The organism is Bartonella clarridgeiae ATCC 51734 (genome assembly GCF_000518185.1).
Lineage (GTDB): Bacteria > Pseudomonadota > Alphaproteobacteria > Rhizobiales > Rhizobiaceae > Bartonella > Bartonella clarridgeiae.
Window position 1 is genome coordinate 1 of sequence record NZ_JADC01000016.1, and the last position, 57,671, is coordinate 57,671.

41 protein-coding genes, 2 tRNA genes and 1 pseudogene (1 of these 44 running past the window's edge) are annotated in these 57,671 nt (G+C 35.2%); 14 read left to right on the forward strand and 30 right to left on the reverse strand.

Annotated elements, in window-relative coordinates:
• The first annotated feature begins 414 nt into the window (after window positions 1–414).
• Window positions 415–1,179: a hypothetical protein gene (locus T420_RS07005; RefSeq protein ID WP_013544961.1), complete on the forward strand. Its 765-nt coding sequence runs from the start codon at window positions 415–417 to the stop codon at window positions 1,177–1,179.
• Between the two features lie 291 nt (window positions 1,180–1,470).
• On the opposite strand, the pseudogene T420_RS07010 reads toward T420_RS07005, so the two are convergent.
• The 6 genes and pseudogenes from T420_RS07010 to T420_RS0104770 form a co-directional block, all read right to left on the reverse strand.
• Window positions 1,471–2,244, reverse strand: a pseudogene (locus T420_RS07010) (glutamine synthetase family protein); the annotation flags it as partial.
• Window positions 2,245–2,697: 453 nt separating this feature from the next.
• On the reverse strand, window positions 2,698–3,141 hold the full coding sequence (locus T420_RS0104750) for a DUF2155 domain-containing protein (protein ID WP_013544958.1): 444 nt from the start codon (window positions 3,139–3,141) through the stop codon (window positions 2,698–2,700).
• Window positions 3,119–3,517, reverse strand: coding sequence for an NADH:ubiquinone oxidoreductase subunit NDUFA12 (locus tag T420_RS0104755; protein ID WP_013544957.1), 399 nt, complete (start codon window positions 3,515–3,517; stop codon window positions 3,119–3,121). Before T420_RS0104755 ends, T420_RS0104750 begins: the two co-directional genes overlap by 23 nt.
• 183 nt (window positions 3,518–3,700) lie before the next feature.
• Window positions 3,701–5,200 (reverse strand): Asp-tRNA(Asn)/Glu-tRNA(Gln) amidotransferase subunit GatB, encoded by a 1,500-nt coding sequence (gatB, locus tag T420_RS0104760; protein ID WP_013544956.1) that lies wholly within the window; start codon window positions 5,198–5,200, stop codon window positions 3,701–3,703.
• 117 nt (window positions 5,201–5,317) lie between these two features.
• A complete protein-coding gene (gene tig, locus T420_RS0104765) occupies window positions 5,318–6,745 on the reverse strand; it encodes a trigger factor (RefSeq protein WP_013544955.1) in 1,428 nt (475 codons plus the stop codon).
• 141 nt (window positions 6,746–6,886) lie between these two features.
• Window positions 6,887–6,966, reverse strand: a tRNA-Leu gene (locus T420_RS0104770).
• A gap of 175 nt (window positions 6,967–7,141) precedes the next feature.
• On the opposite strand from T420_RS0104770, the gene trmFO reads away from it, so the two are divergent.
• Complete coding sequence (gene trmFO / locus T420_RS0104775) at window positions 7,142–8,533, forward strand: methylenetetrahydrofolate--tRNA-(uracil(54)-C(5))-methyltransferase (FADH(2)-oxidizing) TrmFO (protein ID WP_035450963.1); 1,392 nt, start codon at window positions 7,142–7,144, stop codon at window positions 8,531–8,533.
• A 537-nt stretch (window positions 8,534–9,070) separates the two neighbouring features.
• Here trmFO and T420_RS0104780 read toward each other — a convergent pair.
• The 8 genes from T420_RS0104780 to T420_RS0104815 all read right to left on the reverse strand — a co-directional run bounded on the left by T420_RS0104780 (window position 9,071) and on the right by T420_RS0104815 (window position 20,263).
• On the reverse strand, window positions 9,071–9,349 hold the full coding sequence (locus tag T420_RS0104780) for an HU family DNA-binding protein (protein WP_013544952.1): 279 nt from the start codon (window positions 9,347–9,349) through the stop codon (window positions 9,071–9,073).
• A 233-nt stretch (window positions 9,350–9,582) separates the two neighbouring features.
• Window positions 9,583–12,006 carry an endopeptidase La gene (gene lon / locus T420_RS0104785; RefSeq protein WP_013544951.1) on the reverse strand — a complete coding sequence of 808 codons (2,424 nt, stop codon included), beginning with the start codon at window positions 12,004–12,006 and terminating at the stop codon, window positions 9,583–9,585.
• 175 nt (window positions 12,007–12,181) lie between these two features.
• Window positions 12,182–13,456: an ATP-dependent Clp protease ATP-binding subunit ClpX gene (gene clpX, locus T420_RS0104790; RefSeq protein WP_026501190.1), complete on the reverse strand. Its 1,275-nt coding sequence runs from the start codon at window positions 13,454–13,456 to the stop codon at window positions 12,182–12,184.
• 195 nt (window positions 13,457–13,651) lie between these two features.
• A complete protein-coding gene (gene clpP, locus T420_RS0104795; RefSeq protein WP_013544949.1) occupies window positions 13,652–14,284 on the reverse strand; it encodes an ATP-dependent Clp endopeptidase proteolytic subunit ClpP in 633 nt (210 codons plus the stop codon).
• Window positions 14,285–14,432: 148 nt separating this feature from the next.
• A complete protein-coding gene (locus tag T420_RS0104800; protein WP_013544948.1) occupies window positions 14,433–15,239 on the reverse strand; it encodes a glycosyltransferase family 32 protein in 807 nt (268 codons plus the stop codon).
• Between the two features lie 12 nt (window positions 15,240–15,251).
• Entirely contained in the window at window positions 15,252–16,628 is a 1,377-nt protein-coding gene (gene trkA / locus T420_RS0104805) for a Trk system potassium transporter TrkA (RefSeq protein ID WP_013544947.1), read from the reverse strand.
• 3 nt (window positions 16,629–16,631) lie between these two features.
• Window positions 16,632–17,990, reverse strand: coding sequence for a nitrogen assimilation response regulator NtrX (gene ntrX, locus T420_RS0104810; RefSeq protein WP_013544946.1), 1,359 nt, complete (start codon window positions 17,988–17,990; stop codon window positions 16,632–16,634).
• 2 nt (window positions 17,991–17,992) lie between these two features.
• Window positions 17,993–20,263, reverse strand: coding sequence for a sensor histidine kinase NtrY-like (locus T420_RS0104815; RefSeq protein WP_013544945.1), 2,271 nt, complete (start codon window positions 20,261–20,263; stop codon window positions 17,993–17,995).
• A 168-nt stretch (window positions 20,264–20,431) separates the two neighbouring features.
• Here T420_RS0104815 and rirA point away from each other — a divergent pair, with 168 nt between their 5' ends.
• The 3 genes from rirA to T420_RS0104830 are packed head-to-tail and all read left to right on the forward strand — an operon-like array spanning window position 20,432 to window position 22,592.
• Window positions 20,432–20,887: an iron-responsive transcriptional regulator RirA gene (gene rirA, locus T420_RS0104820; RefSeq protein WP_026501191.1), complete on the forward strand. Its 456-nt coding sequence runs from the start codon at window positions 20,432–20,434 to the stop codon at window positions 20,885–20,887.
• Between the two features lie 26 nt (window positions 20,888–20,913).
• Window positions 20,914–22,107, forward strand: coding sequence for a bifunctional 2-C-methyl-D-erythritol 4-phosphate cytidylyltransferase/2-C-methyl-D-erythritol 2,4-cyclodiphosphate synthase (locus tag T420_RS0104825; protein ID WP_173361651.1), 1,194 nt, complete (start codon window positions 20,914–20,916; stop codon window positions 22,105–22,107).
• Window positions 22,104–22,592: a CinA family protein gene (locus tag T420_RS0104830; RefSeq protein WP_013544942.1), complete on the forward strand. Its 489-nt coding sequence runs from the start codon at window positions 22,104–22,106 to the stop codon at window positions 22,590–22,592. The genes T420_RS0104825 and T420_RS0104830 overlap by 4 nt, the downstream gene beginning before the upstream one ends.
• A 22-nt stretch (window positions 22,593–22,614) precedes the next feature.
• On the opposite strand, the gene T420_RS0104835 is transcribed toward T420_RS0104830, so the two are convergent.
• The 13 genes from T420_RS0104835 to tpiA form a co-directional block, all read right to left on the reverse strand.
• Entirely contained in the window at window positions 22,615–23,076 is a 462-nt protein-coding gene (locus T420_RS0104835) for a type II toxin-antitoxin system RatA family toxin (RefSeq protein WP_013544941.1), read from the reverse strand.
• Window positions 23,077–23,087: 11 nt separating this feature from the next.
• Window positions 23,088–24,041, reverse strand: a complete 954-nt coding sequence (gene lipA, locus T420_RS0104840; protein ID WP_013544940.1) for a lipoyl synthase — start codon at window positions 24,039–24,041, stop codon at window positions 23,088–23,090.
• Window positions 24,042–24,112: 71 nt separating this feature from the next.
• On the reverse strand, window positions 24,113–25,573 hold the full coding sequence (gene lpdA / locus T420_RS0104845) for a dihydrolipoyl dehydrogenase (protein WP_013544939.1): 1,461 nt from the start codon (window positions 25,571–25,573) through the stop codon (window positions 24,113–24,115).
• A gap of 218 nt (window positions 25,574–25,791) precedes the next feature.
• Window positions 25,792–27,117 (reverse strand): pyruvate dehydrogenase complex dihydrolipoamide acetyltransferase, encoded by a 1,326-nt coding sequence (locus tag T420_RS0104850; protein WP_013544938.1) that lies wholly within the window; start codon window positions 27,115–27,117, stop codon window positions 25,792–25,794.
• A gap of 14 nt (window positions 27,118–27,131) precedes the next feature.
• On the reverse strand, window positions 27,132–28,487 hold the full coding sequence (locus tag T420_RS0104855; protein WP_013544937.1) for a pyruvate dehydrogenase complex E1 component subunit beta: 1,356 nt from the start codon (window positions 28,485–28,487) through the stop codon (window positions 27,132–27,134).
• Between the two features lie 18 nt (window positions 28,488–28,505).
• Window positions 28,506–29,546, reverse strand: coding sequence for a pyruvate dehydrogenase (acetyl-transferring) E1 component subunit alpha (gene pdhA / locus T420_RS0104860; RefSeq protein ID WP_013544936.1), 1,041 nt, complete (start codon window positions 29,544–29,546; stop codon window positions 28,506–28,508).
• A gap of 114 nt (window positions 29,547–29,660) precedes the next feature.
• Window positions 29,661–30,002 (reverse strand): FtsB family cell division protein, encoded by a 342-nt coding sequence (locus T420_RS0104865; protein WP_013544935.1) that lies wholly within the window; start codon window positions 30,000–30,002, stop codon window positions 29,661–29,663.
• A 126-nt stretch (window positions 30,003–30,128) separates the two neighbouring features.
• Entirely contained in the window at window positions 30,129–30,533 is a 405-nt protein-coding gene (locus T420_RS0104870; protein ID WP_013544934.1) for a TM2 domain-containing protein, read from the reverse strand.
• A 133-nt stretch (window positions 30,534–30,666) separates the two neighbouring features.
• On the reverse strand, window positions 30,667–31,935 hold the full coding sequence (gene eno, locus T420_RS0104875; protein ID WP_013544933.1) for a phosphopyruvate hydratase: 1,269 nt from the start codon (window positions 31,933–31,935) through the stop codon (window positions 30,667–30,669).
• 84 nt (window positions 31,936–32,019) lie between these two features.
• Window positions 32,020–32,856 carry a 3-deoxy-8-phosphooctulonate synthase gene (gene kdsA / locus T420_RS0104880; RefSeq protein ID WP_013544932.1) on the reverse strand — a complete coding sequence of 279 codons (837 nt, stop codon included), beginning with the start codon at window positions 32,854–32,856 and terminating at the stop codon, window positions 32,020–32,022.
• Window positions 32,857–32,892: 36 nt separating this feature from the next.
• The gene (locus tag T420_RS0104885) at window positions 32,893–34,521 is read right to left on the reverse strand and encodes a CTP synthase (RefSeq protein WP_013544931.1); all 1,629 of its coding nucleotides are present in this window, start codon (window positions 34,519–34,521) and stop codon (window positions 32,893–32,895) included.
• A gap of 126 nt (window positions 34,522–34,647) precedes the next feature.
• The gene (gene secG / locus T420_RS0104890; protein WP_013544930.1) at window positions 34,648–35,097 is read right to left on the reverse strand and encodes a preprotein translocase subunit SecG; all 450 of its coding nucleotides are present in this window, start codon (window positions 35,095–35,097) and stop codon (window positions 34,648–34,650) included.
• Window positions 35,098–35,176: 79 nt separating this feature from the next.
• Window positions 35,177–35,941 carry a triose-phosphate isomerase gene (gene tpiA / locus T420_RS0104895; protein ID WP_013544929.1) on the reverse strand — a complete coding sequence of 255 codons (765 nt, stop codon included), beginning with the start codon at window positions 35,939–35,941 and terminating at the stop codon, window positions 35,177–35,179.
• Between the two features lie 166 nt (window positions 35,942–36,107).
• On the opposite strand from tpiA, the gene T420_RS0104900 reads away from it, so the two are divergent.
• Complete coding sequence (locus T420_RS0104900) at window positions 36,108–37,997, forward strand: peptidyl-prolyl cis-trans isomerase (protein ID WP_026501193.1); 1,890 nt, start codon at window positions 36,108–36,110, stop codon at window positions 37,995–37,997.
• Between the two features lie 2,207 nt (window positions 37,998–40,204).
• A complete protein-coding gene (locus T420_RS0104905; RefSeq protein ID WP_013544925.1) occupies window positions 40,205–41,605 on the forward strand; it encodes an amino acid permease in 1,401 nt (466 codons plus the stop codon).
• 90 nt (window positions 41,606–41,695) lie between these two features.
• On the opposite strand, the gene ilvC is transcribed toward T420_RS0104905, so the two are convergent.
• Together ilvC and T420_RS0104915 are read right to left on the reverse strand one after the other, a co-directional pair.
• On the reverse strand, window positions 41,696–42,691 hold the full coding sequence (gene ilvC, locus T420_RS0104910) for a ketol-acid reductoisomerase (protein ID WP_013544924.1): 996 nt from the start codon (window positions 42,689–42,691) through the stop codon (window positions 41,696–41,698).
• 649 nt (window positions 42,692–43,340) lie between these two features.
• The gene (locus T420_RS0104915; protein WP_026501194.1) at window positions 43,341–45,698 is read right to left on the reverse strand and encodes a mechanosensitive ion channel family protein; all 2,358 of its coding nucleotides are present in this window, start codon (window positions 45,696–45,698) and stop codon (window positions 43,341–43,343) included.
• 620 nt (window positions 45,699–46,318) lie between these two features.
• On the opposite strand from T420_RS0104915, the gene secD reads away from it, so the two are divergent.
• The 3 genes from secD to T420_RS0104930 all read left to right on the forward strand — a co-directional run bounded on the left by secD (window position 46,319) and on the right by T420_RS0104930 (window position 51,664).
• A complete protein-coding gene (gene secD, locus T420_RS0104920; protein WP_026501195.1) occupies window positions 46,319–48,823 on the forward strand; it encodes a protein translocase subunit SecD in 2,505 nt (834 codons plus the stop codon).
• Between the two features lie 124 nt (window positions 48,824–48,947).
• A complete protein-coding gene (locus tag T420_RS0104925) occupies window positions 48,948–50,702 on the forward strand; it encodes a cation:proton antiporter domain-containing protein (protein WP_013544920.1) in 1,755 nt (584 codons plus the stop codon).
• 26 nt (window positions 50,703–50,728) lie between these two features.
• Window positions 50,729–51,664: a lysylphosphatidylglycerol synthase transmembrane domain-containing protein gene (locus T420_RS0104930; RefSeq protein ID WP_026501196.1), complete on the forward strand. Its 936-nt coding sequence runs from the start codon at window positions 50,729–50,731 to the stop codon at window positions 51,662–51,664.
• Window positions 51,665–51,898: 234 nt separating this feature from the next.
• On the opposite strand, the gene T420_RS0104935 is transcribed toward T420_RS0104930, so the two are convergent.
• Entirely contained in the window at window positions 51,899–53,464 is a 1,566-nt protein-coding gene (locus T420_RS0104935; protein ID WP_013544918.1) for a TerC family protein, read from the reverse strand.
• A gap of 485 nt (window positions 53,465–53,949) precedes the next feature.
• Between T420_RS0104935 and T420_RS0104940 the strand changes: the two genes are divergently transcribed.
• The 4 genes from T420_RS0104940 to pgsA all read left to right on the forward strand — a co-directional run.
• Window positions 53,950–54,025 (forward strand) — tRNA-Lys (locus tag T420_RS0104940).
• Between the two features lie 430 nt (window positions 54,026–54,455).
• The gene (locus T420_RS0104945; RefSeq protein ID WP_013544917.1) at window positions 54,456–55,301 is read left to right on the forward strand and encodes a 23S rRNA (adenine(2030)-N(6))-methyltransferase RlmJ; all 846 of its coding nucleotides are present in this window, start codon (window positions 54,456–54,458) and stop codon (window positions 55,299–55,301) included.
• 134 nt (window positions 55,302–55,435) lie between these two features.
• Window positions 55,436–57,415, forward strand: coding sequence for an excinuclease ABC subunit UvrC (gene uvrC / locus T420_RS0104950; protein WP_026501198.1), 1,980 nt, complete (start codon window positions 55,436–55,438; stop codon window positions 57,413–57,415).
• A 71-nt stretch (window positions 57,416–57,486) separates the two neighbouring features.
• Window positions 57,487–57,671, forward strand: the 5' end (the start) of a protein-coding gene (pgsA, locus tag T420_RS0104955) for a CDP-diacylglycerol--glycerol-3-phosphate 3-phosphatidyltransferase (RefSeq protein WP_013544915.1). Its footprint extends 397 nt past the window's final position; only the first 185 of its 582 coding nucleotides appear in the window; its start codon is at window positions 57,487–57,489; the stop codon falls past the right edge of the window.

The following is a 57,671-nucleotide window of genomic DNA, read 5'->3' on the forward strand; positions in this document are numbered from 1 at the left end:
AAAATAGATATTCTTAGATATATAGATATTCTTAGATATATTGTTAGATATGTTGTTTGTCATTTAACCTCTCTTCAAAAAGAATATTGTTACATATTGACATCCTCTTATCTCTAAAAGTTAAAGACCTCTAATACCATAAGACTTAACAGTTTTAAGTCTCTTTGATCACGAACATTTTATCAAAAGCCTTTATTTAAAATCCTCTACCTAAGAGACAGAAAATTTAAACCATAAAATCTGATATGGATATTGTTATTTTATCAAAATGACAATATTAAGAGCGAAAAAATAATGTTTTTCTTTACAAAATGTGCTTAATTTGCAACAAATACTGTTGAAAACCTCTCTTCAAAAGCGAAGAAACGATGCAGAAAAATTTTATATGCTATAAAAACAATAAGGATTGGGCAAATGCGATTTAAACCAATTATTATTGTCTATATTGTCTGTTCTGTAGGATTATGGATAATAAGCCAAAATCAAGACACAACAAATTTAAATATTCTTGAAACATTAAAAATGAAAGAAAACCAAGATATAATTAATATGTATCTCAAAGAAAATAAACTATATGAAGCTAGTGTTCAAAAAAAAATAAAAGAAAATAAACAAAATTTCAATTGGATAAATAGTGATTCAAATAATCATAATATCGTGTTTAATGGTACTGCATCTGTTACCAGTGGTGTTACATTCAAATTAATAACTCCTACCGAAAAGCTTAAGCGTCAACCTATCGTCCGAAATATTCATTTATATGGCGTAGATACATGTGCACCCCGTCAAAAAGCTGAATTAAATAAACAAGAATGGCCATGTGGGGCCGTCACAACAGCTTGGCTAGTCACTAAAACTCTCGGACAGAACATATCCTGTAAGCAAGCTATCATTAAAAAAGAAATTCACTATGCGCAGTGTTTCGTGCAAGGAATCGATCTAGCTGAAATAGGACTGGAAGAAGGTATGCTAATAATATCAAAAGACAATCAATATCCAATTCCAACAACATATCTAAGCGCTGAAAAAAACGCACAGGACAATAAAATTGGCCTCTGGTCAAGCAATTTTACTGATCCCATACAGTGGAAAAAAAATCATGGAACCTACAATCCTTTCGACAATTATCATCAATTCATGCCTGAAAAAGAAAAACAAAATGCGGAAATCATCCCTTAAACTTCAAAATACAAAATTATGATAATAAAAATAACTATAAACAAAAATTACAATACATAGTCTAAAAAACATAACATAATCTAAAAAACATAGTCTAAAAAAATTGACTAAACTTATAATTAAAAATATCTCGTCATTAACCTTAAAATGCTCATAATGTGATCATTCTTGTAATAAACAAAATAATACAAAAATCTTCAAAAAAAAACGATAGTTATCTAATTACAGTTAAGGTTATTATGAGTGCAACATTCCATGGAAAATGGAGGCAAAAAAGCCTCCATTATTGCATTAAACGGAATAATACATATCAAATTCGATAGGGTGAGGTGCTGTTTCATAACGTAGAACTTCTTTCATTTTTAATTCAATAAAGGAATTAATTTGATCGTCATCAAAAACATCTCCGGTTTTAAGAAAATTGCGATCTTTATCAAGAGCTTCAAGTGCTTCACGTAAGCTTCTTGAAACTGTAGGAATGTTTTTTAGCTCTTTTGGGGGCAGATCATAAAGATCTTTATCCATGGCCTGTCCAGGATGAATTTTATTTTTTATACCGTCAAGACCAGCCATAACAAGTGCTGAAAATGCTAGATATGGATTTGCTGCTGGATCTGGAAAACGAATTTCTATACGTTTTGAATGTGGCGAAGAATCAAATGGAATACGGCACGCTGCAGAACGATTGCGTGCAGAATAGGCAAGAAGGACAGGAGCTTCATACCCAGGAACCAAGCGTTTGTAGGAATTAGTAGATGGATTTGTGAAGGCGTTGAGTGCTTTTGCATGTTTGATAATACCACCAATAAAAAATAAACAGGTTTCTGATAGTCCAGCATATTCATTCCCTGCAAATATTGGTTTTTTATCTTTCCAAATTGATATGTGAACATGCATACCTGAGCCATTATCACCTAGAATTGGCTTGGGCATAAAGGTCGCTGTTTTCCCGTAACTATGAGCAATTTGATGCACAGCATATTTAAAAATTTGCATTTTATCAGCTTCACGAACAAGTGTATCAAATCGAATACCCAATTCATGTTGAGCTGCGGCTACTTCATGTTAAGATATTGTCTATCTGAATCAGACATTATAGTTGCAATTTTGAGACCAGGTCAGACCTAAATGATGAGATTCCCTGAATTGAAAATTGCCTCCATATTATAAAAAATAACCTTGATTGGTAATCCAATTTAGCCTAAACTTCAAGGGGAAATAAAGGATTATTGGTATAATACCTCTTCCCTTCCCCGAACTCACTTCTGGTACTCGCGTATAACTATTATGCTTAATAGTTGATTGATTTGATAATTGATATCCTAAAATACAAGTTATAAGTACCAAGAAAAACCCCTTACCTATTTATCCGAAAAGATAAAACATTAATAAGCTCTTATTTAAAATTGAATTATTATAATTTGAAAAACTATTTTTATATCAATCCTATATAAATGATATGAAGTTCAATGAAAATAATAACACATTTCTCAGATTACACAAAAAAATGATAAAAAATTATTGAAATGTATGAGAGCTTTTTTTGCAATCTTTTAACCACACATCATAGATAGAATGCTCAACAGCGTTTAAACCAGGACTATCTGCAAACATCCATCCTGTAAAAATACGCCGTGTTTTTTTCTCCAATGTCATTTCATTAACTTCAACAAAACTAGTAGTACGGGCTGGTTCATTCTCAGAACTCGTATAGCACACTCGTGGTATTATCTGCAAAGCACCATATTGATAAACCTGACCAATATGAACTTCAAAACTAGTAACCCGACCAGTAATTTTATCGAGACCTGAAAAAATACCAATCTCATTGCTAACACGCTCAGCAAGTACACGACTAACTGCAGATAAAATCGCTATACCTCCTACTAAATAAATATAAAAAAAATACTTTGATATAGCAAATAAAAAAATACACCTATTATTCCTTAGGTAGCCAAGCATCATAATCCTCACAAGCATAATAATGTCGACCGTTATAAGCAATAGATCCTTTTGGTCGGTATGCCTCACTTGTACCCGTCATATTTGAAATATGCGATTTCTCCCATCCATATGATTGATAATTTTCTTCCGTAGGCAGTATATCATAACGATGGTGAATCCAACCATGCCAACCTGGAGGAATGCTAGAGGCCTCAGAATAATCCTTATAAATCACCCACCGACGTAAATAACCATCTTTATGGCGACTACCTTCATAATAAATATTACCAAACTGGTCTTCTCCTACACGTTTACCATGGAGCCATGTAAAAAAGCGCGTATTAATGGTATTACCATTCCACCATGTAAAGATTTGCTTGAAAAAACCAGACATTTCCTCTCCTACTTCTTTAGCATTCCCATAAAGACCGTTCTTTAATAATAAACTTATTATGATACTTGAAATCATTAAAAGCAAGAAATTATCAGAGCCCCTAATACAACTAACCCTGAATAACTAACTACCAACCTCTATACGATCTGCATCACAAGTTTATAGAATTTTTATCTTAATACATTAATCTATTCCAAGCTTAATCTTAACCAATTTATTAACAGTTTGAGGGTTTGCCTTACCCTCTGTTGCTTTCATCACCTGTCCAATAAACCAACCAACCAAAACAGGCTTCTCTCGTGCTTGAGCAACTTTATCAGGATTATTGATAATAATTTTATCAACAGCTCTTTCAATAACTCCTGCGTCCGTTACCTGCTTCATACCACGCTTTTCTACAATTTGATGTGGATCTCCACCTTCATTCCAAATAATTTCAAATAGATCTTTTGCAATTTTTCCAGAAATAGTTCCTTCTTTAATAAGATCAATAATTGCTCCCAATTGTTTTGCTGTAATTGGAGTATTTTCAATATCACGATTATCTTTATTTAAAGCGCCTAAAAGGTCATTGATCACCCAATTAGCAGCCATTTTTCCATCGCGCCCATGTGCTACTTCTTCGAAATAATCTGCAATTGCTTTTTCTGTTACAAGAATAGAAGCATCATACGCTGTCAAACCCATCTCATTGATAAAACGCGCTTTTATATCATCAGGCAATTCTGGCAATTCTGCAGCCAAAGTATCTACAAACGCCTGATCAAACTCCAATGGTAAAAGATCGGGATCAGGAAAATAACGATAGTCATACGCTTCCTCTTTTGAACGCATAGATCGTGTTTCACCTTTGATTGCATCAAAAAGGCGAGTTTCCTGATCTATTACTCCCCCATCTTCTAAAATGGCAATTTGGCGACGTGCCTCATATTCAATTGCTTGGCCAATAAAACGAATCGAGTTAACGTTTTTAATTTCACAGCGTGTTCCAAAAGGCCCACCAGGACGGCGAACAGATATATTTACATCTGCACGCATAGAGCCTTCATCCATATTACCATCACAGGTACCTAAATAACGAACAATCGTACGCAATTTTGTCATATAGGCTTTGGCTTCTTCTGAAGACCGCATATCTGGTTTGGAAACAATTTCCATCAGAGCTACACCTGAGCGATTAAGATCTAAAAAAGACATTGTTGGATGCTGATCATGCATAGACTTTCCAGCATCTTGCTCAAGGTGCAACCTTTCAATCCCAATTTCAATGTCCTCAAACTGACCATTCGAATCTGGTCCAATAGATACAAGAACTTTCCCCTCACCTACAATGGGATACTGAAATTGTGAAATCTGATATCCCTGCGGTAAATCCGGATAAAAATAGTTTTTACGATCAAAAACAGATCTTAAATTAATTTTAGCTTTTAATCCCAAACCAGTTCGAATAGCTTGACAAATACATGCTTGATTAATAACAGGCAACATACCAGGCATCGCTGCATCAACAAGTGATACATGGTTATTTGGTTCAGCACCAAACTTAGTTGATGCACCTGAAAAAAGTTTTGAATCGGATATGACTTGCGCATGAATTTCCATGCCAATGATAACCTCCCAATCACCTGTAACTCCAGAAATAAAACGCTTAGGATTAGGGAGACGAGTATCAACGATTTTCATTATCAGTTCACTATCAATATTTAAAAATACATTCACTGGCTAACCTAAAATTATTGCCAGCGCAAGTCAGAATATATATCAAAAACTGATTTATCGGAACTACTTTATCGACTTAGGTTAACTTGTTTTAGAGGCCTTCTTTTTGGCTGAAGCCTTTTTGGTACCTTTTTCTTTTACTGCAATTTTTTTCTTGGCAGGAATTTTATCAGTTAAATCTGATTCATCATATTCTTTCATTAGCTCTTCAACTGTTACTTTTTTATCCGTGATTTTTATCTGTGTAAGCAAATAGTCAATAACTTTTTCTTCAAAGATTGGGGCACGTAGATTAGCAACAGCTTCCGGTGTACGACGGAAAAAATCCATCATTTCTTTCTCCCGTCCAGGGTACTGGCGAACCTGATCAAAAACTGCAGCCTTTAATTCATCTTCACTTACTTGAATTCCAACTTTTGTCCCAATTTCAGAAAGAACTAAACCAAGACGAACACGACGCTGCGCAAGCACGCGATATTCTTCCCGCGCTTGTTCTTCTGTGACGTTCTCATCTTCAAAGCTTCTGCCCATTCTCTTTAAATCTTCATTGACCTGATTCCATATGTTATTAAATTCAATCTCTAAAAGCTGTTCAGGAATATCAAAACTATAATCTGCGTCTAAAGCATCAAGAACTTGTCGCTTAATCTTTTGACGTGTCATAGAGCCATATCGACTTTCAACTTGTCCACGAACAACTTCACGTAAACGATCAAGGGATTCTAAACCAAGTTTTTTTGCTGCTTCATCATCAATCTTCAATTCATCCGGTTTAGAAACAGCTTTAACAGTGATATCAAACTCTGCATTTTTACCAGCTAAATGCGTAGCATTATAATTATTAGGAAATTTAACAAAAATTGTTTTTACATCGCCCGCTTTTACATCAATTAATTGTTCCTCAAAACCAGGAATAAACTGTTTCGAACCAAGAATCAGTTGTGCATCGTTATCAGCACCACCATCAAATGGAACACCATCAATTTTCCCAAGATAATCGATTGTTATGCGGTCACCTTCTTTTGAAGGACCATTCTTTTGCGAATAATTACGAGTAGAAGAAAGAATGCGCGTTATTTGCTCATCAACTTCTTGTTCAGGTACATCAGCAATTTCACGAGTGATTTTAATATCTTTAAAGTCTTTAATCTCAAATTTTGGCAAAACCTCGTACTTCAAACTGAAAACAAAATCAGCTTTACCATCTATAACTTTCTTATCTTCATTTATATCAATTTGCGGCTGCGTTGCTGAATATTCATTACGTTCTAATAAAATAGAACGAGGAGCATCGTTAATGATCTCATTAAGAATTTCAGCCATAAAAGATTTACCGTACATTTTCCGGAGATGATTATATGGAACTTTACCAGGACGAAATCCTTTAAGTGTAATCTTACCTTTGGTATCATCCAATCGTTCATTTAACTTTGCTTCCAGATCTTTCGCCGGAACCACAATCTTAATTTCGCGCTTCAGTCCTTCATTAAGCGTCTCGGTAACCTGCATCGAACAACCTTTTTTTCTCTGAGGAGATGGATAAACCTACTCCGATAACAATTGTAATTCTAACACTTTTTTGAGTGCTAGAGCTAGATAAACGGATCTCTTATATACAGAAATCCGTAGCATTTAAGGCAATCACTTCGGTGCGGATGGAGGGACTCGAACCCCCACGGTCTCCCGCCAGAACCTAAATCTGGTGCGTCTACCAATTTCGCCACATCCGCTCAAACTTATAAACCAAAACTTTATGTAAGCGGCGTTTCTATAGCATTCAATTCAAACCAATTAAAGAAAAAAAGCAAATAGGTATCTTTTATTAACTCAATACACAATTCTTTTTAAATTATAGGAATAAAATTCATCCTTTTCAGAAAACACTCATTCCGCTAAAAGTAAGTCATGTTAAATAAGTTAAATAAATTGAAAACTCCAATCCATATTATTGGCGGTGGTCTTGCAGGCAGTGAAGCAAGTTGGCAAATTGCTCAATTAGGAATTCCCGTTATCTTGCATGAAATGCGTCCAAAAAGAAAATCTGATGCCCATAAAACAGATAAACTTGCAGAGCTCGTCTGTTCAAATTCATTTCGTTCAGATGATGCATCAAAAAATGCTGTAGGGCTTTTACATGCAGAAATGCGATTAGCCAAATCATTAATTATGAAAGCTGCAGATATTAATAAAGTGCCAGCTGGGGGTGCACTCGCCGTTGACCGTGATGAATTCTCAAAAACTGTTACGGAAACACTTGAAAAACACCCCCTTATAACCATAAAACGCAGAGAAATTCACGAGATCCCTGAAGACTGGCATAATGTTATTATTGCAACTGGTCCTCTTACCTCACCAGAATTTTCTCAAGCAATACAAGCAATAACTGGAGCAGAAGCGCTTTCTTTTTTTGATGCTATTGCACCTATTATTTATACTGATAGTATTAATATGGACATTTGTTGGTACCAATCTCGATATGACAAAATTGGTCCTGAAGGAACAGGAAAAGATTACCTTAATTGTCCTCTTAATCAAGAACAATATAAAATTTTTGTTCAAGCATTGATAAGTGGAAAAAAAATAGAATTCCGCGAATTTGAAAATATATCCTATTTCGATGGATGTTTACCAGTCGAAGTTATGGCTGAACGCGGAGTTGAAACTCTGAGACATGGCCCTATGAAACCTATGGGGCTCACCAATGCTCATCATCCCACAATTAAACCTTATGCTGTTATACAATTACGTCAAGACAACAAACTGGGTACGCTTTATAATATGGTAGGCTTTCAAACAAAACTGAAATATAGTGAGCAAACACGCATTTTTAGAATGATTCCTGGTCTTGAAAAAGCAGAATTTGCACGCCTTGGCGGTCTTCATCGCAACACTTATCTCAATTCACCAATCCTTCTTGACGAAAGTCTTCGTCTAAAACAAAAACCACAACTACGTTTTGCTGGACAAATCACAGGCTGTGAAGGTTATATAGAATCAGCAGCAATAGGACTGCTCGCTGGACGTTTTGCTGCTGCTGAATATAATCATGCTTGCCCTTCTCTACCGCCAAAAACTACAGCATTTGGAGCCCTCTTAAACCATATTACTGGTGGACATATTGCTACTCAAGAAACAGGAAAAAAATCCTTCCAGCCAATGAATATCAATTTTGGCCTTTTCCCACCTATTATTTCCACTAATCATTTAGAAAAATGCTTACCAAATAAAGAAAAAAAACAAGCTATAATTACACGAGCTTTAAATGATTGTATTCAATGGTTAAAGAATAGCTCTTAGCTTAATCGTTGTATTTGCTTATGATATACTCGTTAATCCGATTTTTAATCTATTAAATAATTTTAATTATTCCTAAAAAAATAATTTAAGATCATTGAAATATTATTTTTCAGTAACTTATCTAAATTTTTTAATGAAAAAAATGAATAATATTATTTGCCAATTAAGTGCCCTCACCAATATTAATAACAAACATAGCGCAAATAGAAATATCTTCACTTTTTTATTTTCTATACAAAAAAAATTTAGGGCAATACCTTATTATCAATCAATTTAAAATAGCTACATGACTACACTTGGATTATAACGATAAAAAATAATCAAATAGATATATCTTAGCTATCTTTCTAATATAAATGCCCTAATCATCACTTAGCTTCCCGCTATACAGATCAACATATACAGTTCTTATATTTCATCCATAATGCAAAATAATATATCTCATAAACACGCATTGACTATTTTTAGGGATTTTATAGAATTTTCCTGAAAAAACCGGTTTATAAATAAACCGGGTTTTTAAAAAAGTAGCTTGAATTATTTGTTATTAACGGCTTCTTTAAGGCCTTTTCCTGCAGAAAATTTAGGTACAGAACGTGCAGGAATAGTAATTTCAGCACCTGTTGAAGGATTTCGTCCTTTTGTAGCAGCACGATGAGAAACTTCAAAAGAACCAAAACCTGGAAGACGAACATCACCTCCTGAAGCTAAAGCCTCTGTAACAGAAGCAATAAAAGCATCAACAGAAGCACCAGCTTGAGCTTTTGAAATACCTGCTTTTTCAGCAACCGAATTAACCAATTCACTTTTATTCATTGAATATTTCCTTTCCCTATATTGCCGGATAATAAAATTTAACCGACTATGAGTAATTTTATTAACAAAGTATAGGAAACAGAAGTGTTATTTTTCTTCAAAGCATTGTTTTTTAGAAATAATTGCAGTTATTCACGGAATTTTTTTATTGTTTCTCTAAAATAGACAGAATTACACCTCCCAAAACGGCTTTCATTTGCTTTTTACAGCATAATCATAGCTCAGAACGTGAATCAGTGTGCAATCAACATACCTTCATTATCGCTTTCTGTTTTAACAGTTTCAGATACTGTGGAAGGCTCTGTCCATTCAATAGCCTCAGGAAAACGAACCAAAGCATGCTTAAGAACTTCACTTATATGAGTCACCGGAATAATTTCCATATTATTTTTGACATCATCAGGAATATCAACTAGATCTTTCGCGTTCTCTTCAGGAATAAGTACTTTCTTGATTCCCCCTCGAAGAGCTGCAAGCAATTTTTCTTTTAATCCACCAATCGGTAAAACACATCCACGCAAAGTGATTTCACCAGTCATAGCAACATCCTTATAAACAGGTATCCCTGTTAATACCGAAACAATTGCTGTTACCATTGCAATCCCAGCTGATGGGCCATCTTTTGGTGTAGCACCTTCTGGAACATGAACATGAATATCACGTTTATCAAAAAATGGAGGCTCAATACCAAAATCAACAGCACGGAAACGCACATAAGACGCTGCCGCAGAAATTGATTCCTTCATAATATCACGCAAATTCCCAGTCACAGTCATCTTACCTTTACCTGACATCATAACGCCTTCAATGGTCAACAATTCTCCGCCCACTTCAGTCCAAGCAAGTCCCGTAACAACACCAATCTGATTTTCACCATCAACTTGTCCAAAGCGATAACGCTTAACACCTAGGAAATCGTTAATATTGTCCTTTCTAATCTCTATAGACTTTTGATTAGTTTTAAGAATTTTTGTAACTGATTTACGCGCTATTTTCATCAATTCGCGCTCAAGATTTCGGACACCCGCCTCACGCGTATAAAATTGAATAATTGATCTTATTGCATCATCAGAAACACTTAACTCTTTTTTAGAAAGAGCATGATCCTTTAATGCTTTTGGTAAAAGATGCCGCTTAACAATCTCCATCTTTTCACACTCAGTATAACCAGCAATACGAATGATTTCCATCCTATCCATTAATGGACCTGGAATATTCAGTGTATTAGAAGTTGTAATAAACATAACATCAGAAAGATCATATTCTACTTCTAAATAATGATCGATAAATGTACCATTTTGTTCAGGATCAAGAACTTCTAATAAAGCTGATGAAGGATCTCCACGAAAATCCTGTCCCATTTTATCAATTTCATCAAGCAAAAAAAGCGGATTAGACTTTTTAGCTTTTTTCATAGACTGAATAATCTTTCCAGGCATAGAACCAATATAAGTTCGACGATGTCCACGAATTTCTGCTTCGTCGCGAACACCTCCTAATGAGATGCGAACATACTCTCGACCAGTTGCTTTTGCAATAGAACGTGCAAGTGATGTCTTTCCAACACCAGGAGGGCCTAACAAACAGATAATAGGGCCGCGTATTCTCGATGATCTGCTTTGTACTGCTAAATATTCGATGATTCGCTCTTTAACTTTTTCAAGACCAAAATGCTCATTATCCATAACTTTTTCAGCAAAACTAAGGTCACTTTTAACTTTTGATTTCTTACCCCAAGGAATAGCTAGAAGCCAATCAAGATAATTACGTACAACCGTTGCTTCTGCAGACATGGGAGACATATTACGTAATTTTCTGAGTTCTGATACAGCTTTTTCTCGCGCTTCTTTCGAAAGCTTAGTTTTTTTGATACGTTCTTCTAACTCAGATAATTCATCCTGCCCCTCATCACCTGCACCCAATTCTTTCTGAATAGCCTTCAACTGCTCATTAAGATAATATTCCCGTTGATTCTTTTCCATCTGCCGTTTGACATGTGAACGAATACGCTTTTCAACTTGCAAAACAGAAATTTCTCCTTCCATGAAAGAAAGCACGCGCTCAAGACGATTACGCACAGGCAATAGTGCCAATATTTCTTGCTTTTCTGCAAGTTTAATAACTAAATGTGATGCAATAGTATCAGCAAGTTTAGAAGGATCATCAATTTGACTAATAGCACTGACAATCTCAGGAGAAATTTTCTTATTTAGTTTTACATAATTTTCAAAATAAGAAATCACTGATCGAGAAAGAGCTTTAATTTCAACATCATCGCTCCTGATTTCCTCTGTGATAGCTACATAAGCTTGAAGATAATCATCATTCTCAATAAATTTGTTAATTTTTGCACGTGCGGTACCCTCAACCAAAACCTTTACAGTTCCGTCAGGAAGCTTCAGAAGTTGAAGAATTTTAGCAAGAGTGCCAACATCATAAATATCTTCCGCGGTTGGATCATCATCAGAAGCATTTTTTTGCGTAACTAATAATATTTGTTTGTCCATTACCATTGTCTTTTCAAGAGCACAAATCGACTTTTCTCGGCCTACAAAAAGCGGAACAATGATATGTGGGAAGACAACAATATCACGAAGTGGCAAAATAGCATAAAACTCTTCTATTTCTTTGCCTGTCTTTTCATCAATATATTGCATATTTTTCCTTTCTAGAGCCTCTGACTCGTCTACAATACAAATCACTCTTTAAAAAGACAACTCTCTACAATAAATAGAAGTGATAACTATGGATCAATAAATCAAGTAATTATGCTATCATACCTCAAAATATCTATATTAAAGTAACAGGAATAGCTAAATTTATACTGTTAAATTACGCTGATACGTTTTCTTTATTTTCTACATGATCTGAATAAATATAAAGAGGACAAGCTTTACCTTCAACTACATCACTAGAAATCACCACTTTTTGAACACCAACAAGAGCTGGTAATTCAAACATGGTGTCAAGAAGTATCCTCTCCATAATAGAACGCAAACCCCGTGCACCAGTTTTACGTTCAATAGCCTTTTTAGCAATAACACGTAAAGCATCTTCATGAAATACTAGATGAACATTTTCCATCTCGAAAAGACGCTGATACTGCTTAACTAATGCATTTTTTGGTTGTGATAAAATTTGAACAAGCGCACAAATATCCAAATCTTCCAAAGTAGCTATAACAGGAAGACGACCAATAAACTCGGGTATTAAACCAAATTTTATAAGGTCTTCAGGTTCTAAATCACGAAAAATCTCACCAACACGACGTTCGTCAGGAGCCTTAACAGCAGCGGAAAAACCGATTGAAGTCTTCTCACCGCGTCCTGAAATAATTCTCTCTAAACCAGCAAAAGCACCTCCACAAATAAACAAAATATTTGTTGTATCAACCTGAAGAAATTCTTGCTGCGGATGCTTACGTCCCCCTTGCGGAGGAACAGAAGCTATTGTCCCTTCCATAATCTTTAACAGAGCTTGTTGAACACCTTCACCAGATACATCCCTTGTAATTGAAGGATTATCAGCTTTACGAGAAATTTTATCAACTTCATCAATATATACAATACCACGTTGCGCACGCTCAACATTATAATCAGCAGACTGAAGTAGCTTCAAAATAATATTTTCAACGTCTTCACCAACATAGCCGGCTTCAGTTAAAGTCGTTGCATCTGCCATAGTAAAAGGCACATCAATAATACGTGCCAATGTTTGTGCCAAATACGTTTTACCGCATCCTGTCGGTCCAACAAGAAGAATATTTGATTTTGCTAATTCAACATCATTGCTCTTAGATTGATGTGCGAGTCGTTTATAATGATTATGAACAGCAACAGAAAGAACACGCTTCGCATGACGCTGGCCAATAACATAATCATCAAGAACTGTTAGAATTTCCTGTGGAGTAGGAACACCATCACGCGCCTTAATCCCAGAAGATTTATTCTCTTCACGAATAATATCCATACAAAGCTCTACGCACTCATCGCAGATAAATACGGTAGGCCCTGCAATAAGCTTACGCACTTCATGCTGGCTTTTGCCGCAGAATGAGCAATAGAGAGTATTCTTCGATTCGCTCTCGCTATTGCTAGTTTTGCTCATTTCACTTTCCTTTCACTGCGATATATGAATATTTTATCTGTTTAAAGATAATTTTTCTTAACTACAATTAAAAACATAGATAATATCTTTAGGTAATTTGATTTATTACTTCTACAAGATCGTATTTTTAAAAATAGTTATTTTAATGGCAATTCTTATACGCTTCACAAATAACTATCTTTTCTATAAAAACTCTTAATCTTTTTCTTCTTTTTCAGTTTCCGCACGATATTGTATAACATCATCAATCAAACCAAATTGCTTAGATTCTTCTGCTGTCATAAAATGATCACGATCAAGAGTCTTTTCAATAACCTCGTAACTTTGCCCTGTATGTTGAACATAAATTTCATTCAAACGTCGTTTCATCTTTACAATATCTTGCGCATGCCGTTCAATATCTGAGGCTTGTCCTTGAAAACCACCAGAAGGTTGGTGCACCATGATACGTGCATTTGGTAAAGCAAAACGACGACCTGTTGCTCCAGCTGTTAAGAGTAATGATCCCATAGATGCTGCTTGCCCCATGCACAGAGTAGAAACAGAAGGACGAATAAATTGCATAGTATCATAAATCGCCATACCAGATGTCACCACACCACCTGGTGAATTAATATAAAGATTAATTTCTTTTTTAGGATTCTCCGCTTCTAAAAAAAGCAATTGTGCGCAAACAAGCATTGCCATATTATCTTCAACAGGACCATTAATGAAAATAATCCGCTCCTTTAAGAGACGAGAAAAAATATCATAAGCTCGTTCACCACGATTAGTTTGCTCAACAACCATAGGAACTAAACTTAAAGCTGTTTTTATTGGATCGCTCATATCTTCACTTCCGTTAATAATAAGAATCGGCATTTACGTATTCAATAGCTTATCAATAGGCTAACAAAACTCTATTACGCAAATCACAATCAATTACGTTTCAGTAAGATTAAAATTCTAATAGTTAAAATGACGATAATAATAATCCTTACTCAAATAAATTCTGAGCACCAGGAATACGTGATACCGCCCAATGATAAAAGCTTCCCTCTTGAGGTTTCTGGATTGTCTTTTCCTTTCTGTGAATATGAAACCCTATAAAGCATGAATCTTTTATCGGCTCAACACCAAAAGCTGGATCAAAAATCCTTTCAGCTTTTCGCCCTGTCCAATAATAAAAAGTTTTTTTCTCCTTTGCTTCATGAAAAAAACCATACCGTTTAGCTAACCGTGAGATACCGTCATTACCAAATATAGTAATTCCAATCCTTCCTGGTAAAATCGGTAATTTTCTTATTCTCAACCAAAATGGTTTCCAAACACGGCGTTTAAAACCTAACCAATTGGGAATAATCTCTGTACTCGCCAAATAATCCTCAAATGCTTTTATAATAGGGTTATCAGGTGGTAAATAAAGCACAGAAACCCCCACTCTTGCAGCATTCTCTTTCGCTAACCAAACCTTGTCTACTTCTGGATGAAACTGTTTAGTAAGATAAACATCCGTATCTAACCAAACTCCTTTTTGATATTTCATCAACATAATACGAAAAAGATCTGAAAATTGAACAATTGTACGGCCAGGTTCATAACCAGGAAAATTGGGATCAAGGCGATAAAACATTGAACGTGGCAAAATTGATTCGGCTTCATGCAATTCAACACCAACAGGTGTATTTTCTACTTTCTCATAGCTAAAAAGCTTAACACGCTGACCAGTCTTAACCATCGACGCCAAACACAACCAATCAACTTGTCTCAATTGTTTTCCATACCAAAAAGTACAAATATCCATAGATAAGATATATCAAAAATATTCCAAACTTACGCGAAATAATTGTTCAACATCACGCACACTATCAGCAAGAGCAAAAATCACTATTCGATCACCAGGCAAAATACGTGTATCTCCTAAAAGCTGTATTATTGTCTCATTACGATAAATAGCGCTAATTCTCAAACCTTCTGGTAAATTAAGCTCTCTCAATGGTTTACCAATTAGTGAAGATGTTTGCATTGCTTCAGCTTCAATAATTTCCGCAGCACCATTAAAGACAGAATGGACAGCACGAATACGTCCACGACGCATTTGTTGTAAAATTTTTGATACAGTTACACTCCGAGGATTAAAATATGCATCTACGCCAACCGCACGACTAAACTCTTGATAAGCTACATTATTAATCAACACCATATTGGCCTTGCACCCTAGTCTTTTAGCTATAATAGCACTTAAGAGATTCACCTGATCTTGATTGGTTAATGTAATCATTAAATCAGCTTGACCAATACCAGCCTCTTGAAGAATAATCGGATCTAATACATTGCCATATAAAATAGCTGTTTTTTCTAGCTGATCAGCAATTGTTAGTGCTCTTTCTTTATCCGCCTCTATAATCCTCAACTTTAATTTATGCAATCGCTTTTCAATAGCCTGAGCGACATAAAGACCAATGTGACCACCACCTGCAATAATGATACGATGTGCTTCCTGTTCTTTATGACCAAAAATTCTAAGTGCGCGACGCACTTGATCACGAGAAGAAACAAGATAAGTGATATCACCAACGCGTAATTGTGTATCTGAATGCGCTATCAATAATTCTGAATCACGTTTAATAGCAGTAACCGTTGTTTGCAAATCAGGAAAAAGCTCTGTTAATTGCTTTAAAGGCGTATTAATAACCGGGCAATCCTCCATACATTCCAAAGCTAATGCAACAACAGCATCATTACAAAAATAAAGAACATCTATAGCCCCAGGCAAAGTAATACGACGCATTACCATTTCCCCAACCTCAACTTCTGGAGAAATAACTACGTCAATAGGAATATTCTCTCTTGCAAAAAGATTCTTATAACGTGGTTCCAAATATGATTGTGAGCGAATACGCGCTATTTTAGTTGGAATATTGAACAATGAATGCGCTACTTGACAAGCTACCATATTAACTTCGTCAAATAAAGTTACTGCAATCAACATATCAGCTTCATCGGCACCTGCAGTCAAAAGAACTTCAGGCCTTGAACCATGGCCAATGATACATCTAACATCTAATGTATCACGAATTTTTTCAATCAATTTTGCTTCGGTATCAATAACAGTAATATCATGATTCTCTGCAGCAAGACGCTCTGCTATCCCATAGCCAACTTGCCCTGCCCCACAAATAATAACACGCATAATCTATGAAATCCCAAGCATCTTAAGCTTGCGGTGCAAAGCTGAGCGTTCCATACCTATAAATTCAGCAGTACGTGATATATTTCCGCCTAAACGCCCAATCTGTGTCATCAGATACCTCTTTTCAAATAATTCCCGCGCCTCACGTAACGGTAAGTCCATTATATTTTTATCTGTATCCATTTGAATATGCAGAATAGAATCATTTACTTCAGCAGGAAGTAATTCTTTTGTTATTGGTCCATCATCATCACGCGCAAGAATCAACAAGCGTTCAATATTGTTGCGTAACTGCCGCACATTACCTGGCCAAGTATGCGTTTGCAAAATAGTTATAACTTCATCACTAATTTCACGAGGTTTAATACCAACTTGCTGAGATATCTTCTTAACAAAATGACGCACAAGTTCTGGAATATCTTCACGACGTGCAGAAAGCGGCGGAACAGCAATAGGAACAACTGAGAGACGATGAAATAGATCTTCTCTAAATTGTCCATTAGCAATGAGATATTCAAGATTTTGCGCTGTTGAAGAAATAACACGAACATCTACTTTTACACGTTTTGTGCCACCAATTCTTTCAAATGTATGATTTGTTAACACCTGAAGAATCTTATTTTGAATTTCACGCGATATACAAGCAACTTCATCAATATACAATATTCCGCCATGAGCTTCTTCTAACGCACCAATTTTGCGTTTTCCCTCTTCCATTTCACTACCAAATAACTCTATTTCCATTCTTTCGGCAGCAATTGTTGAAGCATTTATTGTAATAAATGAATTATTAGAACGTGCTGAAAGTGCGTGAATAGAACGAGCGACCATCTCTTTTCCCACACCTGAAGGGCCAACAATCATAACTCGACTATTAGTAGGAGCTACTTTTTCTATGACTTGGCGCAAATGTTTCATAACAGTAGATGTTCCAAGCAATTCCGGTGTTTCAATTGACCGCTCTCGTAATTCTGAAAGCTCACGCTTTAATTTTGAATTTTCAAGAGTCCGTTCTGCAACCAATAGGAGTCGACTTGCTTTAAAAGGTTTTTCAATAAAATCATATGCCCCCCGTTTTATAGCAGAAACAGCTGTTTCAATATTACCATGGCCGGAAATCATAACAACTGGAAGAGAAGGATATCGAACTTTAATCTCATCCAACAACGCTAAACCATCGAGACAGCTCCCTTGTAACCAAATATCTAAAAAAATCAGCTTTGGAATACGTTCACTAATTTGCGCTAACGCTTCATCAGAGTTACATGCCATACGCGTTTCATAGCCTTCATCATCCAAAATACCAGCAACAAGCTCACGAATATCTGCTTCATCATCAACAATTAAGATATCTGATACCATCTTTATTCACCTATCTCATGATTTGTGATCTGTGTAACGCTTTTCTGCTCTGTTTTATCTACATCTACTGGAAACACCATGCGAATCATCGCACCACGGCCTTCATAAAAATTTTCTAGTGCATCATGCAATTCCATATAACCACCATGATCTTCAATAACTTTACGTACAATGGCTAATCCAAGCCCTGTGCCCTTTTCCCGCGTTGTTATGTAAGGTTCTAATAATTTATGCCTCTGCTTTTTAGGAAATCCTTTACCATTATCAATAATCTCAACGACTAGACACTCTTTTTGACGATAAGAGCGTATCAAAATATGACCGCGAACACTTGTTTCCCGCGCCACCGCATCAATTGCTTCACTCGCATTTTTGATAACATTGCCAAAAGCCTGAACAATAAGACGATTATCAAATGCACCTATCAGTGGTATATTTCCTAAATCTTTCTCAAAATGAATATCATGACGGGTAACTTCTATCAAGAAACATGCTTCATGCAACAATTCACGTATATCTAAAACACGCATTTGTGGTTTGGGCATACGTGCAAAAGAAGAAAATTCATCAACCATACACCCAATATCTCCAACTTGTCGAACAATCGTATCAATACATTGATCAAAAACTTCTCGATCTTGTGTAATAATTTTGTTATAACGTCTACGAATACGTTCAGCTGATAACTGAATGGGCGTAAGAGGATTTTTAATCTCATGTGCAATACGACGTGCAATATCGGCCCATGCTGATGAGCGCTGCGCTTCTACAAGATCTGTAATATCATCAATTGTTAACACCCACGATTGTCCCTGCCCATCATTTTCTTCCATTGTCATTTGCACATTACAAACGCGCTCTTGTCCCGCAACCTTTAAGGTTACTTGCTCACGGTAATTCTTACGTCCCAATGAACAAGCAAGCTTAAAAACCTGTCCAATTTCAGAACTTAACACTACAAGGTTACGCCCAATAACTTGCTCAGAACGAATACCAAACATTGTTTCAATAGACCGATTAATAATTGTAATATTGCCATTAACATCGATTCCAGCTACTCCTGCTGTTACACCAGATAAAACAGCTTCAGAAAACCGTCGTCTCTCATCAATTTGATCACGAACTGCAATTAGTTCATTACGCCGGCTTTTAAGCTCACTTACCATATAATTAAAAGTTTTTGACAGCTGTCCAATATCCCCATCTCTCGCACGTACCGGTACAAAAATTTCCATATTTCCAGCAGCGACATCATCAGCTGCACTAATAAGAAGTCGGATAGGACACACCAAACGATCAGCTACAGCGATACCCGTCCAAATAGCTGAGAGGAATAAACTTAAAAAAAGGCATAAATAAAGCATACCAAATGCAATTTGTGTTGGTAGGCGATTTTCATTCAAATCACGATAACGCTCTGTATTAACTTCTGTCAAACGCAAAGCAGATAAAACACTTTGATCAACATCACGCACTAAATACAAAAACGTGTTTGAAATATTATTAAATTTCAAAATAATACCGAAGTAATCATGAACTCCTGGCTGAAAAGAGAAAGGCCTTGCACTAGTTGCTTGACTAATCAAATAGGATGGTGGAATAGGAAGTTGGTCTTCATCACCAAGATCACTTGATGCAAAAACAGTTCCCTCCGAGCTTAACAAAAAAACACCTCGAAGATTACGTCCTACAGCGTGGCGTGTCAATTGCATTCGATATTCAGCTGGATTACGTGCCAGAAATCTTTTATCATCCAGCGCTAAAGCCATAGCATAAGACAAATTCTTCAAATTCTGAAGCATTTCATCTGCGTAAGCATTCGCCAAATCAATAGAAGAACCTACAATTTGTCGAGTCGTCGTGTCAAACCATCGATCAAGACCTAAATTAAGAGCAGGCCCCGATACAAGAGCTACAGCAACAGCTGGCAATGTCGCAACAAGCGCAAACAAAGAAATAAGCCGTACATGAAGACGTGAACCAGCGCGCCTTGATCGCCATGCATAAATAATGGGAATTACCTCATACAAGACAATAACCATAAGTCCTAGAACCCAAACACTATTAATAGCTATAAAAAATAATGTTACAGCCCTATTGGGAACAACAGGAGTTAATCCAATAAGAATAATAAATGAGATAGAAGCAGTCAGTAAAGCCAATACAATAATTGTAATACCCAAGAATGTATACACACTATTCAAACGTCGCGACTCATCTTTATAAATATTTTGATCTACATCTTGGAGATTTGTCATGGATGTAATATTCATAATACCTTACATTATTCACTTCATTGCTCTCATATAAGTCCTTATGTCAAAAATTGACAATACTATGGTTTAAAATATAACTAACCTAAAATTAAGAAAGAGCTTCCACATTTTTCATAATAGCTTTAAAATAGAGCATAATCAGTGATATTTCTCATAGGATTTGCAATGCGATTAACCAAACAAACAAATTATGCCCTCCGAATGCTCATGTATTGTGCTTCTAATCAGGGAGCATTAAGTCGTATTCCTGAAATTGCCAAAGCACATGCTGTGTCTGAACTTTTTTTATTCAAAATTCTTCAACCGCTAGTCGAAGCAGGTTTTATGCAAACAGTACGAGGACGTAATGGTGGTGTTAAATTAGCTAAACCTGCAAAAGAAATTTCAGTAGCTGATGTTATTAAGATAACAGAAGATAACTTTTCCATGGCAGAATGCTTCGATAATAAATTAAGTGATTGTCCACTAATAAATTTCTGTGGTTTAAATACTGTATTGAAAAAAGCTTTAGACTCTTTTTTTGATGTATTATCAATGACATCTATTGCCGATCTGCAATTATCATCCTCCCAACATCAATTTAAAATTGATGGAGGAAAAAGCAGAAAAATAACCAATTAAGATGAAATTTCAAAAGGGAATTCGATATTTCTATTGCAGCCATAATATTAGCTGCCGGACGCAGCAAAAGAGCAGGATCTCCACAAAATGGCCCTAAACAATACCGACTTTTAGGACAAAAGCCGGTTATTTATCATACTATAAGTTGTTTTTTGCAACATCCTTCTATTACAACCATCGTTCTGGTTATCCACCCAAATGACCGTCAAATATGTGAAAACGCTATAGCTGATTTGAAAGAACAACTCATCATTGTTGAAGGAGGTGATACACGTCAAATGTCTACTTTACATGGATTAAATGCACTCAAAAATATCAAACCAGAATATATTCATATTCATGATGGTGCACGTCCTTTTGTAGAAAAAAAGCTTCTTGAACAAATACACACTATTGTTAATCATCGAGAAGGTGTTCTCCCTGTCATTTTTGTCTCCGATACCCTTAAACGTGTAAGCAATACACACTATGTCTTAGATACAATCCCACGGACGAATCTTTATAGTGCACAAACTCCACAGTGTTTTCCATTTGAACTTATTTTAGCTGCTCATGAAAAAGCAAAACAATCTTGCAAAAAAAATTTTACTGATGATTCAGCAATCGCTGAATGGTTTGGAATCCCCATGCGAACAGTTCCTGGAAATCCTAATAATATAAAAATTACATGGCCAGAAGATTTTGAAGCCGCCTATTCATATTTACAAAAGAGGATGCAAATGTTCCCTGATATCCGTACTGGAAATGGTTATGATGTCCATGCTTTCGAAAAAGGTAATTATCTCACTTTGTGCGGTATAAAAATCCCTTTTAAAAAGAAATTAAGTGGACATTCTGATGCTGATGTTGCTCTTCACGCTTTAACAGATGCCCTTTTAGCAACTCAAGGAGCAGGAGACATCGGCACCCATTTTCCTCCTTCTGATCTTCAATGGAAAGATGCATCATCAGAAATTTTTCTTCGTTATGCCGTTGATATAATTAAACAAGCAGGTGGTCGTATTGCTAATGTGGATATTACCTTGATTGCTGAAGAACCTAAAATTAGTCCCTATCGTCATATAATGACAGAAAATCTTATGAACATACTCACACTTCCAACCAATCGCATCTCTATTAAAGCAACAACCAGTGAAAAGCTTGGTTTCATTGGTCGTGAAGAAGGCATTGCAGCCCTTGCAATTGCCACAGTTATTTATCCAGGAGAAATTCCACAATGACACACTTTTGTGAAACACTAGCGAATACAGTCCTTAAAGCTTGTCGTGAAAGAAGCTTGATCCTAACAACTGTAGAATCTTGCACAGGAGGACTTATTGCCGCAAATCTTACCAGCATTCCAGGATCATCGGATGTATTCGATTGTGGATTTATTGTTTATTCAAATGAATCTAAAACTAATCTCGTTGGTGTATGTCCTGAACTTATCAAAACATATAAATCAGTCTCAAAAGAAGTTGCTATAGCAATGGCTGAAGGTGGACTGAAATACTCGCGAGCTTCAATTTCAGTTGCTGTAACAGGCATTGCTGGACCTGGAAAAGCATGTTTAGATAAACCGGTGGGACTTGTCCATTGTGCAACAGCTTATAAAAATCATGCACCCATGCATCAAGAAATGCGTTTTGGGAATTCTGATCGTAATATTATTCGCTATACAGCTGTTGAAAATGCTTTAAAACTCATTCTTGCATATTTCCAATAATATTCCTTCATAACTGATAAAATCATACTGCTGGAAAACCATAAATTTGATGTGCGCGTTTTTCAAAAGCATCAGTAAACTTATGAAAAGCAATATTAAACATTGATCCCACAGCCAATGCAAGCATTTTGCTTTTAAACTCATAATCAATAAAAAATTCTATATCACATGCATCTATATTTTTAATATCATGAAAGGCCCAACGATTTTCAAGATATTTAAATGGACCATCAATATATTTAACTTCAATAAGATTTTCTTCCGGATAAAGAAGCACCTGAGTTGTAAAAGTTTCTCGAAACATCTTATAACCAACTGTCATGTCAGCAAGAAGCAAAGTCTTTTCCTTACGTTCCTTCCGAGAACGTATAATTAAAGCCTCACACATTGGTAAAAATTCAGGATAACATTCAATATCGGCAACAAGCTCAAACATTTCATGAGCAGTATGAGCAATTTGCCGATGTGTTGTAAAAGTCGGCATAATTATCTCTATTAGGAAAATTTTTCAGCACGTGCTTTTTGCAAAGCTTCAAAATCATCTCCCGCATGATGAGATGAACGTGTCAAAGGATTAGAGGCCATATGTAAAAAACCCTTTACTTTACCAATCTTGGCAAAAGACTTAAATTCTTCAGGGGTTACAAAACGAATGATCGGATGATGTTTTCGCGTAGGCTGCAAATATTGCCCAATTGTCATAAAATCGACATCTGCAGAACGTAAATCATCCATCAGTTGAAGAACTTCATTTCGCTCTTCCCCAAGACCAACCATAATTCCTGATTTTGTGAAGATTGTTGGATCGAGTTCTTTAACACGTTGTAATAACCGAATCGAATGAAAATAGCGTGCTCCCGGGCGTACCTTCAAATATTTTGATGGCACTGTTTCTAAATTATGATTGAAAACATCAGGCTTAGCAGCAACAACAATTTCCAATGCACCATCCTTATTACGAAAATCGGGCGTCAATACTTCAATTGTTGTCATTGGAGCTTTCTGGCGAATAGCATAAATAACTTTTGCAAAATGCTGTGCACCACCATCAGAAAGGTCATCACGATCAACAGATGTAATAACAACATGCTTCAACGCCATCTGAGCAACAGCATCTGCTACGCGTTCAGGCTCGTTATCATCAACTGCAAATGGAATACCTGTTGCAACATTACAAAAAGCACAAGCCCGTGTACATATTTCACCTAAAATCATAAAGCTGGCATGTCGCTGACTCCAACATTCGCCAATATTTGGACAACCTGCTTCCTCACATACGGTAACCAATTTATTGGTACGCACCACATTATGCGTTTCCTTATATATTGGAGACACTGGTGCTTTTACACGAATCCAATTCGGTTTTTTCTGAACACTTGTATCTGGAAGATGCGCCTTTTCAGGATGCCGCATACGTCTACTCGTAACTTTATCAATCACCGTAACCATTCAAGACCTCTGTCTTTTAGACATAAAACGTTGATGAAAAACATAATCGAGATTTGCATACAACCTAATCATTAAGCATTTAAAACCTGATCATAAGCATCCAATACACTCTCTTTCATCATTTCTGATAATGTTGGATGTGGAAAAACAGTGTGCATTAATTCTTCTTCCGTTGTTTCAAGATTCATAGCAATAACAAAACCTTGAATGAGCTCTGTTACTTCTGCCCCTACCATATGCGCACCAAGAAGCTGTCCTGTCTTTTTATCAAAAATAGTTTTAACCAATCCTTGATCTTCTCCTAAAGCAATTGCCTTACCATTCGCTGAGAAAGAGTAGCGACCAACACGTATATCATAACCTGCCTCTTTTGCTGCCATTTCTGAAAGTCCTACAGAAGCAACTTGCGGCGTACAATATGTGCATCCTGGAATTTTAGTTTTATCAAGCGAATGAATACTCTTCAAACCAGCAATATGTTCAACACATATTACACCTTCTTCCTCTGCCTTATGAGCCAACATAGGAGGACCCGCGACATCACCAATAGCGTAAATTCCTTTCACTCCTGTCCAACTCCATTCATCAGTAACAATGCATCCACGATCAGTTTTGACACCTAATGCCTCTACTCCAAGGTTTTCAATATTGCCTTGAACCCCAACTGCTGAAATCAATCGATCAACCATTATTGTTTCTATCTTTCCCTTAATATCAATATGCGTTGTAACAAAATCAGCAGCTTTTTCAACTTTTATCACTTTTGCTTCAGTAAGAACGCGTATACCCTTTTTCTCTAGCTGTTTACGAGCAAATATTGAAATTTCAACATCTTCAACCGGCATAATTTGAGGCATCATTTCAACAACGGTTACCTTGGCGCCCATATCATGATAAAAAGAAGCAAATTCAATACCTATAGCCCCAGATCCCATCACTAAGAGAGATTTTGGTATAGCAGGTGGAACCATAGCTTCAAAATAAGTCCAAATGAGTTTTCCGTCTGGTTTAATATCAGGAAGAACACGAGGACGTGCGCCAGTTGCAATAATCACATGCCTTGCTTGATAAGCCCCTTCCCCTAATACCTCTTTAGGAACTGGATTTTGTGGCTGCATAACTTCTTTTGATAATGAAGAAACCATAATTTCTGCAGGCTGATTATCGTGAGCTGCCTTCGTTAGTTTCGCTTCACCCCAAATAATATCAATTTTGTTTTTTTTCAATAAAAAACCAACACCGGCATTTAAACGTGCCGAAACTTCACGAGAACGTGCTACGACATCTTTAATATTAACTTCTATTGAACCATTAAGCTTTAATCCATAATCGTTTGCATGTTCAGCAAAATGCTTCATCTCTGCTGAACGCAAGAGCGCTTTTGTTGGGATGCACCCCCAATTTAAACAGATTCCGCCTAAATGCTCACGTTCAACAATCGCAGTCTTAAAACCACATTGTGCCGCACGAATCGCGGTTACATATCCACCTGGCCCTGAACCAATCACAATTATATCATAAAGACCTGCCACAATAATCCCTCCATGGATATATGCAAAATTGGATATTTATTACCCAAACCTTAGATCGAAAATTAATAGATAAGCTTTTTTCATTTATACCGTTTCAAGTACTATAGAAAAACTGTATTAAATTAAAAGAGATTATAATAAACCATCGTATTAAATTATTGAGATCTGTTTTTCCCATCACATTCTCTCACACTATTAAGTGCAATATTTAAAAATAACTAAATTAACATCGTTAAGGGATTTTCAATTATCTTCTTAAAAGTCTGAGCAACTTCTGCCGCTAGTGCTCCATCAACAGCACGATGATCAACTGAAAGAGTAACCGACATAACTGTTGCTATTGCTAATGCACCATCTTTAACAATAGCACGCTTCTCACCTGAACCAATTGCAAAAATCGTTGCATGCGGCGGATTAATAATAGCAGAAAAATTTTTTATGCCATACATCCCCATATTTGATACAGCTGTTGTCCCTCCTTGATATTCCTCCATTCTCAATTTACGTTCACGAGCACGCGTTGCAAGATCTTTCATCTCATTAGAAATGATTGACAAAGATTTCTCTTCTGCACAGCGAATAATTGGTACCATTAACCCATTTGGAACAGAAACAGCAACACCAACATCACAGTGTTTGTGATAAAGCATTCCATCTTCAAGCCATGACACATTAGCATCAGGTACAGCTTTTAAAGAAAGCGCTACAGCTTTAATAACCATATCATTGACAGATAGCTTATAAGCAGGCTTCTTCGTGCCCTCTTGCATCTCAACCATTGGAACAACAGCGTTCAGTTGCGTGCGCAATTTCAATAACGCATCTAATTCACAATCTATTGTTACATAAAAATGCGGTACCATCTGCTTTGATGCAACCAAACGCTTAGCAATTGTTTTACGCATATTATCATGGGGTGCAAATGTATATTCACTCTCTTTAAACAATTGCAAAATATGTCTATCAGAAATACTTGAAGTTATTGACTGGTTGATGTGCAATGAACGAGAACTTTCAAGACCATTATTCAGAACTTTCTCCACATCATGTTTAATGATACGTCCATGAGGACCAGTACCAGAAATAAGTGATAAATCGATCCCCACTTGAGCTGCCAATCGTCTTGCTAAAGGAGATGCAAAAAGACGTCTATTATTTCCATTTCGTTGTATTAATTGCTGATTTTTTGATGAATGAGAAGCTTGTACACTCGCTGAGTTCATCGATTGTTTAATGACTGGTTCTTTCACCATAATAGAAGAAGTTTCTTCTGCAATTTTTGCAGCTTCAGATAGATCTTCACCTTCTTCTGCTAAAACGACAATCAGACTATTGACTTTAACTCTCTGTGTTCCAGCAGGAACAACAATTTTAGCAACTGTTCCTTCATCAATAGCTTCTATTTCCATTGTTGCTTTATCTGTTTCAATTTCAGCAATAATATCACCACATGTAACCTTATCACCTTCTTTGACATTCCATTTTGATAAATTTCCTTCTTCCATTGTAGGAGAAAGCGCAGGCATCGTAATCTTAATAGGCATAGTGTTCTCCTCAATTATGCTTTATAAGTTACAGCCTTAACGGCTTCAACAATTTCAGCAATATTTGGCAAAGCCAATTTTTCAAGGTTTGCTGCATAAGGCATAGGCACATCCTTTCCAGCAATTGTAGCAATTGGTGCATCAAGATAATCAAAAGCCTGTTGCATAACACGCGTTGCTATTTCAGTGCCAACAGATGACTGAGGATACCCTTCTTCAATTGTTACCAGACGACCTGTATTTTTAACTGAAGCAATAATTGTCGGTAAATCCATCGGACGAATAGTACGTAAATCAATTAATTCAGCGTCAATATCAAGCTTCTCAATTTCCGGCAATGCTTGAACGGCATAATGCATTCCAATCCCAAAAGAAACAATTGTTACATCCTTACCAGATTTATGAATCCGTGCTTTGCCAATAGGTAAAATAAAATCATCCATCTTTGGAACTTCAAACTGATGACCATAAAGAATTTCATTTTCTAAGAAAATAATAGGATTATCATCACGAATAGCAGCCTTAAGCAAACCTTTGGCATCTGCAGCATTATAAGGCATAACAACCTTAAGGCCTGGCACATGACTGTACCATGCAGCATAACACTGCGAATGTTGAGCACCAACACGCGCAGCAGCACCATTAGGACCACGAAAAACCATGGGAGTAGACATTTGTCCACCAGACATATAACGAGTTTTTGCTGCTGAGTTGATAATTTGGTCCATTGCCTGCATAGCAAAGTTAAATGTCATAAACTCAACAATAGGACGTAAACCTCCAAATGCAGCACCAACACCCAACCCTGCAAAACCATGCTCTGTAATAGGTGTATCAATAACTCGGCGTGCACCAAATTCTTCTAATAAACCCTGACTGACTTTATAGGCACCCTGATATTGTGCTACTTCTTCCCCCATTAGGAAAACTGTCTCATCGCGTCGCATTTCTTCAGCCATAGCTTGATTAAGTGCTTCACGTACTGTCATCATAATCATCTCGGTGTTTACAGGAATATCAGGATCAGAAGCGATTTCAAAAATAGGTTGTGCCGGGATTGATAGCATAGTAGCAGCCTCTCCTCCTTGTGATTTTTTTAAAGTTCGTGAAATATTTGGAGCACTTTCACCCTCTTCTAATAATACCGCAATAACAGTATTAACTTTCACATTTTCAGTGCCTTCAGGTACAAAAATTCTACCAACAATACCCTCATCAACAGCCTCTACCTCCATTGTTGCTTTATCAGTTTCAATTTCAGCAATCACATCACCAGAGTTAACTTTATCGCCTTCTTTCTTAAGCCATTTAGACAATTTACCTTCTTCCATTGTTGGCGAAAGTGCCGGCATTAAAATATCAATGGACATACTTGTGCTTCCCCTGCTTTAAACTAGAATATCAGTATAGAGCTCAGAAGAATCCGGCTCTGGATCATTTTGTGCAAAATCTGCTGCATCGGCGACAATCGCACGTACTTCTTTATCAATAGATTTTAAATCATCCTCACTTGCCCAATCTCGCTTAATCAAACGATTTTTTACTTGATTAATCGGATCGTGCTCTGATTTTATTTTCTCTACCTCTTCTTTTGATCGATATTTTGCTGGATCAGACATAGAATGCCCACGATAGCGATAAGTTTGCATATCAAGAATAATTGGTCCTTTACCTGAACGTGCCCAAACAATCGCTTCATCAGCAGCCCCTTTTACTGCACGAACATCCATACCATCAACGGCAATACCGGGAATCTCAAAAGAAAGACCACGGCGAGAAAAATCAGTCTCTGCAGATGCACGTGAAACTGATGTTCCCATAGCATACTGATTATTCTCAATAATATAGATAACAGGAAGCTTCCAAAGCGAGGCCATATTAAAACTTTCATAAACCTGTCCTTGATTTGCAGCCCCATCACCAAAATAAACTAATGTCACATTATTTTTACCAAGATACTGATTCGAAAATGCCAGACCTGAACCAATTGGAACCTGCGCGCCAACAATACCATGCCCACCATAAAAATTCTTTTCTTTAGAAAACATATGCATCGAGCCCCCTTTTCCTTTCGAAAAACCACCCTGACGCCCTGTTAATTCTGCCATCACACCACGTGGACTCATACCAGCAGCCAACATATGACCATGATCACGATAAGATGTGATAATTTGATCACCTGCTTTTGTTGCTTTTAATGTACCAGTAATAACAGCTTCTTGTCCGATATAAAGATGACAAAAGCCACCAATCAAACCCATACCATAAAGTTGTCCTGCTTTTTCCTCAAAACGCCGAATCAAAAGCATTTCGCGATAAGCATCAATTTCTTCTTCTTTGGTAAAATTAGCTATCTGTGCCGTTTTAGTAGTATCTGATAATGCAGCATGCACTATCGATACAGAATTCTTTTTAGCCCGTCCTGCCATACTTAAACTCCCTTCGATGATTATTAGAAATAACCTCTACGAACAAAAGTTACAAGCATTATAAATCAGTTCAAGCCATACTATAGATAACTGTTTTAAAATGTCTTTTTTAGATTAATTGATTTCTAGTTCATTCAGACCAGTAGGAGAAGTTAAAATTGTCAGCTCATTTGGCTTGGAAAAGTTTAAATTTTTCCGCACATACTCATCGAGCATATCCTTCTCAATATGCCCATCGCGTAAAAGAGAAATACGCTTTTCAATAGATATACGCTCAGCTTTTACCTGATGAAATTCCTCTTTCAATTCAATGATATGTTGATTAATTTTGCTACGAGAATAAAGCCCATATTTACCATGATAAATATGATAACTGAAATAACTCAAAACTCCCGTTGTTATCAGGGGTAGTATAAAGCGCGTTTTGATTGATCTCTGTTTTTGTTTTGTCCACATACAGCACAGTCTTTTTTAATATTTGATTTAACTATGCATTACTTTGATTAATACCTCATTACCAAAACAGTCATGTGCAGCTAGCTTATTGTCAATTCCTAAAACCTTGTTACAATAAAATATCTGCTAATGTGTAATTTTATTTCCATTTTTATCAGTAAACCTTCCTGCTAAAATGAAGATAAAATCAACAACTACCCAAATCCAAGTAACCATTAATCCTACAACTGATAAAGAGAGAACAAGCATTATAATACCAGTCCAAATTTTACCAACTATAAAGCGATGAATACCAAACACACCAGTAAACCAACAAATAAGTGCAAGCATCAATTTTAATTGCTTTGTTTCTTTTTTTAAAATTGGAAAAACAGATTTAACAGCGCCATCTTCATATACAAAGTCAAGATAATCACCAATTTGGGGTGGACTTTTTCCTAACCAATCCCACGTTGCAAATTGATAACGCTTACCATCATCACCTGATATAAGATAAGCTCCCTGATCTTGACTAATAATTATACCTCTCATTCTTACCTCTCATATAATCGGTATATTACTATGCTATTCATAAAGACTTGAGCTTATCATTGTAAATATAATTATATTTAGAATACAATATCTTTATCTTTCTGCTCAATCTTTATCTTTCTGCTCAAAGCCATTAATGATTAAAAGCACCTGCATAACGAGCCTGTGTCCCTAGCATTTCTTCAATACGAATAAGTTGATTATATTTTGCCAATCTATCTGAACGTGCCAGTGAGCCTGTCTTAATTTGTCCACAATTAGTCGCAACTGCAAGATCTGCAATTAGAGAATCCTCTGTTTCACCCGAACGATGAGAAATAATAGCACGATAACCTGCTTTATGAGCTGTTTCTATAGCATCAAGTGTTTCACTTAAAGTACCAATCTGGTTGACTTTAATAAGAATAGAATTAGCAACACCCATTTTTATACCATTGCGTAAACGCGCTGAATTTGTAACAAAAAGATCATCACCAACAAGCTGACATTTTTTACCAATCGAATCAGTTAGAAGCTTCCAACCTTCCCAATCATCTTCAGCCATTCCATCTTCAATTGTAATAATGGGGTAAGAATCAACAAGTTGAGTCAAATATTCTATTTGTTCTTGTGTATTACGACATTTATTCTCACCTTTATAAAGATATGAGCCATCTTTATAAAATTCTGTTGAAGCACAATCTAAACCAATAGCAATTTGCTCACCCGGTTTATATCCACATGATATTATAGAATCTATAATAAAATCAATTACTTGCTCAGAACTTCTAAGATGAGGTGCAAAACCACCTTCATCACCAATGTTGGTATTATAACCTGCATTTTGCAAATGTTTTTTTAACATGTGAAAAATTTCAGCACCATAACGAACTGCTTCCTTCAGTGTAGGCGCTCCAACTGGAATAATCATAAACTCTTGAAAATCGATAGGATTATCAGCGTGAATACCCCCATTCATAATATTCATCATTGGAGTGGGAAGAACATGTGCTTGCGTACCACCAATATAACGATACAAAGGTAAATTTAATGATTCTGCTGCGGCTTTTGCAACTGCCAATGAAACACCAAGAATAGCATTAGCACCAAGACGAGCTTTATTAGGTGTTCCATCCAAAGCAATCATTGCTTGATCAATTGCTCTTTGGTTTCTTGCATCTTGTCCGATAAGGGCTTCAAAAATTTCACCATTAACTGCAGCAACAGCGTTTTCAACACCTTTACCTTGATAGCGTAGGTTACCATCACGAAGTTCTACAGCTTCATATGCACCCCTCGATGCTCCTGAAGGAACAATGGCACGACCAAAAACTCCATCTTCTAAGTGAACATCAACTTCTACAGTTGGATTACCACGACTATCAAGAACTTCACGCCCAATAATATCTACAATTGTAGTCATACTAAGTCCCTCATCCAACAAAAATCTTTATCTTCATTCACAAATACCATAGTGCTAAAATATTTCCTACGCTCGATTCGATATTTAATTTGCTCTTTTTGCCAAGCAATCAAAATCTATCAAAGTTTCAAGTAACCTGTATAAGTTATCAATTTTGATCATATTCAAACCATCAGACGGAGCATTATCGGGATCTTGATGTGTTTCCAAAAAAATACCTGCTACTCCAATAGAAACGGCAGCACGTGCTAATATTTCAACAAACTGACGTTGTCCACCAGACGAACTCCCTCTACCACCTGGCTCCTGTACAGAATGCGTAGCATCAAAAATAATAGGTGCACCAAATGAACGCATAATTGGCAATGAACGCATATCAGAAACTAAACGATTATAACCAAATGAAGTACCTCGTTCACAAAGCATAACATTAGGATTACCACTTTGGGTTACTTTTTTTAAGACATTCTCCATATCCCAAGGAGCCAAAAACTGCCCCTTTTTAATATTAATAACACGTCCCGTTTTGGCTGCTGCAATTAAAAGATCTGTTTGACGACATAAAAAAGCTGGTATTTGCAAAATATCTACCGCTGAAGCAACGGCCATACATTGCTCTTCTGTATGTACATCAGTCAATACCGGACATCCAAATTCCTCCTTAAGATCAGAAAAAATAGCTATTGCCTTTTCAAGACCAATACCGCGTATCGCACTCAAAGATGTTCTATTGGCTTTATCGTAACTAGATTTATAAACAAAACCAATACCAAATTGATCAGCAATTGTTTTAATCCGCCCCGCCATTTCAAAAGCATGATCTCGACTTTCCATTTGACAAGGACCTGCAATTAAAGAGAGCGGTGCTTCATTTGAAAAAAAAACATTCCCAACTTTAACGGTAGCATTCGGTTTAAACATATCATTCCTCAAAAGTTAAGAAAATAAATTTATGAACTATTCTAACTTACTTTGCTTTACAGTGGCCTTAATAAAAGAAGCAAAAAGCGGATGAGGATCAAATGGACGCGATTTCAATTCTGGGTGATATTGAACACCTATAAACCATGGATGATCTATATATTCTACTGCTTCTGGCAACATACCATCTGGCGACATACCAGAAAAAATTAATCCACATTGTTCTAGCTTCTCTTTATAATGAATATTCACTTCATAACGGTGACGATGCCGCTCATAAATTTTTGTAGTACCATAAATTTTCGAGATATGGCTATCTTCTTTTAATTCAGCTAAAAAAGAACCAAGGCGCATTGTGCCACCAAGATTTCCAGACGCAGTGCGCTTTTCAAGAACATCTCCCTTAATCCACTCGGTCATTAAACCCACAACTGCATCTTTTGTTTTGCAAAATTCACTTGATGAAGCATTTTTAATATTCGCAACATTACGCGCAACCTCAATACAAGCCAATTGCATACCAAAACAAATCCCTAAAAAGGGAAGCTTATTCTCTCGTGCAAATCGAATTGCTTCGATTTTACCTTCTGCACCACGCACACCAAAAGCTCCAGGAACTAAAATCCCATGAACTCCTTTTAAATAAGATGCAGGATCTTCTTTTTCAAAAAGCTCCGCTTCAATCCACTCAACATTAACTCTCACTTTATTCGCTACTCCACCGTGCATAATTGCCTCGATAAGAGATTTATAAGCGTCTTTCAAACCAGTATATTTTCCAACAATTGCAATCGTAACTTCTCCCTCAGGATGATGAATCCGATGTGTAATATCTTCCCAACAATCCATTTTCGGTTCAGGGGCACAATCAATTCCAAAAGCAGAAAGAACTTGTAAATCCAAACCCTCTTTATGATATGCCATAGGAACATCATAAATCGTTGGAACATCCAATGCCTGAATAACCGCATTTGGACAAACATTACAAAAAAGTGATAATTTGTACCGTTCTGCCTCTGGAATAGGTCGATCTGTACGCACTAAAAGAATATCAGGAGCAATACCAATTGCTCTTAATTCTTTAACAGAGTGTTGTGTCGGCTTGGTCTTTAATTCTCCTGCAGAAGAAATATAAGGCATTAATGTAAGGTGCACATAAATAGCACTTTGTCTTGGCAACTCATTATGCAGTTGACGAATTGCTTCAAGAAAAGGCATTGCCTCAATATCACCAACGGTCCCACCTATTTCACATAAGATAAAATCAAACTCTTCATTGCCTGTAGTAATGAATGTCTTAATTTCATCTGTAACATGGGGAATAACCTGAACAGTTGCCCCCAAATAATCGCCACGTCGTTCTCGCTCAATGATATTGCGATAAATACGCCCTGTCGTAATATTATCTTGGCTATTCGCAGAACACCCAGTAAAACGTTCATAATGGCCAAGATCAAGATCTGCTTCTGTACCGTCATCAGTAACAAACACTTCACCATGTTGATATGGCGACATTGTTCCTGGATCAATATTCAAATAAGGATCAAGCTTGCGGATCCGTACGTGATACCCACGAGCCCGAAGTAATGCAGCTAAACCTGCTGCTGCAATTCCTTTTCCAAGAGAAGAAACCACACCGCCAGTAATAAAAATATAACGTGCCATGGGACTGCGATGATAAATAGTTCATGATGATTTTTCCAGTAAAAAATGAAAAAAATAATCTTTCTTTCACAAAACAAAAATGTGGAAAAATCACCTTTTTAATAATCCATACCAACTTTACATACACTACTCGGACTTACTATTAGAAATTGGATCGCCTACTAGCGGAGGCAGTGGATTTTCATTTGTAGGTGCAACTAGGTCATTTTGTTGTTGAGAAGATGCAGGAACACCACCCAACTGATCAATAATAGAAGGCTGATCTTCACTCCCGGATAATGGCATACTCTCTGATGCATTCTCTTTTGTTGAATTTTTGCCTGAACTAACTGGAATACGATTGAGAATATCAGAACCAGAATTTGATAAATTTCCAACCACAATAAGCCCAATCGATATCGCGAAAAAACAAATTGCTAAGATAGTCGTCAAACGCGTTAATGCACTTTTGGTACCACGAGTGCTCATAAAGCTTGAGCCACCGCCAAACCCACCGCCTTCGGAAGGTTGAAGCAACACAACACCTACTAAAGCAATAACAACTAAAAAATGAATAACAATCAGTACTGTTTGCATAAATTCTGCTCTTTATAACTACTCACAACTACCTACACACAAATTAAGTATAATCCAAGAGGTAATTATGATTTTCTCCTTATAATCTACGATAAACATCGCAAATATTTAAAAAATCAACTGCTTTTAAGCTTGCTCCACCAATCAAAGCACCATTAACATGGGTAATACTCAAAAGCTCAAATGCATTAGATGGTGTTACTGATCCGCCATAAAGCAAGCGTATTTTACATCCATCATCACCAAAGCGAAAGCTAATCCTCTCACGAATAAAACTATGGATTTTCCCAACATCTGCCAAAGTAGGAATTCTTCCTGTACCTATAGCCCACACCGGCTCATAAGCGATAACTATATTTTTTCCTGTTGAACCATCTGGCAAAGAATTCTCAAGCTGTTGTGTAAGTATATCGAAGACTTTACCATTTGCTCGCTCTTCTAACGTTTCACCAATACAAACAAGAGCAACAAGACCTTCTCGCCATGCAGCTTTTACTTTAGCACAAATAATGTCATCATTTTCATGATATGCCATACGGCGCTCTGAATGTCCAATAATAACATAACTAGCTCCTGCCTCCTTAAGCATAAATGCCGAAACATCTCCAGTATAAGGACCACTATCTTTAAAATGGCAGTTTTGCCCTCCTAAAAGAAGTTTTTCGCTATGAAGTATATCAGAAGCACGTGATAAAAGTGTATTTGGAATACAAATAAGTGCTTCAAATAAAAAGCCCAAATCAGAGCTAACACCAGCAGCAATAGCACGTAATTCTCCAAGAGATTCACCCGTCCCATTCATTTTCCAATTTCCAGCAACCAACGGCTGAATATCCGAAGCCATATTTTCACCTCAAGAACTATAGAGCTATACTGTAATAAACTTTTATCACTTTAAGTGTCAAATTATAAAACGAAAGCAAGTCTTTAAGCTTGCATCTTACTCATCTTTATTGCAAATTCTATCATTTTTGATAATAAATACACCCAATTATAGGATCAATTGAATAATGCTTAAGACTATAAGAAACACTGTGAATTCCTGGTTTGCAAAGATTTTTCTTACTGCTTTGCTTTTATGCTTTATCCTCTTATGGGGTATACCACAATTGCATACAATGAATGAAAAAGATTTTCTTACTTCTGGAAAATCGACAATAACTATTGATACCTATCGTCTCGCACTTGCTGACCAAAGTTTACGTTTAGCCATTACTTCTCATCTTGGACGAATGTTTACACCAGATGAAATACAGAGATATAAAATTCCTATTTTTGTTCTCAATCAGTTGCAACAGGATGTTCTTTTTGATGAACAAGCCCGTAAAATGAAAATTAATCTTTCAAAAGAAGCAATAGCCCGTATCATTGGTAATGACAATATTTTTCAACGCGACAGAGTCTTTAACCGCGATTTATTTCTCAACTATCTTCAACAATTACGTACTAACGAAAGTAATTTTTTTAACTATTATACAAAAAAAGAAAAACGCAATCAGCTTATTTTAGCTTCATTATCTGGTATGAAAGCACCAGATATTTTCTATAAAGCACTTGCTACTTACCAAGAAGAAAAACGTATCGCTGATTATCTCGTTATTGATCTAAAAAAAGAGGAAAAAATAGCTGATCCTAATCAAGAGATATTAGAAAAATGGTTCGACACTCACAAAGAAAAATTTCGTGCTCCAGAATATCGTACTGTCTCTTTATTCTCTATGACATCAGAAAAATTTTTAAAACCACAAGACATCTCAGTAAATGAAATACAAACTTATTATACTCAAAATGCCTCGCGTTTTATTACTCCTGAAAAACGTACAATTGAAAAACTGCGTTTCTCTACACGTAAAGCAGCTGATAATGCAGCAAAAAAAATAGCCGAGGGCTTAAGTTTTGATGCTTTAGTTAAAGAAGAGAAAAAAACTCTCAGTGATATAACGAAGGGTCCTCTCGCAGAAAATGAGCTCCCTAGTCATTTAGCATCTGAGATTTTTGAACTTAAAAAAGGGCAAATTAGTGCTGTCATTAATGATCTGCAAGGTCCTGTAATTATTCGCGTTACACATATTACACCTTCAACTCAAATTCCCCTTGAAAAGGTAGAAAAGGATATTCGCCAAATACTTGCCCAAAATAATGCTATAACTTATATACGTAATAAGTATACAGAAATTGAAAATGCCCGTTTTGAAGGCGCTTCTCTCACAGAACTTGCTAAACAACATAGATTGTCTTTACGCAAAATTACTATTGATAAAACAGGAAAGACAACTGAAGGAATAACGCTCACTGATTTACCCCAAAAAGATGTTTTATTAAATGCCATTTACCAATCACGTGAAGACATTGATAAGGATCCACTTTCCCTTCCAGAAGGAGGATACCTCTGGTATCAAGTAGATATGATTATTCCTGCCCGTTATAGGACACTTTCAGAAGTTAAACAAAATGTCATTGCTCAATGGAAAGAGGAAGAAATACAACGTCTTCTTGACGAAAAAGCTCAAGGCGTTCTCAAACAACTAGCTAAAGGAAAAAGTCTTGACTCTCTTGCAACTGAGCTTGGTACCACAAAACAAACTACTCCAGCTCTCCGACGCCAAGATTCATCAAAAATCCTCGGCATTGAAGGAGTTAAAGCACTTTTTTATGGTGCTAAAGACCATTATGGCATAGTAAAAGGCGTAGACGCAAAAAATCGTATTGTTTATAAAATAACGGCATCAATCATACCTAAAGATATCACAGCTCACACTCTTTTACCTGACATACGTACTAATATAGATATGATGATAAGAGAAGATTTGAAATTAGAAATGTTACAAGCTGCAAATAAGGAACATCCTATAGAAATTAACAACTTAAATTACAGTCAAATTTTAAGCACTTTTCAATAAACTACTAAAATCTAAAATTATAATATTTTTCTCTTATCTAAATAACGATATATATCTGTCAGAATAGACGTAGTTTATCATCAATTGTTGATATAAAATCAATCTGGTTTTATATGAAGATCTTCAGCCAAATCTCTATTCACCTTGTACAACTGATCATTTAATATTATAGAGAGTAGCAACTGCTTGCTAAGAAAAAGATATATAACTAGTAACTTCTGATATTTTTTTACCTATTTTTATTCTTTTAAACTTTCTTGAATAGCCCTTGATAAATGAATTAAAATTAACAATGTATTCCAAATTAAAAAAACTAATTCAGAGAATTCTGCTTTGGTAGGTTACACTATTATAGCAGATCATTATAAAATTTCCCATTATTAGAAAATTCGACCTCAACATCCAAACCTGATTCTAGTGTCGAACAAAATGCTTCCAATTGGAAAATATCTTGAAAATGTATAACCCCTTTACTTCTGTAATTATGTAAACAATAAAGACACAACATATTCCTTTTCAGAAAGTGACCATTTTGATTAAAAGACTATCAGCAAGCACTGTCGATTAATCATACCTTCTTAACTCAATCAAAGTGATCAACATCACCGTTTTCTGAAACATAAATATGAATAAGTAATCTGAAACTATAACTCAACAACAAGATCACCATAACTTGTCATTACAGCTTAGCCCCCCATAAAGAAGTAATCAAATGGTTTACCTCTTAACGTTGCTATTTTCCCTCAAGCTTGCATCAAAATATTTCCCTGAAACAAACCATAAGATACAAATTCATTCGCATAAAAACTGTTTATGTTGCAGACTAAATCAACTGTCCTACCATTTATTAAATGCAATCTTTTTACTATATTTAATATCCTAAAATTGAAAAGACAATTTACCATAAGACCTAATCATTACCAAAATTCAGTATTTAAGCTATGGCCGTTCTCTAAAGTTCTTAACTTAACAGCATTATAGACACATAACAGCATTATAGACACAATCCCCACCATAACTATATTCAAATACAATTAAGTTGGAAGTACAATAAGTAGTAATTACCATCATAATCATGCACAAAAACCTTTTGTCATCCTGCTTGAATTGATTGATTGTAGCCGCATAATTTCCAACAGCTTGTGCTGATTTCTCATATTCATCAAACTCGTGGGAAAAAGCATTATGTAAAAGAAAACAGCTTGGAACTTTTAGAACAACAGCCCTAACTTTTTAATGCAAGAGAATTATCCATAATTTTCTTGTCTTGCATATTAATTGTTCAACTCTTAGCTTTAAGACCTATTATCAAGACATCTGATAAGGCCGAGCTCTTCAGTGTAGCTCTTTCTTGATTTGATATTTGCAGACCATGATATTTAAATTTTCTTGCATCATCATTAGTAACACTAATATTATTTTTTCCATCAATGATTATATTATATGCTTGAAGAACTGTATTGGGTTCATTATACCTTAATAACCGTTCTGGAAAATCTCCCTGGTATGTATGGTTTATTCTTGATAGAATATAATACTAATATTCGACCTCTACAAACATAGTAAGCGGAATCGCTACTACAATTATTGTCCTAGTTATTTCCAATTTGGAAGAGAAATCATATACATACAACTCTTAAATACTTCATTCACAAAGTACACTATTTCACTTAAGAATACTTATTTTTTGCTAGAAGGTAAATAAAAAAAATTACTTTATTGTTCTCTTAGAAATTTTAAGTGTACAAAGATAGAATAATAAAACTAGTATAAACATATAGTATTGATACTACTTTGGAATTAAAGTACAGTAAATTTAATGAATTAGATACAATTAATGACTTAGAAAAAAATGATATGAGATAATCGAAAAACCCCTGCAATTAAACAGATATTAGAATCCATTGATAAGCATGAAAATGGTTTTTCGTATATGAATGAAAACAACATTCTTACATTACCTGAGCAAAAAGACAATATAGATTTCCGAAGAATAGTGAAAAGACTATATCTAAGTTTCTATTGTTACTCTTCCAAATACAACAACGAAATCTTTATCAACTCGCTTAATTTTCTGAATCTATAAGCCATCTAAAATCATTAAAAATGTTTTCTTTTTTACGACTCACTTATATCATGTTCTATAAGAGTAATTGCCTTTTTTATTAGCGTAATTTAGCCTTAATAATAAGGAGATCTTCACAAAAATGGACTATAAACAAAATTTAGCTGAAAATCATCAAAGGAAATTACAGCGTGGATTAGACAATCGCCATGTACAACTCATTGCCATTGGCGGTGCTATTGGAACCGGTCTATTCATGGGATCAGGGAAGACAATTAGTATTGCTGGCCCTTCAATCATATTAGTTTACGCTATTATTGGTTGTATTCTTTATTTTGTAATGCGTGCTATGGGAGAATTGCTTCTCTCGAATACACAATACAGGTCTTTTATTGATTTTTCAGCTCATTTTCTGGGACCAAAAGTTGGATTTTTTATCGGTTGGACTTATTGGTTATGTTGGATTGTAACTGGAACAGCAGATATCATTGCGATAGCAAGTTATGCACAATTTTGGTGGTCTGAACTTAATCCATGGATTCCTGTTCTCATCTGTATTGTTTTCTTTTTAATATTTAATCTCGTAGCAGTAAAATTATTTGGTGAACTTGAATTTTGGTTCGGTCTTATCAAAATTATAGCAATTTTAGCATTAATTGTTATTGGATTTTATATGATCTTTATTGGCTTCACCTCTCCACATGGTACTCTTTCTTCTCTCCGTAACGTATGGAATGATGGAGACATTTTTCCTCGAGGTATTGCAGGATTCTTTGCTGGATTTCAAATTAGCATTTTTTCTTTCGTTGGTATTGAACTAGCTGGAATAACTGCAGCTGAAGTCAAAGAACCCGAAAAAGTTTTGCCAAAAGCAATCAACTCAATCCCTATTCGTATCGTTCTCTTTTATATTTTCTCTCTCATTGTAATTATGTCAGTTACACCTTGGAACCAAGTTGCTTCATATAAAAGCCCATTTGTAGAAATGTTCTTACTAGCTGGTATTCCAACCGCTGCTGGATTAGTTAATTTTATTGTTCTCATATCAGCAGCATCTTCAGCGAATAGTGGCATTTTTTCTACTAGCCGTATGATATATGGCCTTGCGACTAAACAAGGAGCACCTAGTTTTCTAGGAAAACTTTCTAATAATTATATTCCAGCCAATGCATTATTCTTCTCTTGTTTATGTGTTTTGTTAAGCTACACACTTTTGTCATTATCGCCAACTACCATAAGTGCTTTTACAATTATTACTACCATCGCAGCAATTTTATTTATATTTGTATGGTCTATAATTTTAATCAGTTATATTATTTATCGCCGCGACTATCCTACACAACACACTACTTCTACTTATAAAATGCCAGGGGGGGTTTTTATGTGTTGGATTATTTTAGCTTTCTTTATATTTATTCTTTTTTTACTGACACTAGAATCTGATACCTTAATAGCTCTAAAATATACTCCACTGTGGTTTGTTTTCTTAGGAATCATGTATTTTGTTTTTGGAAAAAACAATTTTATTAAAAACAAAGAATAAATTTACATATAAAAAATATACTCAAAAAGGGTAATTTCTTTTACCTTTTTATGGGTAACCTATTAGTTTCTCATTAGTTCAATATAAAATTTAGTTCCACTCTTTAATCGATGGTATCATAGCTCGAATTTTTTTACCAACTTCTTCAATAGGATGGATATCATTTAAACGCCGCATACTTTTAAAACGCCCAGCACCAGCTTTACATTCTTGTATCCAATCAGATGTAAATTTACCTGTCTGAATATCTTTCAAAATACGCTTCATTTCAGCCTTAGTTTCACTAGTAATTATACGTGGACCAGATATATATTCACCCCATTCAGCTGTATTAGAAATTGAACGATTCATATTCGCAATACCACCTTCATAAAGAAGATCAACAATTAATTTAACTTCATGTAAACATTCAAAATAGGCGATTTCTGGTGCATAACCTCCTTCTGTAAGTGTTTCAAAACCCGCACGAATAAGCTCGACAAGCCCACCACAAAGAACAACTTGTTCACCAAACAGATCTGCTTCACATTCTTCTCTAAATGTTGTTTCAATGATACCAGCACGTCCACCACCAATATTACAAGCATAAGACAATGCTACATCATGAGCATGCCCTGAATTATCTTGTTCAACTGCAATTAAACAAGGCACACCACCACAACTTTGATATGCACTACGTACTGTATGGCCTGGCCCTTTGGGCGCAATCATCACGACATCAACTGTTTTTTTGACTTCAATTAAACCAAAATGAATACTCAAACCATGCGCAAAAGCAATTACTGCCCCATCACGCAAATAATCATGAATAGCTTTATAAATATCCGCTTGCAATTCATCAGGCACTGCCATCATAATGAAGTCTGCCCATTTTGCGGCATCAAAAACATTTACAACCTCAAAACCATCTGTTTCAGCTTTTTTGACTGTTGCTGACCCTAATCGCAAAGCAATTTTTATATCTTTAACACCAGAATCTTTCAGATTTAATGCATGCGCACGTCCTTGAGAACCATAACCAATAATAGCTACTTTCTTCTCTTTAATTAAATTAACGTCTGCATCACTATCATAATAAACGTGCATAACAATACTTCCCCATAGAGACATATTTAAATTTGAAATTCAGAACTTTTGCGGATAGCAAGCAATTCGCCCCTTGAGTACCTTATATCTCACAGATAATCACACCATCACTTATGAAAAATGGTATCTGAATAAATTTAAATTTCCATATTGTAAACAAAAAGATCCTAAAGTTAAAAAAAATAAAAGCATATTTGGATCTAAACATAAATCACAGCGATTATTTTATAGCAACTAATATTTTATGAAATAATATTGCTAAAATACAATCCAACATCCACTTAGTACAAAACTCTATTTTAAACCAATAAAAATTTGATCTTTATATTTTGAAAAAAATAGTTAAAATTTTTGATATTCAGATTCAAATTTTAAATTATCTTATTTGAAAAATTTTTTATCTTTATTGATCTCTATAATATCTTCTGCTTATATTACAAAATAACCCTGATTAGGGAAAATAATAAAACAACCCTTTATACAAATTGCAACTGTTCAATTAGGATTCAACAAAATATTTGAAAAAGTTCTTCCTTCAACAACAATAATAAGAAATTGTATTTTTTAATCAGCATTTTTATCTTTACAGAAAAAATTTTTGTATTAAAAGTTCTTTATAGGATCATCGCAATAAAAATATAGTCATATTTTAGCATTCTAAAATCCCTTTTTCAACAAAACGTTTATAAAGTACAAAACGAAGTGCATTAGTCACCTTAGAAGTAGAAGTAATATTGGATACATAAATAGCTAAAGTAAATGAAAAATTCTTACTATCAAACGCTGTAAAACTCACCTGCGGTGCAGGGTTTTTTAAAACTCCTTCTATTATTGAAGCAACTTCCAATAACATTTCAACAATACACTCTGGATCAACGTTAGTTGAAACAGTAAGAGGTATATCAATTCGCCCCATTTTACTAGGACGCGTCCAATTGCTCACATTATTATTAATAAGGCTTGAATTCGGAACAATAATTGTCTGACGCTGAAATGTTTCAAGTTCTGTCGCACGTACACTGATACGTTTTACAATACCACGCACTGATCCAGTTTCTATATAATCGCCCAATTTAAACGGTCGCCCAATCAAAATAATAAGACCGGATACAAAATTCTGGACGATATTCTGCAAACCAAAACCAATACCAAGCGAAAGCCCACCAGCAATAAGCGCAAAATTCCTAACATTTAAACCTGCTATTGATAACCCTATTAAAGCGGATACAGCAACACCACCATAAGTTATGACTGTTTTGATAGAATTACGTACACCAGAATCAAACTCTCCACGCACCATTACCGTATTATCTAACCAACCAACAAATAAGCGGCTAAAAAACAAACAGACAAAAAAAACGATTATTCCTGTGACAATAGAAATCAAAGAAATAGATATATTACCAATTTGAATATTGGTCATTAATTGCAACAATATTGTACTTATATCGGAATATGAAAAACCAAACTGCATAACAATCGGCACTGTGCAAAATGCAATAACAATTAAATTGAGAAAAATGCTGCTAATAATTCCCAACCGATTCATTGTTTTTTCTTCTAAATGAAACCCTTTTACCAAAGCACGACCAACACTCGTTCTAATAAGCTCTCCTTCCATTCCGATAGCACAAGCACTTCGCACACCCAAATACATCAACGCCAAAAATACACTAAAGATCACAATATGTTGCATAATAAAACGGGCCAAGCCAATATAACCTAATAAATCTATTATGATCAATAATAATCCAAGTATAATGAGTTGAATACGTATACAAAACAGCCAAGATGGTGATTCCTCTCTTGTACTTTGACGCCTAAATTGCAAAGGCACAAATGAGATAATAAATAACAATACTCCTACAATGAAAATAGAAATAAAGCTTTTCGCAATAGCCAAAGAAAAAGATGCTAATATTACTCTATAAATACTATCTAGAATAGTATCCAATGCAAAAACCACACCTAAAAGAGTCAGACAAACTATCAATTGATATGCTGTCAACGGTGCAACATTCAAAAGACGTATATGCGGTCTATATGGCGATAAAAGAACAACTGTTATACGATTCAATAAAAAGACCAAGATAATTTGGTGCCCTATCGTATAAAATACTTCTGTAAGCGTTCCTAAATCTAAACCAAAGCCGCGAAATAAAAATAACGTTAGATAAACACAAATAGCACATATAAAAGAAGGAATTAAAATTGAAATCAAAGCAATCAATAAGCGCTGTAAATAAGATAACTCACCATTCTCTTTGAGAACATGATACTTTACATACGCAATAGATTTAATAAAAAAATATGAAAGACCTAAAGTAACAATAAACGGAATAAAAAAAGCAAAAAATAATTGTAAAGGTTTAAAGTAAAATACAAATTTCCACCAAGAAACAAATAATAAAATAAAATCAATAAAAGCCTCTTTGGTTTTTTCAATAACATCTTGAACCATTGATATTGAAAATTTAAACCTTTGTGTAAGTATACCTGTATAAAGCTCTCGATACTGAGAAATTGTCAATTCTGCTATCTTATTTGCAGCCAAAAATATTTCTTCCAATTTATGAACTGCACTATTAATTTTATTTTTTTGTTCTATAATATTCAAGTGCTCTTTTTTTTCTTTCTCTAAACTTTTTGGATTATCACCTAGTACAGTCAACTGATCAATAATCTCATTAAGAGAAGTGCGCAAAACAGATGTCCATTCTAAAGCTCTCTTACTGATATCTCGTGCCTGTAATCGCCATTTTATCAAAAAACGTTCATCTTCTGGTTTACTTTTTAAGCTTGTTTGTAAAATTTTAATATCTTGCACAAGAGACTCAATAATCGTTTCTTGCTGGTGAATAATTTTATCAACCGATTGTGAAGCTATTGATTGTCCAACTATCACATTTGGTGTTGCTAAATCTCCCCATGCAAAAGCACTAGAGAAAATATTAATCAAAAAAATTAAGAAAAAAAGGAAATCTCTCTTTATTAAAAGCGAATACATATTCATCCTAAGAATAAACATTTATTAAGTACTTCCTAAAATATGATATACGACAAACATTCCAAATTTTTATAAAAAAAGCCTATAAAAACCTTCCCTCATCCAATCATCGAATAATGTTGATAAATAAGAATAAGTCAAAATCAACAATAGAAGAAAAGCATTTCAATATGTTTTTTTGCATTTACATTGAAAAAAGAAAATTTTTTCCCTTTATAATCTTTTTTTTCTATTCAATTCTAATATTTGAATAACTTATGATTTAGGACTCCATGCCTATTAATTAAACAACAGCAAATTGACCATACAATTTTAAATAGAATGCTTTTCTAAAAAACAGATAGAATCAATTCCATTAAACAAACCTATAAACAAAAAAATTGTAATACTCTATGGACACTATAACTTAACAGTTGTAATTTTTGAAAATATATTAGTATTGAATGTATTTTCAATTCCTGCCATAATTTCTCCTACACAATTTCATAGCTTTCAAATGCAACTTTTTAAATCAACATGCCCCTTCCCTTATTTGATCTATAAAACAACAATTCTATTTTACCTTTTTCTTTCAAGTTTAACTTCGATTATTTTAACGTGTCTATTAATTGGAATATATTATGCGTATACCTCGCTGGTTGGCTACTCTTTATTGTTTCATTCTTTTAAGCAGCATTTACGTTGCCTTGCCTAACTTATTTTCGCAAGAACAAATCAAAAATTCGAAACTCCTCCCTAACACTCATGTAACACTTGGGCTAGATCTTCAAGGAGGATCTTCCCTTTTGCTCGAAATAGATACCAAAACATTAAAACGAGATCACTTACGTACGGTTTTAAACAATGTACGTACAAAATTGCGTGAAGCAAAAATTCACACATCCAGTATTCGTATTATCGACGATAGCATTGCCGTTGTTGTTTCTGATACCAAACAAAATAAAAAAGCTGTCACTACTTTAGAAACGTTAATCATACCTATAAACAATAGTTTTGGTACCACAGCTAGCGACATTGCGGTCAGTAATCAAAATGAAACTATCCGTGTGACACTAACTGACGCTGGTATTAATGATCGTGTCAGTAAAGCTGTCGAACAAAGCTTAGAAATTATTCGCCGTCGTATTGACCAAGTGGGTGTTACTGAACCTGCTATCCAAAAGGTTGGAACCAATCGTATTATGGTGCAATTGCCTGGCCTACAAGACCCAAAGCAATTACGTGATCTTCTAGGAACTACTGCTAAAATGACTTTTCATCTTGTACCTCATAATGTCGATATAAATAATCCACCTATAGGTGTTTCAATTCTTCCTGGTTATACTGATGCAAACCAACATTATGCAATTTATGACCAAATTGCCTTGGATGGAAATGTTCTTAAAGATGCGCGTGCAGGATTTGATCCGCAAATACCAGGGCGCTCTATCATATCATTCACTATGAATTCTATCGGCTCAAAGATATTTGCAGAAATAACACGCCAACACATTAACCGCCCTTTTGCAATTGTTCTTGATAATAAAGTCTTAACTGCTCCCGTCATTAATAGCGTCATCCCCAATGGGCAAGGACAAATTACAGGAAATTTTGATCCTAAAGAAGCATCAACTCTTGCTGCTCTGCTACGCGCTGGTGCTCTGCCTACGCCATTAACAGTTATTGAAGAAAGAACCGTAGGTCCAAATCTTGGTGCTGATTCTATTAAAATGGGCCTATATACAAGCATTATAGGCTTTATTCTTGTTACAGTCTTTATTTTTCTTTTATACGGTATCTGGGGTATTATTGCTGATATAGCGATAGCATTGCATACTATTTTGATATTTTCTGCACTAAGCCTTCTTGGTGCAACGCTCACATTACCTGGTATTGCCGGTATTATTTTAGGTATTGGTATCGCTGTTGATGCCAATATTTTGATTAATGAACGTATTCGCGAAGAGAGTCAAAAAAATATAAGTGCCTTTGCTGCTTTAGATCGTGGATTTAAACAAGCTTTTTCAACTATCCTTGATGCCAATGTGACAGCTGTTATTGCAACTGTTTTACTGTTTTGGTTTGGTACTGGTCCAGTTCGCGGTTTTGCTGTAACGATGTTGCTTGGCATTATTATATCTATGTTTACTGAAATCACCATAGTACGAATTATGATGATTTGGGTAGTGAATAAATGGAAAATAAAAAAACTGAAGCTACAGTCTTTTTTCAATTTTATTCCTAAAAATACCACCTTTCGTTTCATGAATGCTCGTTTCATTGGTATTGGTATTTCAATCCTTTTATCGCTGTTTTCAATTTTTTTGTTTTTTAAACCTGGTTTAAACTTTGGAATTGATTTTGTTGGTGGCAGCCAAATAAGCATTAGGACAAAAACACCCGCAAATTTGGCAACTTTGCGTTCGAATCTTTCTGCTCTTAATATTGGTGAAGTTACGCTGCAAAATATTGACAACGAAAATACAGTACTTATTCGCATACAACAACAAAGTGGTGGAGAAATGCAACACACTATCGCTATTGATAAAGTCAAAAAAACTGTGCAAAGCATTTATCCAGATACAACATTCGATCAAACAGAAGTTGTTGGTCCCAAAATTTCAAGCGAGCTTGCTACAGCTGGTTTTACTGCTGTCATTCTAGCAACAATCGCTATGTCTCTCTATATCTGGTGGCGCTTTGAATGGTTTTTTGCGATTGGAGCAATTATTACACTGATCCTTGATACTACAAAAATGGTTGGTTTTTTTGCTTTATTTCAATTTGATTTCAATTTAACAGCCATCGCTGCTCTTTTAACAATTGTTGGCTATTCGATCAATGATAAGGTCGTTGTTTATGATCGAATGCGTGAAAATATGCGTCTTTATAAAAAAACACCACTGCGTGAAATAATTGATCTTTCAATTAACCAGGTTTTTATACGCTGTATTTTTACATCAGCCACGACAATATTAGCTATGTTACCTATGGCTCTATGGGGAGGAAGTGCTGTCAATAATTTTGCATGGCCTATAGTCTTTGGTATTATTATTGCAACGTCCTCTTCCATTTTTATTGCAGCTCCCATTTTATTACTATTAAATAATTGGTGGTATAAGAAGAATAAAGGAAAAAAAAATTAAAATCATACAAATACCAATTAAAATAGCGCGTTAATTTATATAATATGTTATTCTTTTCTTCTCTTTAATAAAAAACTATAATCATTGTGACAAATATTTCTAAAGAAAGCACTATACTATAATTATGCCTCATGATACGCCACTAATTACAACTATTGTTGCAGGTTTATGTTTAGCATTTATTTTTGGAATGATTGCTAACCGTTTGCGTATCTCTCCATTAGTAGGATATCTATTAGCTGGTGTCATTGTGGGACCCAATATAGGAAGTTTTAAAGTAGATTCTGTTTTGATCAACCAACTTGCTGAAATTGGTGTTATTTTGTTGATGTTTGGTGTTGGATTGCATTTTTCATTAAAAGACCTTTTATCTGTTAAAGCCATTGCTATCCCTGCAGCCATTACACAGATGGTATTTGCTACTTTTCTTGGTTTATGCCTCGGTTGGAGCATGGGATGGGGATTTAGTGATGGTTTGGTATTTGGTTTAGCACTATCGACAGCAAGTACTGTGATTTTGCTGCGCGCTCTACAAGAACGATGCCTGATTGAAACAGAAAAAGGACGTATTGCCATTGGTTGGTTAATCATTGAAGATTTAGCTATGGTTCTAATATTAGTTCTCATACCTGCACTAGCAAACATCCTTGGTAATACAAAAAAGGAACCAATCGACCCTCTTATTCAATGGTTAAATTTAAATGTTTGGGGGATTGTTGGCTTAACGATTTTAAAAGTCATTATATTTGTTGCTCTCATGTTAGTTATTGGACGGCGTTTTATACCGTGGTTACTAAAAGTGAGTGCACAATCTGGATCGCGTGAATTATTTCGTCTTAGTGTTTTTGCTATTGCATTAGGAGTAGCTTTTGGAGCAGCTCATTTATTCGGTGTTTCGCTTTCTCTTGGTGCTTTTTTTGCAGGCATGATGATGAGTGAGTCAGAACTAAGTCACCGTGCAACGGAAGAATCCTTACCACTACGAGATGCATTCTCGGTTCTTTTTTTTGTTTCTGTAGGCATGTTATTCGACCCTATGAAAATTCTAACTAACTTTTTTTCTCTTCTCGCAACCTTATCGATTATTATCATAGGAAAATCTGCTGTTGCTTTTTTCATTGTTAGAGCTTTCCGCTATTCTAATGGAGTAGCTTTGACTATTTCAGCTAGTCTGGCACAAATCGGAGAATTTTCTTTTATCCTTGCAGGACTAGGTTCAAACCTTGGACTTTTAAACAATGACGCTCGCGACTTAATCCTTGGAGGTGCAATTCTTTCTATTTTGCTCAATCCTCTTGTTTTTGTTGCCACTGATAAAATTAAAAAATATCTAGAAAATTCTTCTGCTAACTCGCAAGATAAGCAAAAAATCATTAATATCGATCCTGGAGATTCTGACGAAGAAGCTTTACCAATTACTTCAAAAACTGATCATATCGTGATTATTGGTTATAGCTGTGTCGGAAAATATATAACACTATCTTTAATGAAGAGGGGTCAGCCTATTATAGTAGTTGAAGAATCAAAGCGTCTTGCTGATAAAGCAGTAGCAGATGGCATCGAAACAATTTGTGGTAATATCATTAAAAAGGAAATTATTGATGCAGCAAATATTAGAGGAGCATGTAAAGTTGTTATTACAATGCGAAGCACTATTGAAGCAGGACAATGTATAGTAAATATACGCCATCTGAACAAAAACCTTCAAATAATTGCTCATGCATTATCTGAGTCAGAAACATCTTACTTAATCGATTTAGGAGCGGATATTGTAGTAACGAATGACAAAGAAATCGCTAATGGTTTTATTGAATATATAATCGGACAGCGATCTATAATTAATACGTCTGATAATGAATTAACTTTACAAAAAATGTAAATAAAAACAAAAACGGATACAGAAGTGTGAAACTAAAGAAGTTTATATGGCCATTTATTGGCGTCTCAGCGATGTTAATATCGGTTCGCATTCTTTATATAAAGTTATCTGCTATTTCCTTCAGTGATGTACTAGAACGTCTTTCTAATTTAAGCACACATCATTGGCTTTTAGCTTGTTTTTCCTCATTCATCGCTTATTCAGCTCTTGCTGGTTACGATCGCATTGCTTTGCAACATCTCGGTCGTAAAATTTCTTGGATATTTATAGCCATGTGCTCATTCACCACCTATGCACTTTCACATAATATCGGAGCATCGGTTTTTTCCGGTGCTGTCGTACGCTATCGCGCTTATACAATAAAAGGGCTAAGTGGAACGGAAATTGCTATATTAGTAGGTTTTTGCTCACTTACTTTTGTAATTGGCACAATCTTACTTTCTGGCATTGTCTTAATCTTACAACCAGAAATCATAACCCTCATTCATAATGATCTTCCCAAATGGCTAGGCACAATAATTGGTATGATTTTACTTACCTGTATAGCTCTTTATATTTTAGGCAGTTGGTTGCAATTAAAACCATTACGTATAAGCAAAAAAATTCAGCTTTCTTATCCACAGCTTAAAATTGTCATTCGACAACTTATTATTAGCCCACTAGAGATCTTAGGAGCAGTAGGAATTATATATGCTGTACTACCACACGATACTGACGTTAATTTTATCTCTGTACTCGGTGTTTTCCTTGTATCTTTTTCTATAACTCTTCTCTCCAATGCCCCTGCAGGAGGTGTAGGAGTCCTTGAAGCTTTATTTATAACAGGTATGCCTAATACAGATCCTGCCGATGTTATTGCGGCACTTATTGTATTTAGAATGCTCTATCTAATCATACCGTTTATCATTTCATTATTCTTTATAGCAATTTTTGAAACCCAACAATATCTTAACCGAACATAGAAAACTCCGCCTGAATAAAAAGTAATTTCACTTTTATACAGATTAATACCTAAACTTAGCCAAAAAATTTATGCAAGAGGATTTGTTAAAAACTCAATATCTTTTCATACAACTAAAATCCGATTAGCAAATCTGCTAAAATGATAATGCTCACACAACCAATGCAAACAATTTTTCTATCATCTCAATTATTGATTACAGATAAGTTTGATTATTGGTTTTTTACTTTAACAATTAGTACTTCTCCTGCAAAACAATTCGAGAGATAAGCACTTTAGAAATATTTCGACGATCCATTTCAATGACTTTAAAACATAAACCTTCCGCTTCAAAGCTTTCACCTTCATTTGGTAAATGACCCAAACGCCAAAGTATAAATCCTGCAAGCGTAGTATAACGATCTGCTTCATCAACAAGATTACGATCAAGATAACCACTCAAACGGCGGACATCAGCATATCCTTCAACAAGTAGATTTCCGTCTTCGAGTTTTTCTGCCACAATAGATTCTTCATCATCATCAGGAAAATCACCTGCAATTGCTTCAAAAATATCAGTTGGTGTCGCAATACCTTTCAAAGATCCATGCTCATCAACAATAATTGCAAGTTGAATTGGAGAATGCCGTAATTTCTCCATTAATCGTAAAACACCTGTATTCTCATGAACAACAAGTGGCTCACGCATAGCTTTTTGCCAATTAATCTTTTTCCCTTCAGCTAAATTTAAAAGAAGGTCTTTAGTTAAAGCAACACCAACAAACTCATCTACTTTTTCACGTGCAAGAATTAAACGACTATGTTTAACTCGTTGCAATTCTTCACGCATTTCATTTTCATCACCACTCAAATCTAACCATTCAATCTCATTACGTGGTGACATAATAGAACGTACAGGGCGATCTGCTAAATCAAGAACACCGCGAATCATTTCTTTTTCTTCTGGTCGAAAAATTTCTGAAGTAGCAGCTTGTTCAACAATAACATCTACAGTTTCACTAAGATTACCACCTTTTTTCCCACCTCCTAAAAGCCTCAAAACGGCATCGGCTGTCCGTTCACGCAGATCATTTGTTGTAATCATCTTTTCACGATTACGACGTCCAATTTGATTAAAAGCTTCAATGACAACTGAAAAACCAATAGCGGCATATAAATAACCCTTCGGAATATGAAAGCCAAATCCCTCAACAATGAGAGTAAAACCAACCATCATCAAGAAACCAAGACACAGAATCACAATAGTAGGATGGCGATTAATAAAACGCATAAGGATTCCTGATCCCCACATCATCACACCCATAGCAATAATAACCGCTATATACATAACCATTGCTTGTTCTTTAGCAATCATGCCTGTTGCAGTGATAATACTATCAAGAGAAAACACTGCATCAAGCACAACAATTTGAATAATCACTTGCCAAAAAACAGCATAAATAACTCCTTTTTTTTGTGTATGCGTCGTACCTTCTAGTCTTTCGTGTAACTCCATTGTTCCTTTTGCTAATAAAAAAGCTCCACCACTAATCAAGATTAGGTTGTGCCAACTAAATACAAAGGATGAGATAGAAAGAATTACCTTATCAAGACTCATTACCCAACCAATAACCGTAAGAAGACAAAGCCGAATCAATAATGCTAAAGTTAGACCTATAAAACACGCACGATCCCGTAAATGTAATGGCAATTTTTCCGCTAAGATTGCAATAAAGACAAGATTATCTATGCCTAAAACAATTTCGAGGAAAATTAATGTAACCAAGCCAAACCACGCATGGGGATCAGTGATCCATTCCATTATAGCTCACCCTTAAAAAATATCTTAAAAATTAAAAAGCTTAAACGCATGTTGCTGATGAAAAAAATCATAAACTTTCATCCGCATAAGTAATCAATAATATTGAATACAAATAAATTATCTACAAAAGCAGCTACCTTCAAATCAGTGCTTAAACGCGTATGGTTGTTGATGAAACACATAAAAAACAACAACCTCGACCACTTATTAATATTATAAGAAGGCTCTCCTGAATCTTGTCCGGGCATTACGCTCGACGATCCTCCGATTATAATTCTACATTGAGTAGAACATCTATTTATAGAATTTCTTAATTAATAGGTTTATTTTTATATAATATCAAGAGGAGAAACATATTTTTTAACTTATAGGCGTAACTATAAACACCATTCATTTCATACAAATATAAAACAACGAACCTATCTAGACATTCTCTTTTTGGAACGTTATAGAAGATTGTTTATCTTTATCTCTTGAAAAACTGTGGGTGATTAGCTCAGTTGGTAGAGCAGCTGACTCTTAATCAGCGGGTCGTGGGTTCAATTCCCTCATCACCCACCAATGAAATCAATTTGTTATCGAAAAAAATAAATAAAATTACAAAAATAACTGTCATTAGATTCAAATATTTTTTCTGCTCACAATTAATTCACTTTAAATTCAGTGAGCTCTTAAATCTAGAAAGTATTTTTATCAGTTTGTCTCTGTAAAATATCTTGATATCAGAAACGTAATATAGTGTATTTAAGCTACTCGAAAATATCAATAGTTTTCAAAATCTCTACCGTTTTAAAAATTTTATTCTTTTCTTATATTAAAGATCATAAAAAAATTCACAATAAAATCCTAAATACTGTTAAAACTCTAATAATCTTCATAGCTTTCAAGAATTTAAACTTTTCTGGATTTTGGATCTTTTGCTGGCATAAAAGTCATTATTTACTTTAAAAAGAAATTTGGTAAACAATTATATATATGATAAAGTTTACTCATGAATTATCGGCATATTTATCATGCTGGCAGTTTTGCTGATGTCTTTAAACACATTATTGTCACACGCATCATAGAATATCTCAAACGCAAAGAAAAAGCTTTTCGCGTTATAGATACGCATGCGGGTATCGGACTCTACAACCTTTCTTCTGTAGAAGCACATAAAACAGGAGAATGGCGTGAAGGCATCGGACGACTTCTCTCAATTCCTATCCCTGAAGACTTAAAAGAGCTTCTTGCTCCATGGTATGATGTTATTTTTGCAATCAATAAAGGAAGTAAAGAAGTTGCATTCTATCCTGGATCACCTATTCTTGTTCGCCAACTTTTGCGTAAAAAAGATCGACTAACTGCAATTGAATTGCACCATGAAGATTACCAAATCTTAGCCAATCACTTTGCTGGTGATTATCAAACAAAAATTCTGCATCTAAACGGTTGGTTATCTTTAAATTCTCACCTTCCACCAAAAGAAAAACGTGGGCTTATTTTTGTTGATCCTTCTTTTGAACAACCAGGGGAATTTTCCCGTTTTATTGAAAGAATAGTGAAAGCATATCGGCGTTTCCCTGGAGGAGTATATGCTTTATGGTATCCTGTTAAATATGATAAAGATATTGAAATTTTTCTTCATGCACTTCACAAAACAGGAATTCCAAAAATTTTACAACTCGAGATGCGCATTCGAAAAAGCGCATTCCCACCTACAATGGATGGTAGTGGCATGATCCTTATTAATCCTCCTTATCTTCTTGAAGACGAAATGAAAAAAATCGGTCCTTTCCTTATCAATCACCTTGGACGAGATAAGCATGCACATATCATACAAAAATACCTTTCATAGAAATAATCTATGATATTTACTATATTTTTATTTTTAATAAAAACTCACGCTAAAAATTATCAATTTCAACGCTTGATTAGAAACAATCATTTCATATTTCATATTTCAAATATAAAATAGTTTTAGGTAAATTAATGAGCTTAGAAAACAATATACTCCTCTGCACAAATAATGGAGAAAAATTGCCTTTTTTATCTAACATTACATGGCATAATGCTCATCAAAAAAACAATAATAACCAATTTAAAGGTGTCGCGCTCATCCAAGAATTTGTCAAAAATCTTCCTCATAAACCAGGAGTTTATCGGATGCTAAATGAAAATGGCGATATCCTTTATGTCGGCAAAGCACAAAACCTAAAAAAACGTGTTTCAAATTATACGCGTGAACAAGGGCATAATAACCGTATTACACATATGATTCGTGAAACGAATCATATGGAATTTGTCGTTACCGATACAGAAACAGAGGCACTCCTTTTAGAGGCTAATTTAATTAAAAGATTACACCCACGTTTTAATGTGTTACTGCGTGATGACAAAACTTTTCCTTATATCATTATCACAGATGATCACCGAGCACCTGCGCTTTACAAACACCGTGGTGCCCGAACACGAAAAGCTCATTATTTTGGTCCTTTTGCTTCTTCGGAAGCGGTTACACAAACAATAAATGTTTTACAACGCGCCTTTCTATTACGAACCTGTACTGATTCAGTTCTTGAAAACTGTACACGACCTTGTTTGCTTTACCAAATTAAACGCTGTTCAGCTCCTTGTACATATGAAATTAGCGACAGTGATTATTTACAACTCGTCAAAAAAGCGAAAGCTTTTCTTTCAGGGAAAAGTCAATCAGTAAAAAATGATATGATTCAAGCTATGCATAAAGCTGCAGAAAATCTTGATTTTGAACAAGCTATAGCCTATCGCGACCGCTTATCAGCTCTTTCTCACATACAAAGCCATCAAAGTATTAATCCTCAGATCGTAAAAGAAGCAGATGTTTTTGCAATCGCACAACAGGAAGGAATGACTTGTATTCAAGTATTCTTTTTCCGTATGGGCCAAAATTGGGGAAATCAATCCTATTTTCCAAAAGCAGATCCATCTTTTTCCAGCGCCGAAATTTTAGCAAGTTTTCTTACACAATTTTATGATAATAAACCAATTCCAAAGCTTATCCTTTTATCTGATACAATTGAAGAAAAAGCACTTCTTACAGAAGCATTAAGCCTGAAAGCAAATCACAAAATATCTCTATCTTTACCAAAAAAAGGGGAACGCAAAGCCCTTGTCAATCATGCTTACACTAATGCTTATGAAGCCCTCAAACGCAAACTTTTTGAAACATCAACACATAAAAAACTCCTTCAGAGTATTGTTGAAACATTTCAACTATCCCATACCCCACGCCGTATAGAAGTCTATGACAACTCACATATTACAGGAACTAATGCAGTGGGTGTAATGATTGTCTTTGACCAAACAGGTTTTGTTAAAAATCAATATCGTAAATTTAATATTCGCTCGACCAATATCAAACCCGGTGATGATCTTGGTATGATGAAAGAAGTAATTGAAAGAAGATTTTTATGTCTTATCAAAACATATGGTTTACCTAATAAGAATAAAAATATTGGATATGAATCTTCTTGTCCCCTTTGGCCTGATCTTATATTAATTGATGGAGGACAAGGACAAATAAATATTACTAGTACAGTGTTATCTGAATTAGGCTTAGATGATTTCGTCACAGTAATCGGTATAGCTAAAGGCGTTGATCGGAAAGCCGGTCTAGAACGATTTTTTATAAAAGGGAAACAACCTTTTACGCTCTCCCCACATGATCCTATTCTTTATTTTCTGCAACGTCTACGCGATGAAGCACACCGTTTCGCAGTTGGAACTCACAAAGCAAAAAGAAAAAAAGAAACATTCAAGAATCCACTTGATGAAATCGAAAAAATAGGCCCTATAAGAAAGCGTGCTTTGCTTAACTATTTTGGAAGTTCTAAAGCAGTTTCCAGAGCATCCGTTGAAGATTTAAAAAAAGTTCAAGGTATTTCTAACGCAATTGCGCAAAAAATTCATAACTATTTTAATGAAAAATAAGGCTTGTCTCATAAGCTTTGCCTTGTTACGTTCATAAAATATATTGTATTCTAAAAACTGAAAATAATTCTATGAAAAATCATACTTTTTCTTTCCCTAATATTCTGACTTATGCACGAATCATTGCTGTCCCCTTGGTTGTAGCGTGTTTTTTCTTAGAAGGACGTCTACAATCAAGTGATATTGCTCGTTGGATTGCTGTTTCTATTTTTATTATTGCATCCATTACCGATTTTTTGGATGGCTACCTTGCCCG

What these genes read in the sequence shown, in the direction of transcription:
- T420_RS07005 (WP_013544961.1), top strand. Translation starts at nt 415, where the DNA reads ATGCGATTTAAACCAATTATTATTGTCTATATTGTCTGTTCTGTAGGA.
- T420_RS0104750 (WP_013544958.1), bottom strand. Translation starts at nt 3,141, where the DNA reads ATGCTTGGCTACCTAAGGAATAATAGGTGTATTTTTTTATTTGCTATA.
- T420_RS0104755 (WP_013544957.1), bottom strand. Translation starts at nt 3,517, where the DNA reads ATGTCTGGTTTTTTCAAGCAAATCTTTACATGGTGGAATGGTAATACC.
- gatB (WP_013544956.1), bottom strand. Translation starts at nt 5,200, where the DNA reads ATGAAAATCGTTGATACTCGTCTCCCTAATCCTAAGCGTTTTATTTCT.
- tig (WP_013544955.1), bottom strand. Translation starts at nt 6,745, where the DNA reads ATGCAGGTTACCGAGACGCTTAATGAAGGACTGAAGCGCGAAATTAAG.
- trmFO (WP_035450963.1), top strand. Translation starts at nt 7,142, where the DNA reads ATGTTAAATAAGTTAAATAAATTGAAAACTCCAATCCATATTATTGGC.
- T420_RS0104780 (WP_013544952.1), bottom strand. Translation starts at nt 9,349, where the DNA reads ATGAATAAAAGTGAATTGGTTAATTCGGTTGCTGAAAAAGCAGGTATT.
- lon (WP_013544951.1), bottom strand. Translation starts at nt 12,006, where the DNA reads ATGCAATATATTGATGAAAAGACAGGCAAAGAAATAGAAGAGTTTTAT.
- clpX (WP_026501190.1), bottom strand. Translation starts at nt 13,456, where the DNA reads ATGAGCAAAACTAGCAATAGCGAGAGCGAATCGAAGAATACTCTCTAT.
- clpP (WP_013544949.1), bottom strand. Translation starts at nt 14,284, where the DNA reads ATGAGCGATCCAATAAAAACAGCTTTAAGTTTAGTTCCTATGGTTGTT.
- T420_RS0104800 (WP_013544948.1), bottom strand. Translation starts at nt 15,239, where the DNA reads ATGGATATTTGTACTTTTTGGTATGGAAAACAATTGAGACAAGTTGAT.
- trkA (WP_013544947.1), bottom strand. Translation starts at nt 16,628, where the DNA reads ATGCGTGTTATTATTTGTGGGGCAGGGCAAGTTGGCTATGGGATAGCA.
- ntrX (WP_013544946.1), bottom strand. Translation starts at nt 17,990, where the DNA reads ATGGTATCAGATATCTTAATTGTTGATGATGAAGCAGATATTCGTGAG.
- T420_RS0104815 (WP_013544945.1), bottom strand. Translation starts at nt 20,263, where the DNA reads ATGAATATTACATCCATGACAAATCTCCAAGATGTAGATCAAAATATT.
- rirA (WP_026501191.1), top strand. Translation starts at nt 20,432, where the DNA reads ATGCGATTAACCAAACAAACAAATTATGCCCTCCGAATGCTCATGTAT.
- T420_RS0104830 (WP_013544942.1), top strand. Translation starts at nt 22,104, where the DNA reads ATGACACACTTTTGTGAAACACTAGCGAATACAGTCCTTAAAGCTTGT.
- T420_RS0104835 (WP_013544941.1), bottom strand. Translation starts at nt 23,076, where the DNA reads ATGCCGACTTTTACAACACATCGGCAAATTGCTCATACTGCTCATGAA.
- lipA (WP_013544940.1), bottom strand. Translation starts at nt 24,041, where the DNA reads ATGGTTACGGTGATTGATAAAGTTACGAGTAGACGTATGCGGCATCCT.
- T420_RS0104850 (WP_013544938.1), bottom strand. Translation starts at nt 27,117, where the DNA reads ATGCCTATTAAGATTACGATGCCTGCGCTTTCTCCTACAATGGAAGAA.
- T420_RS0104855 (WP_013544937.1), bottom strand. Translation starts at nt 28,487, where the DNA reads ATGTCCATTGATATTTTAATGCCGGCACTTTCGCCAACAATGGAAGAA.
- pdhA (WP_013544936.1), bottom strand. Translation starts at nt 29,546, where the DNA reads ATGGCAGGACGGGCTAAAAAGAATTCTGTATCGATAGTGCATGCTGCA.
- T420_RS0104865 (WP_013544935.1), bottom strand. Translation starts at nt 30,002, where the DNA reads ATGTGGACAAAACAAAAACAGAGATCAATCAAAACGCGCTTTATACTA.
- T420_RS0104870 (WP_013544934.1), bottom strand. Translation starts at nt 30,533, where the DNA reads ATGAGAGGTATAATTATTAGTCAAGATCAGGGAGCTTATCTTATATCA.
- eno (WP_013544933.1), bottom strand. Translation starts at nt 31,935, where the DNA reads ATGACTACAATTGTAGATATTATTGGGCGTGAAGTTCTTGATAGTCGT.
- kdsA (WP_013544932.1), bottom strand. Translation starts at nt 32,856, where the DNA reads ATGTTTAAACCGAATGCTACCGTTAAAGTTGGGAATGTTTTTTTTTCA.
- T420_RS0104885 (WP_013544931.1), bottom strand. Translation starts at nt 34,521, where the DNA reads ATGGCACGTTATATTTTTATTACTGGCGGTGTGGTTTCTTCTCTTGGA.
- secG (WP_013544930.1), bottom strand. Translation starts at nt 35,097, where the DNA reads ATGCAAACAGTACTGATTGTTATTCATTTTTTAGTTGTTATTGCTTTA.
- tpiA (WP_013544929.1), bottom strand. Translation starts at nt 35,941, where the DNA reads ATGGCTTCGGATATTCAGCCGTTGGTTGCTGGAAATTGGAAAATGAAT.
- T420_RS0104900 (WP_026501193.1), top strand. Translation starts at nt 36,108, where the DNA reads ATGCTTAAGACTATAAGAAACACTGTGAATTCCTGGTTTGCAAAGATT.
- T420_RS0104905 (WP_013544925.1), top strand. Translation starts at nt 40,205, where the DNA reads ATGGACTATAAACAAAATTTAGCTGAAAATCATCAAAGGAAATTACAG.
- ilvC (WP_013544924.1), bottom strand. Translation starts at nt 42,691, where the DNA reads ATGCACGTTTATTATGATAGTGATGCAGACGTTAATTTAATTAAAGAG.
- T420_RS0104915 (WP_026501194.1), bottom strand. Translation starts at nt 45,698, where the DNA reads ATGTATTCGCTTTTAATAAAGAGAGATTTCCTTTTTTTCTTAATTTTT.
- secD (WP_026501195.1), top strand. Translation starts at nt 46,319, where the DNA reads ATGCGTATACCTCGCTGGTTGGCTACTCTTTATTGTTTCATTCTTTTA.
- T420_RS0104925 (WP_013544920.1), top strand. Translation starts at nt 48,948, where the DNA reads ATGCCTCATGATACGCCACTAATTACAACTATTGTTGCAGGTTTATGT.
- T420_RS0104935 (WP_013544918.1), bottom strand. Translation starts at nt 53,464, where the DNA reads ATGGAATGGATCACTGATCCCCATGCGTGGTTTGGCTTGGTTACATTA.
- T420_RS0104945 (WP_013544917.1), top strand. Translation starts at nt 54,456, where the DNA reads ATGAATTATCGGCATATTTATCATGCTGGCAGTTTTGCTGATGTCTTT.
- uvrC (WP_026501198.1), top strand. Translation starts at nt 55,436, where the DNA reads ATGAGCTTAGAAAACAATATACTCCTCTGCACAAATAATGGAGAAAAA.